This window comes from Pseudomonas sp. NBRC 111124 (assembly GCF_001320245.1).
Classification (GTDB): domain Bacteria; phylum Pseudomonadota; class Gammaproteobacteria; order Pseudomonadales; family Pseudomonadaceae; genus Aquipseudomonas.
Window position 1 is genome coordinate 1 of record NZ_BCBA01000023.1, and the last position, 56,439, is coordinate 56,439.

The window sequence follows — 56,439 nt, forward strand, 5'->3', positions numbered from 1 at the left end:
GCGGCGCTCGATCTCATAGACGCTGAATCTCTTGCGGCAGGCACCTCAAGGATACCGCCCCTCCCGATACTGCTCCGCAAGCTCGCGCAACACCTCACAAACCCACTGCCCGGGCAAGCTCAACGGCAAAGCAGCATTGCGGCAAATCCCCACCGACCCACCCGGCTCACGCACACCAAGGTCGAGTTCGGCCAGCTCGCCCCGGCGCAAATCCAGCAGCACCGCATCCCGCGGCGCCACCCACAATGCATCACTCCCCAGCAGATAACGCCGGCTCAACGCCAACGACAACGTCTCCAGGCGCTGCGCTGGCATCTGGATGCCGCACTGCACGAACAGGCTGTCTGCATGTTGGCGGATGGTGGTGCCCGGCGGTGGCAGCACCAACGGATACTGCCCGACCCGCTGCCGCTCCACGGGTGCGCTCGCCAGCAAGGGATGACCAGGGCGCACCACCAGAGCCATCGACTCGCTGTACAGGTGCTCGAATGACAGCCCCTGGATCTGTGGACTGTCGGTCATGCGCCCGACCACCAGCTCAAGCTCGCCCAGATGCAGTTGCCCGAGCAACTGGGCACTGACCCCGGTCACCACGCTGATCACCAAAGCCTCGTGACGTTGATGCAGGCGGCACAGCACTTCAGGCATCAACAACCCTTCAACCGTCGACAGCACGCCAATGCGCACCTGCGAAGGCGCCCGCGCTTCACCGCGCAGGCTGCTGACACCATCACGCAGCGCCTGCACGCTAGGCCCGGCGTAACGCATGAAGCGCGTGCCCGCCGGGGTCAGCTCGACGCCCTGACGGCTGCGCTCGAACAAGCGCGCCTCGAGCAGGTCTTCAAGCTCCTTGAGGGTTTTGGAAATCGCTGGCTGGCTGATCGCCAGAATATCGGCCGCCCTGGCCAGGCTGCCCTGCCGGGCAATCTCCAGGAAACACAGCAGGTGGCGGTACTTGATGCGGGTGTCGAGGTTCATGCCGGCAAGCTTACCGCATCGCCACCTGCGGCGTATCCGGGTCGCGCTGCTGACGGCGGAACTGCCCCGGCGGCAGGCCGTGAATCTGCCGGAAGCGCCGGGAAAAGTAGGCCTCGTCGGCGAATCCACACAGCCGCGCCACCTCGCCCACCGGGCGGCTGCCATTGAGCAGGTAATTGCGCGCGGTATGCATGCGCCGCTCCAGCACCAGCTCGCTGAAGGTCTTGCCGATCTCCTTGCGCAGCCAGTGGGTCAGGTAGGTCGGCGACAGGTAGGTGGCCGCGGCGACTTTCTGCAGGTTCAAGTCGGGGTCGTCGATATGCCGGCGCAGGTATTCGCTCATGCGGCCCAGCGCAGCGCGGCGGCTGAGCTGGGCGGCATTGCTGTCGGCCAGCTCGCGCAGCGGCTCGGCGTACAGGCCGCAGACCTGTCCGATCAGCTGCAGCAACAGGCCCTTGAGCATTTCGCGGCTACCGAAGCGGCGCTTGGCGTCCAGCCCGCGCATGCGATCAAGGATCTGCCGTACCTCGGCAAACTCGGCCTCGTCGAGGCAGAAGTCGAGATGCTCCTGGAAGCGGAACGGTGACAGCTCCGGCGCCTGCAGGATCGACACTTCCTCCAGGTCCATCGGGTCGCAGGCCAGGTGCGGCAGCAGGAACGTCTGGGAAAAATTGATCACCACGAAGTCGCTGTCGGCCGGGTGCGGGATCACATGCACCCGGTGCGGCAGGATGAAGGCCAGGGTGTTGCGCTTGAAGGGGCGTTGCACACTGCCGATGTGCTGCACCGTATCGCCGCCGAAGTTGACCTGGATCTGAAAGTACTCGTGACGATGCGGCGCGGTCTCGGCGGGGCGGCCGCGCTGGTCGCGGATGTAGAAATCCATCAGCTCGCTGCGCTGCTGCATGACGTAGGTCGGGACCTCGCGCTTGGGGGGCATGGGCAATCTCCGGGTTGCGGGTCGTATAGTTGTACGATGTCCAAACTCTTTAATTTAACCCCGTCTGCAAAAACCTGCGCAACCTCATTTCGACACAGCCCTCTGAAAACGCGATATCCAGCGATAAACCCGAGCAAAACCCGGCTGTGGATTTTCTTGGACAGCACAGCCCTGCCCCGCCCCCTATGAAAAAAACGGTCTAAAACCGTCGTTGCATTCAACTCGTTGTACGACCACCTTAGAAAAGGGACTGCAGCCCAACCTCTACCAACAACAACAAACGAGGTCGACTCATGTCGAGCACGCCTACCCCCCGCGCCGCGTCGTCGTACGCGCTGGACGCGGCCCCTGCCCAGCGCCTGCCCACCCGCCGCCGCTGGTTCATGCTGTCGCTGCTGCTGGTGGCGACCATCATCAACTACGCCGACCGGGTGAACATCTCCATCGCAGCGCCCTTCATGGCCAAGGACCTGGGCCTGGACAAGGTCGAGATGGGCCTGATTTTCTCCGCCTTCGCTTGGACTTACGCCTTGGCGCTGGTGCCCGCTGGTTTCATCGCCGATCGCTTCGGCTCGCGCCTGACCTATGGCGTATCGCTGATCAGCTGGTCGGCAGTCACGGTCGCCCAGGGCCTGGCCAGCGGCTTCGCCTCACTGTTCGGCCTGCGCCTGGCGGTCGGCGCCATGGAAGCCCCGGCCTTCCCGGCCAACAGCCGCGCAGTCACGGTATGGTTCCCCGCCCGCGAACGCGGCATGGCCAGCAGCATCTACGTGTGCGGCCAGTATCTGGGCACCGCGCTGTTCACCGGTGCCCTGCTGTGGCTGGCCACCACCTATGACTGGCGCCATGTGTTCTACAGCACCGGCCTGGTCGGCATCCTGTTCGGCGTCGTGTGGTTGTGGCTGTACCGCGACCCTTTGAACTGCAAGAAAGTCAGCAAGGAAGAACTGGCCTACATCGAAGACGGCGGTGGCCTGGTGAAAAGCAGCCAGCAGCGCACCCGCTTCGACTGGCGCCAAGTGGCTGAGCTGTTCCGCTATCGCCAGGTCTGGGCCATCTGCCTGGGCAAGTTCGCCAGCACCTCGGCGCTGTACTTCTTCCTCACCTGGTTCCCCACCTACCTGATCGAAGAGCGCCAGCTGACCCTGATCAAGGTCGGCATCTTTGCGGTCATGCCGTTCATTGGCGCGACAGTTGGCATCCTGCTCGCGGGGATCGTTTCCGACCTGCTGATCCGCAAGGGCTACTCGCTGTCGTTCGCCCGCAAGCTGCCGCTGGTGGTGGGCTCGATGCTAGGTATGTCGATCGTGCTGGTGAATTTCACCAACTCCAATGTGCTGTGCATCGCCATCCTCACCCTGGCGTTCTTCGCCCAGGGCATCGCCTCGGCGTCGTGGGCAGCGGTGTCGGAAGTGGCGCCCAAGGAACTGATCGGCCTGACCGGCGGCGTCACCAGCTTGGCGGCGAACATCGGCGGCATCGTCACGCCGATCGTGATTGGCGCGATCGTGCATGCCAGCGGCTCGTTCGCCATGGCGTTCTGGTTCATCGGTGGGGTGGCGTTGATGGGCACCCTGTCCTACTCGTTGCTGCTCGGCAAGCTGTATCGCATCGAACTGAAGACCGCAGCATGAGCCCCGAATAGTCCAAGCCGCCCCCGCTTTCGTCCAACTTTGCCGGCCAGCCCCTGACTTACGCTGGCCACTCCAGTACGGAGGATCCACCATGACCTACCTGTTCAACCCGCCGGCCATCGTCAGCCTGCCGATCCGCGGCAGCGCTGCGCGCTTCCCGGTCGGCCGGGTGTTCTGCCTGGGCCGCAACTACCCCTGGCCAGAGTCCTACGGACCGGCGCCACTAGAGCCGGTGTTCTTCATGAAGCCGGCGAGCAATGTGGTCGAGGCGCAAGGCGAGTTGCCCTTCCCGCCGCAGACTGACGAGTTCTGCCACGAGATCGAACTGGTCGCGGCTATCGCCAAAGGCGGCGCCGATATCACGCCGGAGCAGGCTCTGGAGCACGTGTTCGGCTTTGCCGCTGGCCTGGACCTGACCCGCCGCGACCACCAACGCAAGGCCAAGGCCGAGGGCCTGCCCTGGGAAGGCGCCAAGGTGTTCGACGCCTCGGCACCGATGACCGCCATCGTCCCCGCCAGCGAATGCGCCTGGCCGCTGGATGCGTCGCTGTGGCTGCAGGTCAATGGCCAGGAACGCCAGCGTGCCCGCCTGAGCCAGCAGACCTGGGCCCTGGCCGAGGTGATCAGCCGGCTGTCCCGCCAGCTGCCCCTGCGCCCCGGCGACCTCATCATGACCGGCAGCCCCCCTGGCGTAGCGCCGCTGAACCCGGGCGACACGATCCACGCCGGCATCGATGGCATCGGCGAACTGCAACTGCGCGTCGGCCCTCGCCCTGCCGGGCATGCCGCTAACGCCGCCTGAATCTACTGGAGCCCACATGAGCCAACACAAGAAAATCGCCCTGGTCACCGGTGCCGGCAGCGGCATCGGCCGCGCCGTCGCCCTCGCCCTGCTGGAGGACGGCTTCAGCCTGGTCCTCGCCGGGCGCCGCGCAGAACCGCTGCAGGCCGTTGTCGAACAGGCGCAGGCAGCGGGCGGTGAAGCCTTGGCTGTGCCCACCGACGTACGTGACGAACAGAGCGTCGCACAGCTGTTCGCCACCATCGAAGAGGTGCACGGCCGCCTCGATGTGATCTTCAACAATGCTGGCATCAACGCCCCCGCGGTACCGGTCGACGAGCTGCCGCTGGAGAACTGGCGCAACGTCATCGCCACCAACGTCGACGGCGTGTTCCTGTGCGCCCGCGCCGCCTTCGGTCTGATGCGCCGCCAGCAACCACAAGGCGGGCGAATCATCAACAACGGCTCGATCTCGGCGCACACCCCGCGCCCGTTCACCGCCCCCTACACCGCCAGCAAACATGCGGTGCTGGGCCTGTCCAAGGCGCTGGCGCTGGATGGTCGGCCGTACAACATCGTCTGCAGCCAGGTGGACATCGGCAACGCCCTGACCGAGCTGTCCGAGCGCATGACCCGTGGAGTGCGCCAGGCCAATGGCGAGATCGCCGCCGAACCGATGCTCGACGTGCGCCACGTAGCCGATGCGGTGCGCTACATCGCCGCGCTGCCGCTGGACGCCAACGTACTGAACATGACCGTGATGGCCAGCAACATGCCGTTCGTTGGCCGTGGCTGATCCCTGTTCCTGATGGAGTGACCGATGAAACCTGAAGTCCTGCAACTGAGCCCGATCCTTATTCCGCAAATCCGCGAGCGCCTGGAACAGCTGTTCACCGTGCACCGCTACTATGAACAGGCCGACAAGGACGCCTATGTCAGCCAGCATGCCGACAACATCCGCGGCGTGATCACCGGTGGCCACACCGGCATCAGCCAGGCGCTGATGGCGCGCCTGCCCAACCTCGAAGTGGTCGCAGTCAATGGCGTCGGTACCGACGCGGTGGATCTGGCCTATGCCCGCGATCGTGGCATTCAGGTAACCGCGACCATCGGCGCCCTCACCGAGGATGTCGCCGACCTCGCCATCGGCCTGTTGATCGGCTTGTGCCGTGGCATCTGCACCGGTGACCGTTTCGTGCGCGCCGGCCACTGGGCCACCAGCGCCACACCGCTGGCTCCGCTGCCGCTGGCCCGCCAGGTGTCGGGCATGCGCGTGGGCATCGTCGGCATGGGCCGGGTTGGCCGCGCGGTGGCGCAACGGGCGGCGGCGTTCGGCTGCCCGATTCGCTACACCGATTTGCAGGCGCTGGAGGTGCCTTATGGTTTCGAGGCGGATCTGCTGCAACTGGCAAAGGACAGCGATGCGCTGATTCTTGCGGCAGCCGCCGACAAGGGCGAGGCGCTGATCAATCGCGAAGTGCTGCAGGCGTTGGGGGCCGAGGGGTATCTGGTCAACATCGCCCGCGGCAAGCTGGTGGATGAGCCGGCGCTGATCGCGGCGCTGGAGGCTGGCGAGATCGCTGGCGCGGCGCTGGATGTGTTTGCCGATGAACCAAGGGCGCCAGAGGCCTTGTTCGAACGTGAAGATGTGGTGCTGCAGCCGCATCGCGCCAGCGCCACCGTGCAAACCCGCACGCGCATGGGGGAAATGGTGGTGGCCAGCCTGGTGGACGTGTTTGCCGGGCGCAAACCGCAGGGGTTGGTGATCTAAGCAGCCTGTCCCGGCCTGTTCGCGGGCATGCCCGCGAAGAGGCCGATAACAGAACGTCAGACCACCGCCAGCTCTACCGTCCCACCATGCATCCGCACCGGCCACACCCGCAAGCGCTGCCCGGCATCTTCCAGGCACGCCCCGCTCCGCAAGCTGAAATGCTGCTTGTACAAGGGTGCCGCCACCACCAGTTCCCCCTGCAAGCTACCGACCAGACCACGCCCGATGATATTGGCCCCCGACCGCGGATCGCGGTTGTCCACCGCATACAGGCTCTGCTCCCGTTCGGGCAGGTAGAACAGCGCCACTTGCGCGCCATCCAGCCACACCACCACGCCCGAATCGGCCACCAGGTCATCGGCCTGGCACACCGCCTGCCAGTTCGCCTGGGGCTTCACAGCAGCATTGGACAGTTTCATCAGACAGCCTCCTCGACGGTTGGGATCAGGTGCAGCGGTGCAGCCGGCCGGCGTTGTTCGCGTTCGCGCACGAAGTGCACGTCCGGGTCGGCGCGCTGGTCATTGACGAAGGTGCGGAAGCGCTTGAGCTTCTCGGGGTCATTCAGGGCGTTGGCCCATTCGCATTCATACTGGTCGACCACATGCTGCATCTGCGCCTCCAGCTCGGCGGCCAGGCCCAGGCTGTCGTCGAGAATCACCTGCTTGAGGTAGTCCAGACCACCTTCCAGGCCTTCGCGCCAGACCGAGGTGCGCTGCAGCTTGTCGGCGGTACGGATGTAGAACATCAGCACGCGGTCGATCAGGCGTACCAAGGTTTCGTCGTCCAGGTCGGTGGCGAACAGCTCGGCGTGGCGCGGGCGCATGCCGCCATTGCCGCAGACGTACAGGTTCCAGCCCTTGTCGGTGGCGATCACGCCAATGTCCTTGCTCTGCGCCTCGGCGCATTCGCGGGTGCAGCCGGAGACGGCGAACTTGAGCTTGTGCGGGCTGCGCAGGCCCTTGTAGCGGTCTTCCAGGCGCAGGGCCATGGCAACGCTATCCTGTACGCCGTAGCGGCACCAGGTGCTGCCTACGCACGATTTCACCGTGCGCGTCGACTTGCCGTAGGCGTGGCCGGTCTCGAAGCCGGCTTCGATCAGCTCGCCCCAGATCAGCGGCAGCTCGTGCAGCTGGGCGCCGAACAGGTCGATGCGCTGGCCGCCGGTGATCTTGGTGTAGAGGTCGTACTTTTTCGCCACCTGGCCGATCACGATCAGTTTGTCGGGGGTGATCTCGCCGCCTGGGATGCGTGGCACCACCGAGTAGGTGCCGTTCTTCTGCATGTTGGCCATGAAGGTGTCGTTGGTGTCCTGCAGCGGCACCAGCGTCGGGTCCATGATCGGCTGGTTCCAGCACGAGGCGAGGATCGAGCCCACTGCCGGCTTGCAGATGTCACAGCCGACATGGCCCTTGCCGTGGCGTTCGAGCAGTTCGTTGAAGGTGCGGATGCCCTCGACCCGCACCAGGCCGTAGAGCGCCTGGCGGGTGTAGGCGAAGTGCTCGCACAGGCTCTTGTCAACGGTGACGCCACGGGCGGTGAGTTCGTGCTCGAACACCTGCTTGAGCAACGCCGCACAGCCGCCACAGCCGGTAGCGGCCTTGGTGCAACCCTTGACCGCGGCAAGGTCGCCGCAGCCGCTGTCGATGGCGGCGCACACGGCGCCCTTGCTGACGTTGTGGCACGAGCAGATGGTCGCAGTGTCGGGCAGCGCGTCGGCGCCGAGTGCAGGCGTACCGCCGCTCTGCGGCAAGATCAGCGCTGCCGGGTCGGCCGGCAGGGCAATGCCGTTCTGGGCGTATTGCAGCAGGGTGTCGTAGTAGCGGTTGTCGCCCACCAGCACCGCACCGAGCACGTGCTTGCCGCTGGCATCCACCACCAACCGGCGGTAGGCGTTGTTGGCCTCGTCGATGAAGCGGTAGCTGCGCGAACCTGGCGTGGCACCGTGGGCGTCGCCGATGGAGCCGACATCCACACCCAGCAGCTTGAGCTTGGTCGACAGGTCGGCGCCGGTGAATGCGCTGGCGGCTTCACCCATCAGCAGCGCGGCCAGGTTACGCGCCATGCTGTAGCCCGGGGCGACCAGGCCGAACACGCTGCCGTTCCAGGATGCGCACTCGCCGATGGCGAAGATGCGTGGGTCGCTGCTGCGGCAGTGGTTGTCGATCACCACGCCGCCGCGTGCGGCGACTTCCAGGCCGCTGGCACGGCCGAGGGCATCCTGCGGGCGGATACCGGCGGAGAACACGATCAAGTCGGTTTCCAGGTGTTCGCCGCCGTCGAAATTCATGCGGTAGCGGTAGGTTTCACCTGCGCTGATCGACTGGGTGGCGCGCGACAGGTGCACACCGACACCCAAGGCCTCGATCTGCGCCTTGAGCGCGGCGCCGCCCTCGCCGTCCAGCTGCACCGGCATCAGCCGAGGGGCAAACTCCACCACGTGCGCTTCCAGGCCGAGGGACTTCAGCGCGTTGGCGGCTTCAAGGCCCAGCAGGCCGCCACCGACCACCACGCCACGGCGCGCTTGGCCGGCAGCGGCGCGAATGGCATCGAGGTCATCGAGGGTGCGGTAGACCAGGCGGGCATTGCCGCTGGAACCTTCGATCGGTGGCACGAACGGATAGGAGCCGGTAGCGAGGACCAACTGGCCGTAGCCGTAGCGGCCCTCGGCAGTCACCACCTCGCAGCGTTCGCGGTCGATTTCCAGCACCGCTTCGCCCAGGTGCAGGTGCACGCCGCTGTTGCCGTAGTAGTCGTGCCCGCACAGGGCCAAGGTTTCGGCACAGCTGCCGGCGAAGTACTCCGACAGGTGCACGCGGTCGTAGGCACGTTGGCGTTCCTCGCCGAACACATGCAGCTCGAAGCGCGCGAGGGCGCCGCGTTCGACCAGTTTCTCGACGCAATGGTGGCCGACCATGCCGTTGCCGACGATGATCAATCGCTCCCGATGCCCGCTCGCAGTTGCCTTCATAAGCCGATCCTCGATCAAAAAAAAGGCGCCTGGAGCCGAAGCTCCAGGCGCCTTTGCCTGTATTCATCACGGTGGGTGGCCCGGGTTGATCGCCGTTGATCAGTGGGCTTTGTTGTATAAGCGGTAAAGCAGGGACTGTGCCAATCCTGCTTCCTGTGCCGGCCTCCTCGCGGGTAAACCCGCTTCCACAGGCGTCCACTGCCCTCAACCTTTGCACAGCACCTGTGGAAGCGGGTTCACCCGCGAAGAGGCCGGCACAGCAAATGCACATTTCAAGTGCAGCGCTCACCATCCTGGAGCACATCAATACACATCACGCCGATACCGCTTGGCCTTGTTCAACGTCTCGACATAAGCCTCGGCATCCACGCCGCCATGCACCGCAATGATTTCACGCAACGCCGCATCCACATCCTTGGCCATGCGCTGGGCATCGCCACAGACATAGAAATACGCCCCCGCCTCCAGCCACTGCCACAACTGCGCGCCTTGCTCGAGCATCCGCTGCTGCACGTAAATCTTCTCGGCCTGGTCCCGCGAGAACGCCGTGTCCAGACGCAGGTGCCCGCTCGCCTGCCAAGCCTGGAGCTGCTCTTGGTAGTAGAAGTCCGTGGCTGCATACTGCTCGCCGAAGAACAGCCAGTTACCGCCTCTGGCACCGCGCGCTTCGCGCTCTTCAAGGAAGGCACGGAACGGCGCGATACCCGTGCCGGGGCCGACCATGATCACAGGCACGTCATTGTCCTCGGGCAGACGAAAGTGCTTCGACACCTGCGGGAAGATCGCCACCTTCAGTGCTTGGACCCGGTCGGCAAGGAAGGTGGAACACACGCCCTTGCGCTCGCCATAACGCACGGTGGAAACGGTCAGGTGCACCTCGTCCGGATGGGCCAATGGGCTGGAGCTGATCGAATACAGGCGCGGCTGCAGCGGCTTGAGCAGGTCGAGCCAGGTCGCCAACGGCAACTGCTGAGGGAACGCTCGCAGCACATCGACCAGCTGCCGGCCCCACAGCCAGTTCCGCAGTTCGGCCTTGCACTCGGGTTGCAGCAGGCGCTGCAGGTCAGCGCAATGCGCGCTGAACACTTGCAGTTGGTGCGGCGTGACCTTGGCAATTTCCAGATGGGTTTCCAGGGTCTCGGCCAGTGGCATCGCCGGCTGCCCCTTCAATTTCACCGCTGCCTGACCATCGAGTTGCATCTGCGCCAGCAGTTCCTCGACCAACGCCGGGCAGTTGCGTGGCCATACGCCCAAGGCATCACCGGCGGCATAGGTGAAACCGCTGCCAGACAGGTCGAACACCAACTGGCGGGTTTCCTTGCTCGCCCCCGGGCCGTTGAGCAGTTGATTGGCAAGCAGTGGGGCCGACCACGGCCGCTGCTTGCTGTAGCCCGCGGCAGATGCAGCTTTACTGACCGGTGCCGGTGAGCTGGCGCTGCCGAGTTCCGGCAGCAGCGCTTCGAGCCAGGCGGCGAACGCCTCATCGAAATCCGGCTCGCAATCGACCCGCGGCAGCAAGCGGCGCCCACCCAGTTCCGCCAGGCGCTGGTCGAGCTTGCGGCCAAAGCCGCAGAACTGGTCGTAGCTGGAGTCACCCAAGGCCAGCACGGCATAGGGCAGCTGCGCGCAGCAAGCGCCCTGCTCGCCTTGCAGGGCCTGCCAGAATGCCGTGGCGCTGTCGGGCGCGTCGCCGTCACCGAAGGTGCTGGTAATTAGCACCGCACTGGCGGCACCTTGCAGCTGGCTGGGGCTGACCGCTTCCAGGCAACTGAGCTGTACCTCCAGACCCGCACCCCGCAGGCGCTCGGTACAGCGCTCGGCAAGCGCCTCGCTATTGCCCGTCTGTGAAGCCCACAGCACTTGGTGGCGCGGCGCTGCGAGCATTGGCGTGGCGCCTGGCTGCACGCGCTGCGCAACAGGGGGGTTCAGCTCAAGGGCATCGATACGCTCACCCGCGACCCGCTCCAGGGCCACGGCGCAATGCTTGAACGCCGGTTGCAGCGACAGCGGGTCGACCGCATCGCAGGTCACGGCATTGATCGCCAGCTGCTCGCCGATCACGTCGTTCCAATGGAACGGGGCAAAGCAGTTGCCAGGCATGACCCGGTCGCTGATGCGGGCCGGCAGCACGGCCTGGCCGCGACGTGAGCGAATGGCGACCTGATCCTTGTCGGCGACGCCCAGGCGGGCAGCATCCTCCGGGTGGATTTCAACGAAGGGGCCAGGCTCCAGCTTGTTCAGCGCCGGCACTTTGCCGGTCTTGGTCAGGGTGTGCCACTGGTGCTGCACGCGGCCGGTGTTGAGCACCAACGGGTAGTCGGCGTCCGGCAATTCGGGCGCCGGTAGCCAGGGCCGGGCGAAGAAGCGTGCCTTGCCGCTTGCGGTGGGGAACGCCAAGGCAGGCGCATTGCCCTCGGTATCGCGCAGCAGCTGCTGGCTGCGGCCGTCGTTCAGGTAACGCAGCGGGCTGCGGTCGTCTTCGCAACCCGGCGCGCAGGGCCATTGCCGTGGGCTGTCGCGCAACTGCTCATAGCCGATGCCGCGCAAGTCATAGCCGGTGGCCGGATTCCAGAAGCGCCGGATCTCGTCGTACACCGCCTCGGCGTCGGGGTAATCGAAGGCCTCGGCGTAGCCCATGGCACAGGCGACCCGGGCGATGATCTGCCAGTCCGCCAAGCTTTGACCGGGCGCCTGCACCGCCCGTGGCATCAGCGTCAGGTTGCGCTCGCTGTTGATCATCACGCCCTCGCCTTCGGCCCACAACGCGGCGGGCAAAAGGATATCGGCGTAGCGGTTGGTCTCGGTATCGAGGAAGGCGTCCTGGGTGATCACCAGCTCGGCCTGGCGCAGGCCGTCGATCACCTGCTGGCGGTTCGCGACGCTGGCCACCGGGTTGCTGCAGATCACCCAGCAGGCTTTCACTACGCCGGCCTTCATCTGCTCGAACAGCGCGATGGTGCCCTCGCCACCTTCGCTGCGCAGGCTGCCCGGTGGCAGGCGCCATCGCTCCTCGACGAAGGCGCGGTCCGCCGCCACCAGCGCCGAACGTTGGCCCGGCAGGCCCGGGCCCATGTAACCCATTTCGCGGCCGCCCATGGCATTGGGTTGGCCGGTCAGCGAAAACGGCCCGCTGCCGGGGCGGCAAATGGTGCCGGTGGCCAGGTGCAGGTTGCACAGGGCGTTGCTGTGCCAGGTGCCATGGACGCTCTGGTTGAGCCCCATGGTCCAGCAGCTCATCCACTCCCCAGCGGTGCCGATCCATTCGGCGGCCTGGCGGATATCGGCTTCGCTCAGGCCGGTGATGGCGGCCACGCGCTCCGGGGTGTAATCGTCGAGGAAGGTCGGCAGCTCGTCCCAGCCTTCGGTATGGCAGGCGATGAAGTCAGGGTCGCTGTGGCCATTGTGATGCAGCAGGTGCAGCAGGCCGTTGAGCAGGGCCATGTCACTGCCGGGGCGCACCTGCAGGAACAGGTCGGCCTTGTCGGCCGTGGCGGTGCGCCGCGGATCGACGACGATCAGCTTGGCGCCGGCCTTGACCCGGTCGAGCAGGCGCAGGAACAGGATCGGATGGCAGTCGGCCATGTTCGCGCCAATCACCAGGAACACATCGGCGCGCTCGAAATCCTGGTAACTGCCGGGCGGGCCGTCGGCGCCGAGCGACAGTTTGTAGCCACTGCCGGCGCTGGCCATGCACAGCCGCGAGTTGGATTCGATATGGCGGGTGCGGATGAAGCCCTTGGCCAGCTTGTTGGCCAGGTACTGGGCTTCCAGCGACATCTGCCCGGACACATAGAGCGCTACGGCGTCAGGGCCATGCTGGTCAATGATGCCACGCAGGCGCTCGCCGGCCTGGGCAATGGCCTGGTCCATGCTGCTACGCGCAGGCGGCTGGCTGCGTTGCTGGCGCACGTAAGCGTGCTCCATGCGCCCGGTAGCGGTCAGTGGCAGGTGGGCGGTGAGGCCTTTGGTGCACAGGCGGCCGAAATTGCTCGGGTGCTGCTTGTCGCCGCTGATCTTGCTGACCTTGCCATCCTGGATGTTCATGACAATGCCGCAACCGACGCCACAGTAGGGGCAGACGCTGCGTACTTCGCTTGTGGCCATGGGCGGTCTCCCCTGTCAGGAACGCAAAAAGGCGCCGGTTGCCCGGGCTTGCAAAGCAAGCGGGGCAACACGGCGCCTTTGTCGTGAGGTGTTTGGGCTGTCGACGTTGATAGCCCTGGATAGAGGTCATTCAGCAATTAGTGGGCCAGCTGTGCCGGCCTCTTCGCGGGCACGCCCGCTCCCACAGGATCGCCACAGGTTTGAAGACTGCGCAGTACCTGTGGGAGCGGGCGTGCCCGCGAAGAGGCCGGTACAGGCAACGCACCACGCGGTGGCAAGCGAGCTACCCATGGCGCTATGCTGGAGCAATTTCCAGCAAGAGCTACAGCCCGCATTCCATGTCCAAGGTGATCCTCAAGACCCCCGCCCAACTCGAACTGATGCGCAACGCCGGCCAGCTGTTGGCCCAGGTGTTCGCCGAACTCGACAGCTTCGTCCGCCCCGGCGTGACCACGATGCAGATCAACGACCGCGCCGAGGCATTCATCATCGATACCCTCAAGGCCCGCCCGGCCAGCAAGGGCCAGTACGGTTTTCCCTACTCGCTCAACACCTCGGTGGACCATGTGGTCTGCCACGGCATCCCGAAGGTTGATGAAGTGCTGAAGGAAGGCTCGATCATCAACGTCGACATCACCCTTGAACAGGGCGGCTACATTGCCGACTCGTCGAAGATGTACAGCATCGGGCCGATCAGCGATGAGGCCCAGCGGTTGGTCGACACTACGTACGATGCGCTGTGGAAAGGCATCGAACAGGTACGCCCCGGAGCGACGCTGGGGGACATCGGCCATGCCATCCAGGCCCATGCCGAGGCCGCTGGCTACAGCGTGGTACGCGAATACTGCGGCCATGGCATCGGCCAGCAGATGCACGAAGGGCCGGAGGTGTTGCACGTTGGCGCGCGGGGCATGGGCATGAAGCTGCAGCCGGGGATGGTGTTCACCATCGAACCGATGATCAACCAGGGCGGGCGCGGGACGCGGACGCTCAAGGATGGCTGGACGGTGATTACCCGGGACCACTGCCTGTCGGCGCAGTGGGAGCATACGGTGGCGGTGACCGAGGATGGGGTCGAGGTGCTGACGTTGCGGGAAGAGGAGCGTAATCGCTGAGATTGCCGCGGGCGCTTTGCGCCCCTTTCCGACCGGTCTGGCGCCCCGGCAAGGCCACTCCCACACGGAGCGCGCATGCTGCAGAAACAAAAAAAGCGACCCTAAGGTCGCTTTTTTTGTGGCTTCCGGGTGTTCAGTGGGCCCTGGAAGCGGAATATGGCGCAGCGGACGGGACTCGAACCCGCGACCCCCGGCGTGACAGGCCGGTATTCTAACCGACTGAACTACCGCTGCGCTATTCAACGAGTGGTGGGTGATGACGGGATCGAACCGCCGACCCTCTGCTTGTAAGGCAGATGCTCTCCCGGCTGAGCTAATCACCCATTCGTCTCGGTGAGGCGCGCATTCTACGGACGATCCAGCAGCCTGGCAAGCCATTGCTGCAACTTTTTCGCAAAAAATATCAACCGCAAAATTCAGGCACAAAAAAAGCGACCCTAAGGTCGCTTTCTCTGTTACTTCCGGGTGTTCAGTGGGCCCTGGAAGTGGAATATGGCGCAGCGGACGGGACTCGAACCCGCGACCCCCGGCGTGACAGGCCGGTATTCTAACCGACTGAACTACCGCTGCGCTATACATCGAGTGGTGGGTGATGACGGGATCGAACCGCCGACCCTCTGCTTGTAAGGCAGATGCTCTCCCGGCTGAGCTAATCACCCTTCGTCTCGGTGTGGCGCGCATTCTACGGAGGGGCCGCCACCCTGGCAAGCACTTTTTAAACTTTTTCCAAAAAAAATCCCTGACCTTTCAAAGACCTAGCGCAGCCGCTGGTTTTCTTTAGCGATATGACACTGCTGGCCCTCTGACAGGGTTGGCCTTGGAGCACTGCTCGGAGAATAATGCCCGCCTTATGCATTAAGGAGAGATTGCCCCCCATGTGGTTCAAGAACCTGCTGTCCTACCGCCTGACCCAGGAAGTACCGTTCGAGGCTGAAGCGCTGGAAGCCGCACTGGCCACCAAGCCGGCCCGCCCCTGCGCCAGCCAGGAGCTGACCACCTACGGTTTCGTCGCGCCGTTCGGCAAGGGCGAAGACGCTCCCCTGGTGCACGTCAGCGGCGAATTTATGCTGATTGCCGCGCGCAAGGAAGAACGCATCCTGCCGAGCAGCGTGGTCAACGATGCGGTGAAGGAAAAGGTCGAAGAGATCGAGACCGAGCAAATGCGCAAGGTCTATAAAAAGGAACGCGACCAGATCAAGGACGAGATCATCCAAGCCTTCCTGCCGCGCGCGTTCATCCGCCGCTCGATGATCTTTGCCGCCATCGCCCCGCGCCTGGGGATGATTCTGGTCAACTCGGCCAGCGCCAAGCGCGCCGAAGACCTGCTGTCGACCCTGCGTGAAGTGATGGGCTCGCTGCCGGTGCGCCCAGCCACCGTGAAGATCGCACCGACCGCGACCATGACCGACTGGGTCAAGTCGCAACAGGCTGCCGAAGGCTTCTATGTGCTGGACGAGTGCGAGCTGCGTGACACCGCCGAAGATGGCGGCATCGTCCGTTGCAAGCGCCAGGACCTGACCAGCGAGGAAATCCAGCTGCACCTGAGCACCGGCAAGGTGGTCACCCAGCTGGCCCTGGCTTGGCAGGACAAGCTGTCGTTCGTGCTCGACGACAAAATGGTGATCAAGCGCCTGAAATTTGAAGAGCTGCTGCAGGAACAGGCCGAACAGGACGGTGGCGACGAAGCCGCGCAGCAGTTCGATGCCAGCTTCCAGCTGATGATGATGACCTTTGCCGAGTTCCTGCCGGTGCTGTTCGAAGCGCTCGGTGGCGAGGAGATTCCGCAAGGGGTCTGATTCGGGTTGAAATGCCGGTGCTGGCTGAGTTTGTTGTAGCCAGGACCGGCCCTTTCGCGGGGCAAGCCCGCTCCTACAAGGACATCACAGCTCTCGGGCATGTGGTGTTCTTGTAGGAGCGGGCTTGTCCCGCGAAAGGGCCAGTGAAATTCATAAAGCTATAAATAGAAAAGGAATTGCCCCATGCGCGCCCTCGCCGCCCTCAGCCGCTTCGTCGGCAACACCTTCGCCCTGTGGGTGCTGGTGTTCGCCGTACTGGCCTTCCTGATGCCCCAGTGGTTCATCGCTCTGAAGGTCGCCATCGTGCCGCTGCTGGGCCTGGTGATGTTCGGCATGGGCCTGACCCTCAAGCTCGACGACTTCGCCGCCCTCGCCCGCCAGCCATGGCGTGTGGCCCTCGGCGTGGTCGCGCACTTCGTGATCATGCCGGGCATGGCCTGGCTGCTGTGCCAGCTGTTCCACCTGCCGGCAGAGATCGCCGTGGGCGTGATCCTGGTCGGCTGCTGCCCGAGCGGCACGGCGTCGAACGTGATGGTCTGGCTGTCCAAGGGCGACCTGGCACTGGCGGTAGCGATCGCTGCGGTGACCACCCTGCTCGCGCCACTGCTGACGCCGGCATTGATCTGGTTCCTGGCTTCCGCCTGGCTGCCGGTGTCCTTCATGGACATGTTCTGGTCGATCCTGCAGCTGGTGATGCTGCCGATCGTGCTCGGCGTGCTGGCCCAACGCGTGCTGGGGGCACGGGTGCAGACGGCGGTGCAGGTGCTGCCGCTGGTGTCGGTGGTGAGCATCGTGATGATCGTCTGCGCGGTGGTGGCGGCCAGCCAGGCCAAGATCGCCGAGTCGGGGCTGCTGATCATGGCGGTGGTGGTGCTGCACAACACCTTCGGCTATCTGCTGGGCTACCTCACTGGCCGGCTCTGCAACCTGCCGCTGGCCCAGCGCAAGTCGCTGGCGCTGGAGGTGGGCATGCAGAACTCGGGGCTGGGGGCGGCACTGGCGGCGGCGCATTTCTCGCCGCTGGCGGCGGTGCCGAGCGCGCTGTTCAGCGTCTGGCACAACATCTCCGGGGCGCTGCTGTCGACCTGGTTCCGCCGAATGGAAGACCCAACGGCCGCCTTCGAAGAGGTTGAGCCGACCAGGCATTGATGTGTACCCTAAAGGCCACTGTGAGGACGACCTCACGACGCACCGCGTGACCATCCTGGGGACGGCCCCATCATTCGCAACGATGGAGACGCATCATGTCCTGGATCATCCTGTTCTTCGCCGGCCTGTTCGAGGTCGGCTGGGCCGTCGGCCTGAAGTACACCGACGGCTTCAGCAAACCCCTGCCTACCGCACTCACCGTCGCCGCCATGGCCGTCAGCCTTGGCCTGCTGGGCCTGGCCATGAAGGAACTGCCGCTGGGCACCGCCTATGCCATCTGGACCGGCGTCGGCGCCGTCGGCACGGTGATCGCCGGGATCATCCTGTTCGGCGAGTCGATGGCCCTGGTGCGGCTGGTCAGCGTGGCGCTGATCATTACCGGCCTGATCGGCCTGAAAGTCAGCGCCAGCTGATCCCACTCCTTAGCGCAGGGCGCCGCGCAAGCGGCTGACCTGCTCGCGCAAGGCGTCTGGCTGCGCCGCCTCCACCGGGATGGCGGCGCCTGCCACGATGGTCACCCTCGACCACAAGCGCTTGAAGAAGCCCTTGGCCGGGTCGCGGCTGAAGAAGCTCCCCCACAGGCCCTGCAGCGCCAGCGGAATCACCGGCACCGGGGATTCTTCGAGAATGCGGCTGACGCCCCCCTTGAACACATCGATCTCGCCGTCGCCGGTCAGCTTGCCTTCCGGGAAGATGCACACCAGTTCACCGTCAGCCAGGTACTCGGCGATACGCGCGAAGGCACGTTCGTAGGTGGCCTGGTCTTCGTTGCGCCCCGCAATCGGTATGGCGCCTGCCGTGCGGAACACGAAGTTGAGCACCGGCAGGTTGTAGATCTTGTAGTACATGACGAAGCGGATCGGCCGGCGGATCGCCCCGCCCAGCAGCAGCGCGTCGACGAACGAAACGTGATTGCACACCAGCAGTGCCGCGCCCTCATCGGGGATGCGCTCGAGGTCACGGTGCTGCACGCGGTACATCGAGTGGCTGAGCAGCCAGATCAGGAAGCGCATGGTGAACTCGGGCACGATCTTGAAGATGTAGGCATTCACCAGCACGTTGAGCAGCGACACCACCAGGAACAGCTGCGGAATACTCAGTTTGAGCACGCTCAGCAGGACAATGGTGAAAATCGCCGAGACCACCATGAACAAGGCATTGAGAATGTTGTTGGAAGCGATCACCCGAGCCCGCTGGTCTTCAGCGGTGCGCGCCTGGATCAGGGCGTACAGCGGCACGATGTAGAAGCCGCCGAACACACCGAGGCCGACAATCGACACCAGGATCCACCAGGCCTGATGCATGCCCAGCAGCGCCAGCCAGTCGTGCGGCTGCGCACCGGCCGGTACGTCACCGGAGTGCCACCACCAGAGCAGGCCGAACAGGGTCAGGCCGAACGAGCCGAACGGCACCAGGCCGATTTCCACCTTGCGCCCGCTAAGGCGTTCGCACAGCAGCGAACCGAGGGCGATGCCCACCGAGAACAGGGTCAGCACCAAGGTCACTGCGGTCTCGTCGCCGTGCAGCCATTCCTGGGCGTAGGTCGGGATCTGGGTCAGGTAGATGGCGCCGACGAACCAGAACCACGAGTTGCCGACAATCGAGCGCGACACGGCAGGGGTCTGCCCCAGGCCCATGCGCAGGATCACCCACGACTGCTTGAAGATGTTCCAGTCCAGCGCCATCTGCGGCGAGGCGGCTGCGGCCCGGGGGATCCAGCGGCTGGCCAGGTAGCCCAGCACGGCAGTGCCGACCACGCCTGCGGCCACCAGCATGGCATAGCTGTCGGTGGCCATCATCACACCGGCGCCGATGGTGCCGACCAGAATGGCGAGGAAGGTACCCATCTCCACCAGGCCGTTGCCGCCGACCAGCTCTTCTTCGCGCAGGGCCTGGGGCAGGATCGAGTACTTCACCGGGCCGAACAGCGCCGAGTGAGTGCCCATGCCAAACAATGCCACCAACATCAGCGTGAGGTGGTTGGTGATGAAGCCGATGGCGCCAACCGCCATGATGGCGATTTCGGCCAGCTTGATTGCTCGGATCAACGCGTCCTTGGCGAACTTCTCGCCAAACTGCCCGCCCAGTGCCGAGAACAGGAAGAACGGCAGGATGAACAGCAGCGCGCAGAGGTTGACCCAGATGGAACGGTCACCGTCGCCCAAGCTGAGCTTGAACAGGATCGCCAGGATCAGCGACTGCTTGAACAGGTTGTCGTTGAAGGCACCCAGCAGCTGGGTGACGAAGAACGGCAGGAAACGCCGCTTGCCGAGCAAGGTGAATTGCGAGGGGTGACTCATCGTCCTTGTTCCTGAGTGTCTTTTGTCATTGGAGGCACGCAGAGCGTTGCGAGCCACAATCTGCACGGGAAAGCCTGCGCTTGGCAAGGAACACGGGACAACACAGGAACTCGCTCACAATTTGATATCACAGTGACATTAATTTCAGCCAAACCACTGTTCAGAATTTGTTACATATGCCGATAATTCATATAGATGACTATATCTGACAGAAGGTACAGACCTCAGGTCTCCTCCAACGCACAAGAAAAGGAGCTCGGCAGTAATGTTTACCTGGTTTGGCGACCTCAAGATCGCCCACAAACTCTTCCTCGGTTTCGGCCTGGTGCTGTGCCTGACACTCGTGCAGTCGATGATCAGCTGGGACGGACTGGGCAGTCTGGTCCGGCGCAGCGAGGTGGTCAGCGATGTTTCGCGGCTCAACGACGCCCTCGGTGACCTGCGCGAAGCGCGCTTGCGGCATGCCATGGCCAACGGCGCGGCAGCCGAGAGCAAGCAGCTGCAAACTGCACTGGACGCCTTCAAGCCGACACTGGAAAAGCTGCGCGAAGTGATGAACAAGGCGCAGACCCATGCGCTGATCAATGCCGCCGACCAGGCGCTGCAGGGCTACAGCAGCTGTCAGGCTGCCAGTTTCCGTTCCTACGAACAGATGCGCGCCGCGCAGAAGGAAATGGGCGTGCTGGCCACCCAGTCATTCGCCAGCATCGAGCAGATCCGCAATCAGGTGCGGGCCTTGCCTGATGCCGAACAGCGTTTCGTGCGCATCGAGGCGATCAATCAGATTCGCGAAAACCTCATCCTGCTGCGCTACCACGTTCGCGGTTACACCGGTAACACCAACGCCGAGACCGAGAACTTGATGAACAACCAGATCGCCACCACAGTGAACGACTTGCCTGGGCTGGTGGCGCGCTTCAATGGCAACTTCCCGCAGCAGTTCCAGCAATTGCAGCAGCAGGTGCAGGCCTATGCCGCCGCTGTCGAGGCGTTCCGTGGCGAAGTCAGCAACCTGGTCGGTTACCGCGCAGCCATGGCCAAGGACATCGAACGCCTCAACGGCGTCATTGGCCAGCTGCTGGATGACCAGGCCGTGCTGGTTGCCAAGGACAGCCATTTCGCCCGTACCTTGCAGATTGCCACCACCCTGCTCGCCTTGCTGATCGGTGCATTGGCTGCCGTGGTCATTGCCCGGCAGATCAGCCAGCCGTTGCGCCAGGCATTGAGCGCCATGGAGCAGGTGGCCGCCGGCGACCTCAGCGAACAACCGGCCAGCCGCCGCCGCGATGAAGTCGGCCAACTGCAGAACGCCCTGCAGGGCATGACCCGCAACCTGCGCGAGCTGATTGCCCAGGTGCGCGATGGCATTTCGCAGATTGCCAGCGCCACCGAAGAGCTCTCGGCGATCACCGAGCAGACCAGCGCCGGTGCCAACAACCAGAAGGTTGAAACCGACCAGGTGGCCACGGCCATGCAGGAAATGGCCGCCACCGTGCACGAGGTGGCGCGCAATGCCGGCGAAGCCTCCGAGGCTGCCAGCGCCACCGACGAAGAAGCCCGTGAAGGTGACAGCGTGGTCAACCGCGCCGTGGTACAGATCAGCCGCCTGGCCAGCCAGGTGGATGCCACTGGCGAAGCCATGGGCGCGCTGCGCAGCGAAAGCCAGCGTATCGGCAAGGTCATGGATGTGATCAAGGCCGTGGCCGAGCAGACCAACCTGCTCGCGCTAAACGCCGCCATCGAAGCGGCGCGGGCCGGTGAAGCGGGCCGTGGCTTTGCCGTGGTGGCCGATGAAGTGCGCAGCCTGGCACAACGTACCCAGGCGTCGACACTGGAGATCGAGTCGGCGATTGGCAGCCTTGAGGAAGGCACCCGCTCGGTGAGCGAACTGATGGAGCAGAGCCAGAGCCTGACCGAAAGCAGCGTGGCGCTGGTGCGCGAGGCTGGGGTGGCGCTGGAGGGGATTACCCAGCGCGTGTCGGGGATTCAGCTGATGAACCAGCAGATTGCCGCGGCTTCGGAGCAGCAGAGCGCGGTGGCTGAAGAGATCAGCCGCAGTGTGGTGACGGTGCGGGATATTTCCGAACAGACGGCAGAAGCCAGTCAGCAGACTTCGGCCTCCAGCGTGGAGCTGGCGCGACTGGGCGGGCAGCTGCAGCAGATGATCAGCCGATTCCGGTTCTGATTCAGTGGTCTGACAGCTGCACCGACTGTAGGAGCGGCCTTGCGTCGCGAAAGGGCCGCAACGCGGCCCCAGGATTCAAAGTCAACGCTGCAATTGCTGGGGCTGCTACGCAGCCCTTTCGCGACGCAAGGCCGCTCCTACAGCTAACGCAGCGCCAGATTACTCGAACCCGAACAGCGCCTGTGCAGTCTCCACCACCAGCGCCCGGCGCAATTCAGCCGAGCAGCCCAGCGCCTCGAACTGCTCGACCGCCGTGGTAAAGCTCACCGATGACTCATGCTGGGTGTGCGGCCAGTCACTGCCCCACATCAACCGTTCAGCACCGTAGTGGGCCTCAAGCGCGCACAGGGCCTGACGTGCAAACGCCAGGTTCTGCTCCGGCGTGCCCTCAAAACGATAGATCCCGGACACCTTGACCCACACCTTGCCCTTGCCGCCCAGCGTCAACAGCTCGGCAAACCCCGGCTGCCCCAGGCCCAGGCGGGCATCGGGCCGGCCGAAATGGTCGACCACGATGTTCAGGCCGTAAGGTTCCAGTGCCCGTACCAGCGCAGGAATATCCGCGACATGACGGTGCAGCTCCAGGTGCCAGCCCTGTTCGCCGATGCGCTCCAGCATCGGCCGCCATTGGGCATCTGTGAGGTCTGGCAGGCCCTGCCCCATGAGGTTCAGGCGCACGCCCCTGACCCCCAGCCGATCCATCTCCTGCAACGTCTCGCGCTCGACGTCCCGGTCAAGCATCACCACCCCGCGCAGTTGCTCCGGCACGGTCTGCAGGGCACTGAGCAGGTAGCGGTTGTCGGTACCCAGGAAGCTGGGCTGAACCAGTACACCACGGCCGAAGCCGTGGGCTAGCAACTGGCCCAGGTAATCGTCCAGCGGCGCATCGTAGCTGGGCGCGTAACGCCGCTCGCTGGCCAGGTTCAGCCCACGGCTGAACACGTGGGCATGGCTGTCGATGGCGGTCAGGTATGAGGCAGGAACGTCGGGCATGGTTTTCACAGGACAGTCAGGTTACTTGGCGACAGCGCCAGCCATTGCCGGCGCTGGCGTGGCCTCAAGGTTGCGGCCACGGGTTTCCGGCAGGCACAGCGCGGCGAGCATGGCCACGCCGTAGGCGATGCCGGCATCGATACCGATCGCGCTGCCCAGCGACATGGATTCACTCATGTGGCCGACCAGGAACGGGAACACCGCCGACAGCACACGGCCGAAGTTGTAGCAGAAGCCGACCCCGGCACCGCGCACGTCGGCCGGGTACAGCTCGTTGAAGAACGCCCCCAGGCTGGCCGGGATGCCGGCGGCGAAGAAGCCCAGCGGGAAACCGAGGAACAACATCTGGATATTGCTCAGCGGGAAGAACACATAGGCTTGCACGGTCAGCACGCAGCACAGGGCGAACAGCAGAATGTTCTTGCGCCGGCCGATGCGGTCGATCAGCAGGCCACTGACCACGCAACCACACCAGAAGGCGAAGATGATCACCGCCAGGTAGCCACCGGAGTTGAGTACCGACAGGTTGCGTTCGGTCTTGAGGAAGGTCGGCAGCCAGGTCATTACCGCGTGGTAGCCACCATGGGCACCCAGGCCCAGCAGGCCGCCCAGCAGGGTCACGCGCAGCAGCTCCGGGCGGAAGATGCCGGCCATGGATTTGAAGAAGCTGCCAGGAATGGCCTTCTCCTTCTGCAGGCGCTGGAAGCTGTCTGGCTCCGGCACGTTGCGGCGCACCCAGATGATCAGCAGCGATGGCAGCAGGCCGACGAAGAACATCACCCGCCAGGCGTACTCCGCCGGCACCAGCGAATAGATCAAGGTGAACAGCCCCACCGCCAGGCCCCAGCCCACGGCCCAGGCGCTCTGCACCGTGCCCATGACCTTGCCGCGGTATTTCGGGTTGATGGTCTCGGCCATCAGCACTGCGCCGGCCGCCCACTCGCCACCGATGCCGAAGCCCTGCATGGCCTTGACGAACAGCAGCGGGTAGAAGCCGGTGACGAACGCCGAGAGGAAGGTGAAGAAGGAGAACCAGAGGATCATCCACTGCAGGGTGCGCACGCGGCCATAACGGTCCGACAGGGTGCCGCCGAGCCAGCCACCGATGGCCGAGGTGACCAGGGTCAGGCCGCTGATCAGGCCGGCATCACCCTTGGTCAGGGAGAACGCGGCGATCAGCGCGGGGATGGCCAGGCCGAACATCTGCACTTCCAGCGCATCGAGCGACCAGCCACCGAAACAGGCCCAGAACGTCTTGCGTTCCCGTGAAGTGATCTGGCGATACCAGCTGAACATGATTGTTATCCTTCTTAGTCGTGTGTGTTACGGGCAGGCGAAGCCACTGCGCCGTGGCAGAACGGCGCAGACGGGTAAAAGGTGAAGCGGCCGGCTTAACGGCTCAGCGAATGTCGACGCGGTAGCGGAAGTGCTGCGCGTGGCCGCGCGAGCGGCGCCATTCCAGCGGTTTGCCGGCGTAATCGCGGGCCAGGCGCTCGATCACCACCACCGGGCTGTTGGCCGGCAGTTGCAACAGGCGGCCATGGGCTGCGTCGACCGCTTCGGCGGTCAGGGTCTCTTCGGCGTAGGCGACCACCTGGCCGCACAGCTCCTCGTAGATCGGGTAGAGCAGCGGGCCTTTGCTTTGCAGTTCGACATCGAGCAACGGCTGGAAGGTCTGGCGTGGCAACCAGATCTCCTCGGCGAGCACCGGCTGGGCGCCAAGCAGACGAGTACGGACAATGCGAATGACCTCGGCCTCGGCGGCCAGGCCCAAGGCTTGGGCAACGGCCGAAGGTGCCGGTACCGGCTCGATGGTGAGAATGCGGCTTTCCGGTACCACCCGCTCGCCGGTGGCGGTCTCGAAGCGGAAGAAGCGGAACAGCGAAGACTGGAACTGCGGGCGACGGATGAAGGTGCCGCGGCCCTGCTGACGCTCCAGCACGCCCTCGGCGACCAGCACGTCGACAGCCTTGCGTACGGTGCCGACAGACATATCGAATTCGGTGGCCAAGGCAGCTTCGGTCGGAATGGCCTCGCCTGGGCGCCAGCGGTTGTTGGCAATCTGCTCGATCAGGTGATCGCGCAGCTGTTGATAGCGTGGCAGTCGAGCATCACCGGACAATGGGTGCATGGGTCGGCTCTCGTCTTGTTATGCAAACATATATATGAATTTTGCGAGAGTATTCCCGGTGGGTGCAGGGCTGTCAATCCTCCGCTGGTCGCCGCTGTCAGCCTCCCTTATCCTCAGGTATCGGAAAACCCACAAAACAAGGACGTGGCAATGCTCGCCGCCTTGAAAGGCTACCCCGCCAGCGTCCGCCTGCTGCTGGCCACCACCTTCACACTCACCGTGGCCCGGGCCCTCACCCTGCCCTATCTGGTGGTCTACCTGGCCGACAACTTCCAGTTGGCGGTCGGTCAGATCGGCCTGCTGATCGGCGGCGCGCTGATCGTCGCATCACTGCTGAGCCTGTACGGCGGGCACCTGGTCGACACCGTGCGCAACCACACCCTGGTCAGCGCCAGCACACTGGTCTTTGCCCTGGCCTTCGTGGCGGCCATCGCCAGCCGCTCGGCGTTGCTGTTCTTTTTCTGCCTGGTGCTGATCAACCTGGCCCTGGCCGTGGTCGATATCGCTGCCAAGGCCGGCTTCTGCGCGCTGCTGCCCGTCGCGCAGCGGGCTGAGGTGTTCGCCATCAAGTACACCTTGAGCAACGTCGGCTACGCCGTCGGCCCACTGCTCGGCGTGGCCATGCTGGAACTGGACGACCACCTGCCCTTCATTGCCTCGGCACTGACCGGCCTGGGCATGTGCCTGGCCTACTGGCGCCTCGGCGACCGAGGGCTGCAGGCCAGCGCACCGGAGCAGCCGAGCGCCGGGTTCGGCCAGGTGGCCCTGGGGCTGGCGCGTGACCGCCGGCTGGTGTGCTTCACCCTCGGCGGCGTGCTGAGCGCGGTGGTGTTCGGCCAGTTCACCGCCTACCTGTCGCAGTACCTGGTGGAGACCAGCAGCGCCAGCGAGGCAGCGCGGCTGGTCGGCTACCTGGTGACCACCAACGCGGTCACGGTGATCGCCCTGCAGTACCTGATCGGCCGGCGTATCGGCCGCCAGCAGCTGATGCCCTGGTTGCTGGCCGGCATGGCGCTGTTCATTGCCGGGTTGCTCGGCTTTGCCATGGCCGGTTCGGTACTGGCCTGGTGCCTGGCGATGCTGGTGTTCACCCTGGGTGAGATCATCGTCATACCGGCCGAGTACATGTTCATCGACCTGATTGCTCCTGAGCACCTGCGCGGGGTGTATTACGGGGCGCAGAACCTGTCCAACCTCGGGGCGGCCTTGGGCCCGGTGATGGTGGGGTTCGCCTTGGGGCAGTGGTGGCCGGGGATGATCTTCTACCTGCTGGTGATGTCGGTGATACTGGCAGGGGTGTTCTACTGGCTGGGCACCCGCAGCGCTTGATGTGGCCTGCGACGACACGCCGCTGCGACCATCGTCGGCGCTGACGAACCGCTGCCTGCGTGCCAGACTGATTGATCGGGACCGCGTTATCTTTTTTGCTCCGGAGTTTTCATGTCGTTGTCCAGCGGGCTGATCGCCGTGGTCGCCCTGGCCTATATGGCCATCATGTTCGCCATCGCCTTCTACGGCGACCGCCGCAGCACGCCATTGCCGCCGCGCCTGCGTGCGTGGGTGTACAGCCTGTCGCTGGCGGTGTACTGCACCAGCTGGACATTCTTCGGCGCGGTCGGCCAGGCCGCCGAACAGCTCTGGGCGTTCCTGCCCATCTACCTTGGGCCGATCCTGCTGCTGATCTTCGCGCCCTGGGTGCTACAGAAGATGGTGCTGATCAGCAAGCAGCAGAACATCACCTCGATTGCCGACTTCATCGCTGCGCGCTACGGCAAGTCACAGTCCCTGGCGGTGGTGGTGGCGCTGATCTGCCTGGTCGGCGTGCTGCCTTACATCGCCTTGCAGCTCAAGGGCATCGTGCTTGGCGTCAACCTGCTGATCGGCGCCAACGCCGACGCCACCGGCACCCGCGTGCAGGACACCGCGCTGGTGGTGTCGCTGGTGCTGGCGCTGTTCGCCATTGTCTTCGGCACACGTAGCCTGGACGTCACCGAGCACCACCGCGGCATGGTCCTGGCCATCGCCTTCGAGTCGCTGATCAAACTGCTGGCATTCCTTGCCGTGGGCGTATTCGTGGTGTTCAACCTGTACGACGGCTTCGACGACCTGTTCACCCAGGCGCGCCAGTCGGTGCAGCTGGACAGCTACTGGCAGGAAACCATCAACTGGCCGTCGATGGTGGTGCAAACTGCCGTGGCGATGATGGCGATCATCTGCTTGCCACGGCAGTTCCACGTCACCGTGGTGGAGAACATCGAACCGCAGGACATGCGCCTGGCGCGCTGGGTGTTTCCGCTTTACCTGGCCCTGGCTGCGCTGTTCGTGGTGCCGATCGCCCTGGCCGGGCAGATGCTGCTGCCGGGCACGGTGATTTCCGATTCCTTCGTCATCAGCCTGCCACTGGCCGAAGCGCACCCGAGCCTGGCCCTGCTGGCCTTCATCGGCGGTGCTTCGGCCGCCACCGGCATGGTCATCGTCGAGGCCGTGGCGCTGTCGACCATGGTGTCCAACGACATGCTGCTGCCCTGGCTGCTGCGCCGCAACAACGCCGAGCGGCCGTTCGAGGCCTTCCGCCACTGGATGCTGTCGGTGCGCCGGGTGACCATCGTGGTGATCCTGCTGCTGGCCTACGTCAGCTACCGTCTGCTTGGCTCCACCGCGAGCCTGGCGACCATCGGCCAGATTGCCTTTGCCGCCGTGACCCAGCTGACCCCAGCCATGCTCGGCGCGCTGTACTGGAAGCAGGCCAACCGTCGTGGCGTGTTTGCAGGCCTCGCGGCGGGTATCTTCCTGTGGTTCTACACCCTGGTGCTGCCGATCATTGCCCACAGCCTGGGCTTGCCACTCGGGCTGTTCCCGGGCCTGGCCTGGCTGCACGGCAACCCGCTCGACCTGCCGATCAGCCCGTTGACCCAGGGCGTGGTGCTGTCGCTGGCAGGCAACTTCACCCTGTTCGTGTGGGTGTCGATGCTGTCGCGCACCCGCGTGTCGGAACACTGGCAGGCAGGCCGCTTCATCGGCCAGCAAACCAGCGCCCGCCCCAGCAGCAAGCCGCTGCTGGCGGTGCAGATCGACGACCTGCTCACCCTCGCCTCGCGCTTCGTCGGAGAGGAGCGCGCGCGGCAAAGTTTCATCCGCTTCGCCTACCGCCAGGGCAAGGGCTTCAACCCCAACCAGAACGCCGACGGCGACTGGATCGAACACACCGAACGCCTGCTCGCCGGCGTGCTCGGCAGCTCCTCGACCCGCGCCGTGGTCAAGGCCGCCATCGAGGGCCGCGACATGCAGCTCGAGGATGTGGTGCGCATCGCCGACGAAGCCAGCGAAGTGCTGCAGTTCAACCGTGCACTGCTGCAGGGCGCCATCGAGAACATCAACCAGGGCATCAGCGTGGTCGACCAGAACCTGCACCTGGTGGCCTGGAACCGCCGCTACCTGGAGCTGTTCAACTACCCCGACGGGCTGATCAGCGTCGGCCGGCCGATCGCCGACATCATCCGCTACAACGCCGAGCGCGGCCTATGCGGCCCGGGCGAGGCGCAAGTCCATGTGGCGCGGCGCCTGCACTGGATGCGTCAGGGGCGTGCGCACTCCTCCGAACGGCTGTTCCCCAACGGCCGGGTGATCGAACTGATCGGCAACCCGATGCCCGGTGGCGGCTTCGTCATGAGTTTTACCGACATCACCCCATTCCGCGAGGCCGAACAGGCGCTGCGTGACGCCAACGAGCGGCTGGAGCAGCGCGTGGCCGAACGTACCCATGAGTTGTCGCAACTCAATCAGGCACTATCGGAAGCCAAGAGCCAGGCCGAAGCGGTGAGCAAGTCCAAGACCCGCTTCCTCGCTGCGGTCAGCCACGACCTGATGCAGCCGCTGAACGCCGCACGGCTGTTCTCCGCGGCCCTGTCGCAGCAGGCCGAGGGCATGAACGAAGAGGCCCAGCAGCTGGTGCAGCACATGGACAGCTCGCTACGCTCGGCCGAGGAATTGATCAGCGACCTGCTGGATATCTCGCGCCTGGAAAACGGCAAGATCACCCCCGACGCCAAACCCTTCGCCCTCAATGAACTGTTCGACACCCTGGGCGCCGAGTTCAAGGTGCTGGCTGCCGAAAAGGGCCTGGAGTTCCGCCTGCGCGGCAGCCGCCTGCGGGTCGACAGCGACATGAAACTGCTGCGCCGGGTGCTGCAGAACTTCCTCACCAATGCCCTGCGCTACGGCAAGAGCCCGATCCTGCTGGGCGTACGCCGCCAGGGCGAGCACCTGTGGCTGGAGGTGTGGGACCGTGGCCCGGGTATTGCCGACGACAAGTTGCAGGTGATTTTCCAGGAGTTCAAGCGCCTGGACAGCCACCAGACCCGTGCCGAAAAAGGCCTGGGCCTGGGCTTGGCGATCGCCGACGGCCTGTGCCGGGTGCTTGGCCACAAGCTGGAAGTGCGCTCCTGGCCCGGCAGGGGCACGGTGTTTCGGGTCAATGTACCGATTGCACACCAGGCTGCGGTGGCGCCGAGCGCCCCGGTGGAAACCGCGAGCCAGCCGCTGGCCGGCTTGCAGGTGCTGTGCGTGGACAACGAAGACAGCATCCTGATCGGCATGAACAGCCTGCTCAGCCGCTGGGGCTGCCAAGTGTGGACCGCACGCAATCGTGCCGAATGCGAAGCGTTGCTGGCAAAGGGCATGCGCCCGCACCTGGCACTGGTGGACTTCCACCTGGACGACGGCGAAACCGGTACCGGGCTGATGGGCTGGTTACGTGCGCGCCTCGGCGAGCCGGTGCCCGGTGTGGTGATCAGTGCCGACGGCAGCAAGGAAACCTTGGCCACCGTGCATGCCGCGGGCTTGGACTATCTGGCCAAACCCGTCAAGCCGGCAGCCTTGCGTGCCCTGCTCAATCGCCATCTGAGCCTGGTTCAGTAACCGGCTCGTCGGCCAGCGCTTCGTCCGAGAGCGCCCGCTCCAGCAGTTCGGCCGGCAGGCTCTTGCTGGCGCGGGCACCGAGCAGCTTGAGCTGTTCACTGCGGCTGACCAGGTTGCCGCGCCCTTCGCACAGTTTGTTGCGTGCTGCGGCGTAGGCCTTGTCGACCTGTTGCAGGCGATTGCCCAGTTCGTCCAGGTCCTGGATGAACAGCACGAACTTGTCGTACAGCCAACCGGCGCGCTCGGCGATCTCGCGGGCATTCTGGCCCTGGCGCTCTTGCTTCCACAGGCTGTCGATGACCCGCAGGGTGGCCAGCAAGGTGGTCGGGCTGACGATCACGATCTGCCGGTCGAACGCTTCCTGGAACAGGTTCGGCTCGGCCTGCAGCGCTGCCGAGAAGGCTGCCTCGATCGGTACGAACAGGAGCACGAAGTCCAGACTGTGCAGGCCTTCGAGGCGGTTATAGTCCTTGCTCGACAGGCCCCTGACGTGGTTGCGCAGCGATTGCACGTGCTGCTTGAGTGCCGCTTCGTCATTGCTGCCGACAAATTGCTGGTAGGCGGTGAGGCTGACCTTGGCATCGACCACCACCTGTTTGTCACCGGGCAGCATGATCAGCACGTCAGGCTGGAAGCGCTCGCCATCGGCGCTTTTCAGGCTGACCTGGGTCTGGTATTCGCGGCCTTTCTCCAGGCCGGCATGTTCCAGCACCCGCTCCAGAATCAGCTCGCCCCAGTTACCCTGGGTTTTCTGGCCCTTGAGTGCCTGGGTAAGGTTGGTGGCTTCGTCAGACAGGCGCAGGTTCAGCTGCTGCAGGCGCTCCAGTTCCTTGCCCAGCGAGAAGCGCTCGCGGGCTTCCTGCTGGTAGCTTTCTTCGACACGTTTTTCGAAAGCCTGGATGCGCTCCTTGAGCGGGTCGAGCAATTGACCCAGGTGCTGCTGGCTCGTCTGGGCGAAACGCTGCTCGCGTTCGTCAAAGATTTTCGTGGCCAGGTCAGCGAATTGCGCGCGCAGGGTGTCGCGGGCCTCCTGCAGATCCTCCAGGCGCTGCTGGTGACTGTCCTGCTGTTCCCGCAGCTCGGCCTCCAGGCGTGCGGTCTGGGCCTCGAGGCGACGCAGTTCGCCTTCGCGCGTGGCGCGTTCGAGGTGCCAGGCGTGGGCCGCATCACGGGCGTTGTCGCGGTCGATCTGCAGCAGCTCCAGTTCACGGCCCTGGGCGGCCAGTTGGGTCTGCTTGACGGTGTTGGCTTCGCTGAGGTCGCTGACCTCATCACGGCTGGCGTCCAGTTGCGCCTGCAGGCCGGCCTGAGCCAGCTGCGCACTGCCCAAGCGCTCCTCGAGCAGGGCCAGCTCGCTCTGACGCGCGCCCTGGCGGCGCTGCACCTGCATGACCCAACCCAGGCAAGGTAATGCCCCTGCCACCAAGCCCAGCAAAATGCTGGTCAGATCCACTGCCATGCTTACCCCGATCACACTGTTGCGAATTGAGTGCAGCTTATCAGTCCGCTGGGGCAGGCGCCTGTTCCGGCGTATCGGCCTGGAACAGCCGCGCATACTCCAGCTGTGCAGGCCGGTCCCCGGCCCGCGCCGCCTGGCGTAGCAGTTCATGGCCGATGCGTCGGTCCCGGGCATTGCCGCATTCACGGCAGAGCATCTGCCCCAGGCGGCTCTGCGCCACCACCACGCCTTCGCGCGCGGGCTGTTTGAGCAGGCGCCCAGCGATGTGCTTGACCTGCTGCTTGTCTCCCAGGCGCGGGCTGTCGAGCAGCCAAAGGGCCACCTTCAGGGAAAAGCGCTTGGGTGAAGGGGCTGATGGGGCAACAGCGGGGCTGACGAGGGGTTTACTGCGAAACTTCATGACCGACAGGCGTGACAGCTTGAAAGGCGCGCCACTTTACTCCTTTTTTTTGTGCATGACCTGTCGATTTCTGGAGCATTGCAATTTTTTTCGATGATTTTTTCTTGACGTTTCCGGGTGGATGACCGGCTGGTCGACTGATGCCTGTCGATTGTCAGACAGTTCTGTAATTTGCTGGCACGCCCGTCCTAGAGCAAGCGCTCGGGACAATCCACAGTTCCTGTGGATAACTCGGTGGACAACCCCTTCAACGAGCCCGCAAACCCCCGTGAAATGGGGCCTACAGTCAAACTGACGATTTTTTCACCAGCAAAAATTAGTGTTTTTTTTCATTGACTTAAGGTGCCAGTCAAGTCATTGGCGAGCTTGAATGGTGCTGTTGCCGGGGCGCTACAAGTCACGCCTCGAATGTGCACAACTGCACCGAAAGCCTGCGTTTGGATGCACGAAATTGGCCCGTGGGGCCGGTTGAGGGCTAGCTGCTCCCTCTTCCCAGCAGGCGAAATACGCGCCATACTGCGCGGCTCACCTGAAGAAACGTGAAAAGCTTGCAAAGGCTAAACATTTTCGGTAAGGTGCGCCCCGTTAGTACCCAAGCTGAAAGTCAATTCTGGCCAGAAGCGTCCTTGCAGCCCATCGCTCTCCCGAACGATCGCTGCTGAAACCAGGACCGGCCCACTCGATGATTCACTCGCCAGCCCAGCGCTGTCCAAGCACGAATCAACCGGAAGATTGATCAGGATTCCACCCCGACGGCCTAGAACCTTGGCCCCGATGTGCTGCCTGCCTTCTGAAGTACCTACCAGTCAGCCCAAGCGCCCACACTTTGATTGCGCTCTCTCTGGCTGCTTTGTTCCAGTCAGGTTCGTTCGCCCCTTAATAAAGGCGTCACTGGAACGTTTCTATCATGCACGGATCATATCTCCCGTGTTTAAAGCAGGAACCTCCTAACAACATGCAAACTCATCATCAAATTCAGGCTGCCATTGGCACCCTCTCCCAGGCCTTCTCGCCGTTGAAGTGCCTTATCGTTGCCCCACGCAAGGGCAGTTTCAGCTTCACTCTGGTGGACGAGCACGGCATCGCCTGCCACACCGAACGCCTGTACCCCGAACAGTACAGCCGCTCGGAACCGCTGCAGGCAGTGATCGACCGCACCCGTCAATCGCTCACCGCGTGAGTGGCGAATATCGGGGTATTCAAGGGCTGAATGGCATACACCGCGAGCTGCCTGATCGTTCTGCGTGTAATTGCCGTAAGGCATATAGCATCGGTCGACAGGCAGCAATCGATTTAAAAACAGCCCTTTACACCACGATTATCACACTACACTTCAACTCGAGCGGTCCTAACCGCTTCCGGCGGGCCTGACCAATTTCCAGCTGCCAAGCTCCAGCGCCCGTCGGCCCTTTACTGCTCGAGGGCATCATGGGTATCGCGGCGAATGAATTGTGTCAGTATGTGATCCGACCAACCCTGGTCTATCTGAATCGTCACTGCGCCAGCGCCGAGGCCCTCCTGCTCGGTATCGCGGCCAGCCAATCGGCTCTTGGTTCAGCTTTGCACGACCGACGTGGCCACGGCCTCTACCGCATAGGCGAAAGCCGTCACCAGGCGGTCTGGGACCACTTTCTTGCCCGTGACCCGGACCTGGCCAGCCTGGTACGCGGCCTGGCCAGCCAACACGCCTTCCTCGGCGGGCCTCACCTGGAACTCACGGTGAACCTGCGCTACTCCACCGCCATCGCCTGGATGCTTATCGAAGAGCAGTCCACGCCTCTGCCTGCAGCGGACGACCTGCTCGGCCTGGCCCGTATCTGGCGTCAGATTTTCCATCCCCAAGGTCGCTTGCGCGATTTCACCTTGGCTTGGCATTCGTGCGTTGAACAGAAATTTCCACAAGTATCTTAAGAAGCGTCCTACATCGTTACCGGAAAAAAAGGAATTTTGGTCGGATTGTCCTACAAAACCGCTCTATCTCCTGTGATTGAGGCTATAGCGCGGCGCGTCATTTGTTGGTAGCTTTTCGCCCCGGAGATCACAAGGAGTTTCTAATAATGAAAAAAGCAATGCTCAAAACCTCCCTCGGCGTAGCCGTGGCCCTGGCATCCAGCCAACTGTTCGCTGCCGGCTTCGCACTTAACGAACAGAGCATCAGCGGCATGGGTACCGGGTTTGCTGGTCGTTCCTCTTCTGCCGATGATGCCAGCACCGTGTATGGCAACCCGGCCGGCATGTCCCGCCTGAAACGCCAGGAAGTGGTCGTGGGGGGAGCAGCTGTTATCGCCAAGACCGATATCTCGGGCCGGGGCAGCAGCCCACTGCCAGGCGAAACCGACGGCGACATGGTGCCTACCGTTGGCGTACCCATGGGCTACTACGTGAAACCGATCGATGAGCACTGGAGCGTGGGCTTTGGTGTTTACGTCCCGTACGGCCTGGTGACCGATTACGGCAGCGGCGACGCTGCACGCTACTGGGGCAAGAAGAGCCACGTCGAGGTCATCACCTTCCAGCCTACCGTCAGCTACGCCTTCAACGACAAGGTATCGATCGGTTTCGGCCCGACCATCAACCGCATCAAGGGCGAGCTGGGTTCGAATACCATCAACCCGCGCTCTCCAGGCTTCAACGATGGCGAGGTGAAGATCAAGGGTGACGACACCGCCGTGGGTTACAACATCGGCATTCTGGTACAGGCCACCGACCGCACTCGCGTCGGCCTGACCTACCACTCGATGGTCGACTACAAGCTCGAAGGCGACACCAAGATCAATAACGCCCTGATCGGGCCTTTCAGCGGCAGCAAGTTCGACGCCACCCTGAAGATCAAGACGCCTGAGTCGGTGGACTTCTCGGTCACCCACGAGCTGGACGACCAGTGGACCCTGTATGCGGGCAGCACCTGGACCCGCTGGAGCCGCCTGAAGGACATCACTGTCAACAACGAAGTCCCAGCACCGCTGGCAGCCCAGTTCGGCACCATTACCGAAGAGCAGAACTGGCACGACACCTGGGCTCACGCCATTGGCGCCTCCTACAAGGTGAACAAGGAGTGGGTGCTGCGCACGGGCTTCTCCGTCGACCAGTCGCCAACCAACAACACCGACCGCTCGCCGCGCATTCCTACGGGTGATCGCAAGGCCATCAGTATTGGTGCTGGCTGGAGCCCGAACGACGATATGACCATCGACGTTGCCTACTCCTACCTGTGGGAAGAGGACACCAAGGTCAACCTGGCAAGCCCTACCAAAGGCCGCTACCAAGCCAAGTACGAGAACAGCGCGCACGGCCTGGGCGCCTCGCTCACCTACCGCTTCTGACTCGTACCGCAGCATGGAAAACCGCCCTCGTGGCGGTTTTTTTATTGCTGGACTTGCCAGCTATCGCCCAGCGCAGCGCGCAGGTAATCCATGAATGCGCGCACTTTCGCAGTCATGGCGAAACGGTCTGCCACACACAGGTAGATATCCATCGGCTCGGTCTGGGCATAGGCTTGGCCGCTCTGGCTGTATTCGAACAGCGGCACCAGCGCCCCCGAGGCCAGATGCGGCCGGACGATGAACTCGGCCAACCGGGTGATGCCGCCATTGTGGAGGGCCATCTGGGTCAGGGCATCGATATCGTCACTGATCAACACATTGCCAAAATCCGCTTCGAAGCGCATGCCGTCGCGCACGAACCCCCAACGCAGGAAACGGCCGTCTACCGGATAACGAAATACCAGACAGCGATGATCACGCAACACCTCGGGTGTGGTCGGCAGACCGGCGCTGGCGAGGTAACCCGGTGATGCGCAGCAGATGAACGGGATACGGGCGATATGCCGCGCCAGCAGCTGGTCTTCCAATTGCGGGGAGATGCGCAGGCTGACATCGACATCTTCGCGAGCGTGGTTGACCTTGCGATCAGTCGTTACCAACTCTATCGAAAGCAGTGGGTAGCGGGCGCTGAAGGCCGGAATCAACGGCGCCAGCACGTGACGCCCGAATGCGGAAGTCGAGGCGATACACAGCCGCCCCTGGGGTTCGCTGTCGGGAGTAGTGACCGCTAGTTCGGCCAGGGTCAGGTCGCGTTCGATGTGCCTGACACGTTCGTAATATTGGCTCCCTACAGGCGTTAACGCCATGCTGCGGGTGGTTCGGCTGAGCAGACGCACCTGCAGGTGCCCTTCCAGGCGCGCCAGATTCTGGCTGACCGCCGCCGGGCTGAGGCCGAGGTTGCGGGCGCCGGCGGCGATGCTGCCGGCTTCGACCACCTTGATGAAGCTACGGATGGCATTGAGCAAATCCATGGCGAACTCTTCGATTCGTAAGAATTTCTTTATAAAGAACTCAATCGCGCTGGTCTACAGCCGCTGACGGCGGCATTGCTAACCTGCGCCCTCAGCCAACCTTCAGGAGATCGCATGAACAATCTGTCCCACACCCGCAGTCGGCGCAAACTGCGCCCGAGCGCTACGCCGTACGTTTTCGCGTTCTACATGTCTTCGATCATGGCGCTGCTGATGTGCTTCGTGATCACAGCGGCGAATGCCGGGGTAAACCCGGCGTATCTGGGCAATGTGCTGAGGGCTTACCAATTGGCGATGCCGGTGGCATTTGTGTGCGTGCTGATGGTGAGGCCGGTGGTGTTGAAATTGGTGGCGATTACAGTACACGCGCACTGACAAGCATTGGCCGTAACGCAATAGCGTGAGAGCTGACAGGTGTGCGCTGAAAAATTACCGGCGAACACCTGCAAGCCTCTCCGCGCCCCCCTACGGATGCGAGGCTATCGCCTTCTCGATCGCAGCCCTGAAGGCAGGATCATCAGGCTTGGTCAGGCTGGAGAAATTGCCGATCACCTTGCCCTGACGATCGACCACGTACTTGTAGAAATTCCACTTCGGCGCGCTGCTCTGGTGCGCCAGCTCGGCAAACAGCGGTATCGCATCCTGGCCACGAACCGCTTGGGTCTTGGTCATGGTGAAGGTCACACCGTAGTTGGCGTAACAGACCTTGGCCGTCTTCTCGCTATCGGCATCTTCCTGCTTGAAGTCGTTCGACGGCACACCCAACATTTCCAGCCCCTGCTCGTGGTACTCCTTGTAAGTCGCCTCCAGCCCCTCGAACTGCGGCGCGAAACCGCAATAGCTGGCCGTGTTGACCACCACCAGCGGCTTGCCGCCGAAGCGCTGGCAGAGGTCGACCTGCTCCTTGCCGCGCAATTCAGGCAAGCTGCCCTGCAACAGCGCCGGGCAATCGGCAGCCCAGCTGGAACTGGCGGCCAGCAGCGCCAGCAACGGCATCGTCAACCAATGGGCACGCATCATTCATTCCTCCTGCAAGACAATCCTTGAACTTGCAGGGTAGCGCTTAACAAACGCTCGTGCCCAACTGCATCAACGCCAACCCGCCCCGCTGCCAACCCCACCACACCAGCGCCAGCAGCAACGCCGCAGCCGCCAGCAGTAGCCCACGGGCCAGATAGCGGTTCATGCCGCTTGCGCCTGCAAACGGGCGACCGGCCATTCACGCACCGGCCAGTTGAGCGCAGCAGCCAACAGGCTGAGCAGAATCGAAATCTGCCAGACCAGGTCATAGTTGCCGGTCTGGTCATACACCACACCACCCAACCAGCCACCCAGAAAGGCGCCCAGCTGGTGGAACAGGAAAACGATGCCACCGAGCATCGAAAGGTTGCGCACGCCGAATACAGTCGCCACGGTGCCGTTGGTCAAAGGCACGGTGGAAAGCCACAGCAGGCCCATGGCAATACCGAACAGGTAGGCACTGACTTGCGTCACCGGCGCCCAAAGGAACAGCGCGATCACCACGGCACGCAGCAAATACAGCGCCGTCAGCAAGCGTGGCTTGGACATGCGCCCACCCAACCAGCCAGCAGTATAGGTACCGACGATGTTGAACAACCCGACCAGCGCCAGCACCGTGGTGCCGGTGGTCGCTGGCAGGTGCTGGTCGACCAGGTAAGCCGGCAGGTGCACGCCAATGAATACCACCTGGAAACCACAGACAAAGAACCCCAAGGCAAGCAGCCAGAAGCCGGTGTGCGAGCACGCCTCACGCAGGGCCTCAGCCAGCGTCTGCTCTGCACCCTGGCTGGGCAGCGGGCGGTCTCGCAGCAGGCCGACAAAAGGCACGATCAGCGCCACCAGCAAGCCAAGCACCAGCAGTGCCGAGGACCAACCCAGCCATTCGATCAGACCGAGGGTACCGGGGAGCATGGCGAACTGGCCAAAGGAACCGGCAGCGCTGGCGATGCCCATGGCCATGCTGCGTTTTTCCGCCGGGACGGCGCGGCCAACCACACCGAGGATGACCGAAAACGAAGTGCCTGACAGGCCGATACCAATCAACAGACCGGCGCTCAGCGACAGTGACCAGGCCGAATCGGCGGTACTCATCAACAGCAAGCCAGCGGTATAGAGAATGCCGCCGATGATCACTACCCGCGCCGCACCGAGGCGGTCGGCCAGCGCACCGGCAAACGGCTGCGCCAGGCCCCAGATCAGGTTCTGCAGGGCGATGGCAAAGGCGAACACTTCACGCCCCCAGCCAAAATCGGCGCTCATCGGCGCCAAAAACAGACCGAAGCCGTGCCGCACACCCAAGGAGAGCGCCAGGATCAATGCCGCCCCCACAAGTACCCACCCGCTGGATCGCCACACCGAAGTCATTGTCGTTATCTCCAGCACATCGCAAGGTTGTGCGGGTATATACCCGCTTCTAGTTGTAATGATTCAGGCAAGCCGCTCCAGCAAGTGCACAAGCGCGTCACGCTGCCCTTCGCCCAACCGCTCGACCAGCGTCAACTGCGCTTGCTCCCAGGCTGGGTGGGCCGCTTGCAAACGTGCCGTGCCCGCCTCGGTCAGCAATACCACACGATTTCGCTGGTCATCGCCGTCAGCCAGGGCCACCAGGCCTTCTGCCTCCAGGACTTTCAGGTTACGGCCCAAGGTACTGCGCTCAAGGCCCATGGCTTCGGCAAGCGTGGTGATACTGGGTCGATCGAGTCGCTGCAGGTGGCGTAACAGGGAAAATTGCGCGACGTTGATGCCGAAGCCGGCCAGGGCCTCGTCGTAATGCCGGCTCACCCCTCGGGCGGCGCGACGCAGGTGGGTGCAGATGCATTCACTGGTCAACATGGATACGTGTATATACCCGCACCAAGGCTGTTGCAAGAAGTTTCAATCTGCCAAGCGTCGTCGAATCGGCTCGAATTCCGCTGTAGCCCTGCGCTCCATGGGGTCGGGAGTCCCTTGCTCGATCGCTTGCCAGTAACGCCATGGCACCTTTGCCGAACCCAGTTCGTAGTCCATGCCATCCCAATTGTCTTCACGAAAGCTGTAAAACGCCCAGTGCAGACGATGACGATCCATGACCGAGAGAACATCCTCCAGGTATTCGGTGCAACCGGGCAGTCGTCGCATACAACCGAACTCCCCTACGACCAGACGGGAATGCGGCAGCCTCATTCGCGCCATCCAGGCCAATGGCAGGTCCAAATACTGACTAACCCGCTCGGCATTCCATTGTTGGCTTTTACCGCCAAACGGCGCCGGACCGGGATAGCTGATCGGGTCCTTGCGCAGCAGGTTAGGCGCACTGGTGGCCGCATAAGGTTCGTACATGTGCACGCTGTAAAGCACGCGGTCATCCTGCAACGGCGCTTGCCAGTAACCGAAGGCATCGGCACTGGCGAACCAGCCCGCATCGACCATGACCGGGGTATTGGGGTCCACCTCGCGAATCGCCGCTATCAATTGCGTGTAGAGCGCTGGCAGGTCACGCGCCCCACCCCGCTCCCGCGCGTACCACTGCTGCATGCGTTCAGCCGAAGCATGCTCCGCCAGGCCGCCATATTTCTCGGGTGCAGGCTCGTTGACCAGGTTGTAGGCAGCGATGGCAGGGTGGTCTCTCAGTTCCCGGGCCAAGTCCCGCCAAAAGCGGGCGGCTTGTTGGGCGTAATCGGCGTCTTGCCACAGACGGTCATCGAACTGCCCATGGTTGTTTTGCGACCAGCGCATGCCAGGGAGTGATAACGGAGCGATGACTACCTTGAGGCCTGCCGTATGGGCGCGGTCCAGGGTATCGCGCAGTTGCTTCAGATCTGAGGTGGGCAGCGCCTCATATCGGTCCGCGTTGCCCAACAGGAAGTCACGCTGCGCCGGTTTCCACTTATCGTAGGAAAGGCGTACCCAGCTCGCGCCATACCCACTCAAGGCGTGGAAGTACGCCTGGTCCGGCGGCAAGCGGTTGAAGCTGTTACCGCCATGTTGCGGGCTGTCCCAGAAGTCGATCAGATCAGCTGCCGTCGCGCAGACGCTGGCAGTGGCCAACAGAAAAGCCAGCAGGAATCGTCGCATTTTTGTACGCCCCTCGCTTACGAAAAGACGCGAGCATAGAAAGATGCAAGTAGATCGTCATTTACTGAATTTTTTCAGGAATTTTCCGCACTTTAGCAGCACGATTTAGCCTGAAAGAGGATTCACCAAATGCTGTAGGAGTATTCCTAAATTGCCCACCCCAGCAGCACGGTAAGCTCAAGAATCTCCAGCATCGCACCTGCCGTATCACCGGTGGTTCCACCCAGACGCTTACACATCAACCGGCGTAACCAGATGAACGCAGCGAATGCGCCCAGCATGGGCACGATCGCGCTCTCACCGCCCAACAGTAGACACAGCAACAGGCTCGCCAGCAAAACCCACCCGGCCGCCCGCCGCGGCAGGTGGTCAGCAAGCGCCTGCCCAAGGCCCCCTCGGCGCACGTAGGGGGTGCAGAGAAACAAACCAAGCATCGCCGCCCGCCCCACAACCGGTGCCAACAGCAATGCCATGCCCGTGCCCTGTTCGACCAGCACCCATAAGGCACAGAACTTCAGCAGCAATACCAGCACCAAGGTCACCACGGCTATCGGCCCGCTACGCGGATCTTTCATGATTTGCAGCGTGCGTTCGCGGTCACCGAAGCCTCCCAGCCACGCATCGGCAGTGTCGGCCAGGCCATCCAGATGCAGCGCACCACTGAGCAGCACCCACAGCGTCAGTAGCAAGGCCGCGTGCAAAGGCGCTGCGACACCTTGCAGCAGATGGCTGGCCAGCCACAGCAGCAGGCCAAACAACACGCCCACCAGCGGATAGCACAACAGCGAACGGCCCATCTCGCGAGGCGCAGGCATCCCCGGCAAACGCACTGGCAGGCTGCTGAGAAACTGCAAGGCAATCCAGAACGGCAGCACGTTAAAGCACCTCGGTCATTGCGCCATGTTCATCCACTGCCAGGCGCATCAGGGCGCCATGGCCGACTTCGACCTGCAGCAGCTGCTCCCTCGGCAGACCACGGGCGCGCGCCAGCAGCAGGCGCATGACCCCACCATGGGTAACCAGCAACACACGCTCGCCGGCGTACTGTTGGTGCAAGCGCCCGACGGCAGACAGGACACGCTCGGCAAAGGTCGCGACAGGCTCCCCTGCGGGCGGTGTGTAACTGTAGGGGTCGGCCCAGAAACGCCCAAGCTCCTCGGCTTGCGTTTCCATGATCTGCAGAGCACTGCGGCCTTCCCACTCGCCGAAATGCAACTCTTGCAGATCGGCCTCGAACTGCACCGGCATGCCCAGTTGCTCGGCGAAACGCGCACATCGCTGCAACGGCGAACTGACCAGTGCATCCCAGGGGCCAGCAGCCGCCAGCGCGTCACGCATCTGGCGCCAGCCCTGGTCGGTCAGGGCATCGTCCAGACTGCCACGCAGGCCGCCGCCCAGCTCGGTTTCACCGTGGCGCAGCACGTCGAGGATCATACCGGGCGGTCCGCCACTGCAGCCTCGGCGAAGGTCGCCATCTGCCCGTGCAGGGCGCACGCCAGGCGCATCAGCGGCACGGCCAAAGCGGCGCCACTGCCCTCACCCAGGCGCAACCCCAAGGCCAGTAGCGGCTCGGCCTGCAGCGCAGCGAGCAGGGTTTTGTGCCCAGGCTCGGCGCCCTGATGAGCGAACACTAGCCAATCACGGCTCTGCGGATTAAGGCGCACCGCCAGCAATGCCGCAACGCTGCAGATGAAGCCATCCACCAGCACGGCGATACCTTGCTGGGCGCAGGCCAGGTAGGCACCGGTCAGCGCGGCGATCTCGAAGCCGCCGACACAGGCCAGCGCCTGCAGCGGCTCATCGGCACGCAGGCCATGCAGCACAAGGGCGCGCTCGATCACTTCGGCCTTGTGGCGAACACCTGCGCTGTCCAGGCCGGTACCTGGCCCGCTCAACTCACGTGCCGGACAGGCCAGCAAAGTGCTGGCCAGCGCGGCCGCGGCAGAGGTGTTGCCGATGCCCATCTCGCCGCCAATGAACAGTTGCGCCCCCTTGGCCGCTGCACGCAAGGCGCTGTCACGACCCGCCTGCAAGGCAGCCTGCAGTTGGGCATCAGTCATGGCCGGCTGGCGGGCGAAGTTGGCGGTGCCGGCGCCCAGGCGCAGATGCAGCACCCCAGGCAGTTCCAGCTCAGGGTCGATGGTGCCCAGATCGACCACTTCGAGGCTGGCCTGCAGTTGACGCGCCAGCACGCTGATCGCCGCGCCGCCGCCGACAAAGTTGCGCAGCATCTGCCCGGTCACGGCCTGCGGATAGGCCGAGATGCCCTCTTCGACCACACCATGGTCGCCGGCAAAAATAGTGATGGCAACCTTGTCCAGGGTTGGCCGCTCACGCCCCTGCAAACCGGCCAATTGCACGGCCAGGCCTTCCAGTTGGCCGAGCGAGCCGGCAGGTTTGGTCAGCTGTTGCTGACGGGCGCGGGCCTGGTCCATGGCGGCGTTGTCGAGGGGTTGGCAGGCATCACGCCACCAGGCTGGGTTCATAGAGCGGGTCCTTTGAGCATGAGAGGTAGGCCGGCTACGGTCAGCACCACACGCTGGCAGCGTTCGGCAACAGCCTGGTGCAGCCAGCCGGCCAGGTCGACGTAACGGCGGGTCAGCTCGCCCATGGGCACCACGCCCAAGCCGGTTTCGTTGCTGACCAGAATGATTGTGCCGGGCAGTCGCTCCAGGCAGTCGAGCAGTGCATCGCGCTCTGCGGCCAGCCGCTGCGGATCTTCGAGCATCAGCAGGTTGGTCAGCCACAAGGTCAGGCAGTCCACCAGCAGGCAGCGGCCTTCAGCGGCCTCTGCACGCAATACAGCAGCCAACGCCAACGGCTCTTCGATCAGCCCCCAGTCGGCTGGCCGACGTTGACGGTGCAGCCGCACGCGCTCGTTCATCTCACCGTCAAGCGGCTCGCTGGTGGCGATGTAGGTGACCGGCAGACCGCTGTCGCTGGCCAGTTGTTCGGCCAGGCGGCTCTTGCCCGAACGAGCGCCGCCGAGGATCAGGTTGCGCATGTCAGGCAACTCCACAAAGCGTGCGCAGGTGCGCGGTATCGAGGTGCGCTTCCACCAGGTCGGCCAGGCGCTCGATGTCACGCTCGCGCAGGGCCTCGTAGTCGATGGCCTGCACATGCTCCAGCCCCGCCCAGCGCAGCAGCGCGGCACAGGACTGGCTGCCCTCGAACAGGCCGTGAAGGTAGGTGGCGAGGATCTGGCCATCGGCACTGACAGCGCCGTCGCAGCGGCCATCGGCGAGCTGCACGGCGGGCTGTTCCAACGCAGGGCCTGTGGTAACGCCGGCATGAATTTCATAACCGGCGACCGGCGCGGCTTCCAGGTTCAGGGTCCCGGCAACGTTGCGCAGTTGCTTGTCGGCTTCGAGCACCGTCTGGTAATCGAACAGGCCAAGCCCTGGGCTGGAACCGGCAGCGCCCTCCAGGCCAAGCGGGTCATGCACTTCACGGCCGAGCATCTGCAGGCCACCGCAGATGCCGATCAACTTGCCGCCATAGCGCAGATGCCGCTCGATGGCCTTGTCCCAGCCACGCTCGCGCAGTTGCGCCAGGTCGCCGCGCACGCTCTTCGAGCCGGGCAGGATGATCAGGTCGGCGGCTGGAATGGGCTGGCCCGGGCCGATGAACTGCAGGTCGACCTGCGGGTGCAGGCGCAGCGGGTCGAAATCGGTGTGGTTGCTGATGCGCGGCAACACCGGGACGATCACCTTGAGCACGCGCTCCTGCTTGGCGCCCTGGCGGATGTCGATGCCATCCTCGGCTTCCAGGTGCAGGTCGGTGACGTAGGGCAGCACGCCCAGCACGGGTTTGCCGGTGCGCTGCTCCAGCCAGTCCAGGCCCGGCTGCAGCAGCGCGATGTCACCGCGGAAGCGATTGATGACGAAGCCCTTGACCCGCGCCTGCTCGCTCGGCGAGAGCAGCTCCAGGGTGCCGACCAGATGGGCAAACACCCCACCGCGGTTAATGTCGGCCACCAGGATCACCGGGCAGTCGACCGCCTCGGCGAAGCCCATGTTGGCGATGTCGCCGGCGCGCAGGTTGATCTCGGCCGGCGAGCCGGCGCCTTCGACCATCACCACCGGGTAGGCCGCACTGAGGCGCTGGTGCGAGGCCAGTACCGCCTGCATGGCGACAGCCTTGTAGTCGTGATAGGCCACCGCGTTCATGCTGGTGACTGCGCGACCGTGGATGATCACCTGGGCGCCCGTGTCGCTGTTGGGCTTGAGCAGCACCGGGTTCATGTCGGTGTGCGGCGCCAGTCGGCAGGCCTGGGCCTGTACCGCCTGGGCGCGACCGATTTCGCCACCGTCGGCGGTGACGGCGCTGTTGAGCGCCATGTTCTGTGGTTTGAACGGCACTACGCCAACACCCTGGCGCAACAGCCAGCGGCACAAGGCGGTGACCAGCGTGCTCTTGCCGGCATCGGAGGTGGTGCCTTGCACCATGAGGGTAGTCATGCCGTTTCCTTCTGGTAATCAGTCAGGGCCTGGGCCAGGCGCTGCTCGTGCGCGGCATTTGCCGGCAGGCCCAGGCGCACAGCGGCTGGCTGCTCGAACAGGCGTACGAGGATGCCGCGGTGGGCGAGAAAGTCATGCAGCTGGGCAGCACGCTCGCTGCGCACATACTGGAACAGGTCGCAGCCGCCAGTGGGCGCCATACCGCAACCCTGCAGCAGCGCCGCCAGGCGTTGACTGGCCTGGGCGCAGCGTTCTATTTGGGCGTGATGTGCAGCGTGGTCGGCAAAGCAGGCTTGCGCCAGCACCCGCGTCGGGCCACTGACGGTCCAGGGCCCGAGCAGCTCGGCAAGGCGCTGCAACAACGGTGGTTCAGCCACTACGCAGCCTAAGCGCACGCCGGCCAGGCCAAAGAACTTGCCAAACGAGCGCAGCACGATCAGGCCCGGCCGCTCGGCGCAATGCGCCACGCTGTGTTCGGGCGTGTTGTCCATGAAGGCCTCATCGACCAGTAGCCAGCCGCCGCGCTCGGCGAGACGCGCATGCCAGGCCAGTAGCCGCTCAGGCGACACACGCCGCCCGGTCGGGTTGTTCGGATTGACCAGCACCAACACGTCGAGCTGATCAAGCTCCGCTTCAACCTGGTTTTCATCCAGCTCGATCAGCGGGTGCCCTGCCCGCTGCCAGGCATGCGTGTGCTCGGCGTAACACGGCGTCAGCACGCCAACGCGCCCAACGGGGCGCAGCAGGGGCAAGGCCTGGATTGCCGCCTGCGAGCCTGCCACCGGCAGCAGGTGCTGCACACCGTAATAGCGCCGCGCAGCGTCTTCGAGACCGTCGTCGGTTTCTGGCAGGCGCGCCCAGGCATCCAGCGGGATGGGAGGAATCGGGTAGGGCCAAGGGGCAATGCCGCTGGACAGGTCCAGCCAGTCTTCGCGGGCGATACCGTATTGCCGCACCGCTCGCAGCAGGCGGCCACCGTGTTCAAGCATTCAGATAGGCTCCCACGCAGATCAACAGCACCCACAACCAGACGCCACGCTGCACCAGGCTCCAGCCGCGCTCGATGGCATCGGCATCGGCCACCGGCCCTTCACCCAGGCGCGGGCGCTCGTGCAATTCGCCGTGGTACACCGCCGGGCCGCCAAGCTCAACGCCCAGCGCACCGGCACCGGAAGCCATCACCGGCCCGGCGTTGGGGCTGTCCCACAGCGGCGCCTGCCTGCGCCAGCAGGCCAGAGCCAGGCGCGTCTTGCCAAGCAGCGCGTAGGTCAACGCCACCAGCCTGGCGGGAATATAGTTCAGCACATCGTCGATGCGCGCCGCGCACCAGCCGAAGCGCTCGAAGCGTTCGTTACGGTAGCCCCACATGGCGTCCAGGGTATTGCTCAGGCGGTACAGCACCACACCCGGCGCACCGGCCACGACGAACCAGAACAGCGCAGCGAACACCGCATCGCTGCCGTTCTCCAGCACCGATTCGGTGGCTGCGCGAGCCACCGCAGGCTCGTCCAGCTCGCGGGTTTCGCGGCTGACCAGGTAGCCAACACGGCGCCGCGCTTCTTCCAGATCGCCCTGGCGCAAGGCGTTGGCCACCGGCAGCACATGCTCGCCGAGGCTGCGCAAGCCGAGGGCGCAATACAGCGCCAGCACATCCACCAGCCAGCCGACAAAGGGCAGCCAGGACAGGATCAGCGCCACCAGGGTCAGCGGTACCACGGCCAGGAACCAAGCGCTCACGCCATGGCTGCGCCAGCCGCGTCCGCCGGCATTCAAGCGCCGCTCCAGGCTCGATGCCAGGTTGCCGAAGCCCACCAGCGGGTGCCGACGTTGCGGCTCACCCAGCAGCGCATCCAGGGCCACACCGGCCACGGTCAGCAAGGCGACACTCATGGGCGCTCTCCCCATTGGTTCTCGAACAACATGTCACTCAAAGGGCGTTCCTCGGCCCAGTTTTCCTGGACCAGCATGGGCTGCGCGTAGAACTCGGTGACCGGTCCCAGGCACAGCACCGCCACCGGTTTGGCCCCGGCGGGCATGCCCAGCAGCGCACCCAGGGCCTGCGGGTCGAACAGCGAGACCCAGCCCAGCCCCAGGCCTTCGGCACGGGCCGCCAGCCACATGTTCTGGATCGCGCAGGCCAATGAAGCCAGGTCCATCTCCGGCAAGGTGCGGCGGCCGAAGATGTGCGGCTCGCGGTTGTCCATCAACGCCGCGACCAGCACTTCGGCGCAGTCGCTGATGCCCTCGACCTTGAGCTTCATGAACTCATCGGCACGTTCGCCCAGCGCTTCGGCAGTGCGCACCCGCTCCTCTTCGACCAGGGCCTGAATACGCCCGCGCAGCTCGCGCCGAGTGATGCGGATGAAGCGCCAGGGTTGCATCAGACCGACACTGGGCGCCTGGTGCGCAGCAGCCAGCAGGCGGCCGAGCAGCTCCGGCGCGACCGTACCCCCGGCAAAGTGGCGCATGTCGCGGCGCTCACCGATCGCGCGGTAGATCGCAGTGCGCTCGGCAGCGCTGTAGGCGTGATCGCTCATGGTCGCAACAGCGCCGCCGCCGCATCAGGGTTGGACGGGAAATAGAAATGCACGTAGGAGGCGGTCAGCCGGCCCAGTCGATACACCGCCTCGTTGCCACGCCCGCCGTTGGGGCTCAGGCCCCGGGCGATCGGCTCCAGCTCGGTGCTGGTCAGCGAGTGGTGGTAGGTGTGCCCGCGCAAGGTGCCTTCCGGCAGTTCCACGGCCTGCAATGCCAGGGCGGCCAAGCGCTTCTGCATGGTCGCCTCGCCCGGCAGCAGGCCGAGCAGTTCGGCACGCTCGCCAGCGACATCGGTCAGTGCATCGAGCAGGTACAGCATGCCGCCGCACTCGGCCAGCACCGGTTTGCCCTGGGTGTGATGGGCACGAATCGCTTCGCACATCGGCGTATTGGCAGCCAGTGCGTGGTGATGCAGTTCCGGGTAACCGCCTGGCAGATACAGGCTGTCCACTGCCGGCAGCTCGCGATCGTGCAGCGGCGAGAAGAACACTAGCTGCGCACCTTGGTCGCGCAGCAGGTCGATGTTGGCGCCATAGGTGAAGGCGAACGCCTCGTCAAGGGCCACACCAATGCGCACTCCGCTCAGCGATGCTGCACACGGCTGTGGTTCAGGTGCGGCAAAGGCCACCGGTGGTGGCAAGGCGGCGTCGCAGCTGGCGCCGAGGGCTTCGGCGGCAGCATCCAGACGTGCGTCCAGGTCGTTCAGTTCACTGGCCTGGACCAGCCCCAAGTGGCGACTGGGCAACTCGATGCCGCGCTCGCGCGACAGGCCGCCGTACCAGCGCAGGCCCTCGGTCAGGCTGCCTTCGAGCAGTTGCGCGTGGCGCAGGCTGCCAACCCGGTTGGCCAGTACCCCGGCGAACGGCAGGTCGGGCTGATAACGCGCCAGGCCCAGGGCCAGAGCGCCGAAGGTCTGGGCCATGGCCGTGCCGTCGATCACCGCCAGCACCGGCACGCCGAAGTGACGGGCCAGATCGGCGCTCGACGGGGTGCCGTCGAACAGGCCCATCACCCCTTCGATCAGAATCAGGTCAGCCTCTTCGGCGGCTTGCCACAACAGCCGACGGCTTTCTTCGGCACCGATCATCCACAGATCGAGCTGGTACACCGGCGCGCCACTGGCCCGCTCCAGGATCATCGGGTCGAGGAAATCGGGACCGCACTTGAACACCCGGACCTTACGCCCAAGGTTGCGGTGCAGGCGGGCCAAGGCTGCCGTCACGGTGGTCTTGCCTTGGCCCGAAGCTGGTGCTGCGATCAGCACCGCCGGGCAGCTGCGCGTTGCACTCACAGCTCAACGCCCTTCTGCGCGCGGATACCGGCCTGGAAGGCGTGCTTGAGCATGCCCATCTCGGTGACGGTATCGGCCAGCTCGATCATTTCAGGCTTGGCTGCGCGACCGGTGACGATCACATGCTGCATCGGTGGTCGGCCCTGAATGTCACTCAGTACCTGATCGAGGTCGAGGTAGCCGTGCTTGAGGGCGATATTCAACTCGTCGAGCACCACGAACTGCACGCTCGGGTCTTGCAGCAACTGGCGCGAGACCGCCCAGGCCGCTTCGGCTGCAGCGATATCGCGCTGGCGGTCCTGGGTCTCCCAGGTGAAGCCCTCGCCCATCACGTGGTAGCGCACCTGCTCGGGGAAACGGCGAAAGAACAGCTCCTCGCCGGTGCTGTTGCGGCCCTTGATGAACTGCACCACACCGCACTGCATGCCGTGGCCCAGGGCCCGGGCAAGCATGCCAAAGGCCGAGCTGCTCTTGCCCTTGCCGTTACCGGTGAGCACCAGCAGCAGGCCGCATTCATTGGGGGAGTTGGCAATGCGCTCGTCGATGACCGCCTTCTTGCGCTGCATGCGCGCCAAGTGGCGTTCGTCGCGGTCGGTGGGTTCGCTCATGAAGGTTCTCCGCAGGCTGACGCCACGTGAACAGGGGCGACAGGTAATAGGCGGGCAGACGGAGAACGCGCAGGAGCCATGGCCGCAGCCACGGTGCACCGCGCATCACCCTCCGTGATGCCGTTGGCAGTATCAGGCCGGTCTCCGGGCTCGTGAGCGGGCAATCGGCCCTGGCCTGCGCGCCTTCCCGGGTAACTGTACCCAGTGGCCCTGCGCGGCCGCTACTCACCTACCGTTGCGGGGGCAGCGCCGGAATCGCGCCATGCTGGCGACCACCGGCTTCCCAGTTTCACCCTGCCCAGTGGGGGCTGGCAGGGCACCTGAAACACGCCGCGAAGGTTAGAGGGTTGCACCGGGAGCGTCAATCGAACGGGGCCTTTTACTTCGGCAGAACTGGCCTGGGACAATGGCCGATCCGTCAGGTTGTGCCACACTGACATCAGTGATATCACATAGCCATCACTTTGCACTGAACGCGATCACAACGATAACAGGAGTGCGCAGTATGCAAGGCCAGATCATCAACAACCCGAACCTGGAATTTCTGCAGCCAGTACTGGAGCGCTGGGTCGATTGCATCGACCGCTTCAACCAGTTCAATGGCGATGCCGAGGCCCCGTACTGGCATGGCAGCGCCGCCAACATCGGCATGCTCGCCGCAGCCGCCTGGCAGGCCGAGCTGACGGCACTGCCTCAGTTTGCCAGCAAGAAGCAGCGTGACGAGGGCGACCAGGAGGGGCGCTGCGATCTGTCGATCTGCAGCGCCGATGAGGCACTCTACCTGAGCGTGAGCCAGCGCTGGCCAACAATCGCCCGGCTGGACATGGCAACGGCCCTGCAGGAAACCGCCACCCTCGCCCGCCAGGTGGCCTACCCCAGCCAGCTGAAAGCCGGGGCGCTGTTCGTCACCCCCTGGAAGGCGGGCCAGCATGCCAGCCCGGAAGAACTGCAGGACCTGGTCGATGACCTGCAAAAGCATACGGCCTGCGCCATCGCCTGGTACTTTCCCTACGCTTATCGCAAGTTGCACAACGAGCTGGGCCAGTATTTCCCGGGGGTGGCGCTGCTATTGAAGCAGGCCTGAGCTCAGCGACGAATCAGCGCCAGTACCGCATCGGTGACTTCGCGAGTAGTCGCTTTGCCACCCAAGTCTGGCGTGTGCAGGCCACTTTCTGTCACCGCTTCGATGGCTGCCATCAGCTCGCGCGCGGCGGCGGCTTCACCCAAGTGTTCAAGCATCATCACCGCAGTCCAGAAGGTCGCGATCGGGTTGGCCACGCCCTTGCCGGTGATATCGAAGGCCGATCCGTGGATCGGTTCGAACATCGACGGGAATTCGCGGCTCGGGTTGAGGTTGGCGGTGGGTGCAATGCCCAGGCTGCCGGACAGCGCGGCGGCCAGGTCCGAGAGAATGTCGGCATGCAGGTTGGTTGCCACCACCACATCCAGCTGCTCGGGCTTGAGCACCATGGTGGTGGTCACGGCATCCACCAGTTCACGGGTGGTGCGCACATCCGGATAATCCTTGGCCACTTCGGCGAACACCTCGTCCCACAGCACCATGCCGTGGCGCTGGGCATTGGACTTGGTCACCAGCGTCAGGTGCTTGGCCGGACGCGTGCGGGCCAGTTCGAAGGCGAAGCGGTGGATGCGCTCCACGCCCACGCGGGTGAAGGTCGAGACCTCGGTTGCCACCTCGATGGGCAGGCCCTGATGCACCCGGCCACCGCTGCCGGCGTACTCGCCTTCCGAGTTTTCGCGCACGATCACCCAGTCGATTGCCTTGCCCTTGGCCAGCGGGCTGGTAACGCCAGGCAGCACGCGTGCCGGGCGCACGTTGGCGTACTGGTCGAAGCCTTGGCAGATCGGCAGGCGCAGGCCCCACAAAGACACATGATCGGGCACCTCCTGGCTGCCCACCGCGCCGAAGAAGATGGCATCAAACGCCTTGAGCGATGCCAGGCCACCCTCGGGAATGTACTGGCCCTCACGCAGGTAACGTTCTGAACCCCAGTCGAAGTGAGCGAACTCGAGACCGAAGGTGCCGCACTTGGCAGCCAGCGCCTGCAGCACTTCCACGCCTGCAGCAATCACTTCGACGCCGATGCCGTCACCCGGGATGGCGGCGATCTTGTAGTTGTTCATGTCTCGACTCCCATGCTTGTGGTGGCCCGCCGGGCTTGTATCGGCGGGGATGGGGCGAGTATATGTAGTGAACACAGGGCAGCAGTTAACCCTGGATCATGTCTTAAGTAACCATGGGTTAATGATGAATCCGACACAGGACTTGGGCTTCTTTCACCTGCTGGCCAAGCAAGGCAGCCTGGCCGCCACCGCACGCGAGCTGGGCGTGACCCCGCCTGCGGTGAGCAAGCGCCTGGCCGCACTGGAGGCACGCCTGGGTATACGCCTGGTCAACCGCACCACCCGCTCCATGAGCCTGACCGCCGAGGGCGAGCTGTATTTCGCCCATGCCGCGCGGATCCTCGCTCAGGTCGACGAAGTGGAGCAGTTGATCGGCCAGCACCGTGCCGAGCCCAAGGGGCTGATCCGGGTCAACGCTTCGCTGGGCTTCGGCCGCCGCTACATCGGCCCGGCACTGGCCGACTTCTATGCCCGTCACCCCGACATCGAAGTCCAGCTGGAAATCAGCGACCATCCGCTGGACCTGGCCAGCCACGGCTTCGACTTGGGCATTCGTTTCGGCAGCCTGCCGGATGCATCCTTCCACGCGCGCAAGATCGCCTCCAACCGCCGCCTGCTGTGTGCCTCGCCGCTGTATCTGGAGAAGCACGGCACACCCCAGAGGCTGGCGGACCTGTCCCAGCACAACTGCATTTTCCTGCGGCAGAACGAATCGCCCTGTGGCGTGTGGACCTTCACCAATGGCGGTCGCACCCAGAACATCAAGGTGCGCGGCGCACTGAGCTGCAATGACGGTGAGGTGGCGTTGAATTGGGCATTGCAGGGCCACGGCATCCTGCTTCGGGCTGAATGGGACATTGCCCGCTACGTGCGCAGCGGGCGCCTGCGCCTGCTGCTGGAAGACCAGACGCCAACCCGTGCCGATGTCTACGCGGTGTATCCGCAACAGCTGCACCTGTCGGCACGGGTACGGCGCCTGATCGACTTTCTCATCGAGCGTTTCGAGCGTATCGACCATCTGGACCTGGAGGACATCTACTGAACGGCATCCGCGAACTCCCGCCGGGAAAAAGCACCGGCGACAGCGCCGGCCGGCTCAGTTCACGGGTATTGCGCGAGGTTGCCCTGCGGGATGACCCGCTTGGCCTGCAGATAGGCTTTGGACCAATAGCTGTTGGACAGATAATCCAGGCGTACCGTACCGCCTGTGCGGGGCGCGTGCACGAAGCGCCCCTCGCCGACGTAGATACCGGCATGGCTGACCTGCGAGCCACCCCCGGTGGCAAAGAACACCAGGTCACCCGACTGCAGAGAATTGATGTCCACGGTAGGTGCGCGCATGACGATCATCTCGCGCGTCGAACGCGGCAAGCTGATGCCCGCCGCATCGCGGTACACGTAACCGATCAAGCCGCTGCAATCGAACCCGGAATCCGGTGTGTTACCGCCCCAGCGATACGGCGTACCGACCAGGCCGATGGCGCGCATCAGCACGTCGTCAGCGAGTGGCGAGCCTTCAGGCTGGCTGTAGGTAATCCGTGGTTGCACCACCGGGGCCGGTGCCGGAGCACGGCTGGAGCAGGCGGCAAGCAATGCCACCAGAGAAAGGAGTGCGAAGCGCGCCATCATCGCCATGGCCAGAACTTCCTGTCTGAGACCGACCGGCCGCAGCCGAAAAGAGTTGAGAAATTAGATTAGACGCTTTCTGTAAATGCGCACGGCGGCGAGCTTTTTTTCAAGCTACGCCGCCGTGGCAGGATATATCATTTTGATATCAGTTGCGCGCGATATTGGTGGTCGGCGCCATGGCCAAGGCACGCTTGGCTTCAATGAAGGTCTTGCTCCAGTAGCGATCACCGAGGCTGTCGATGCGCACACCACCGCTGCGGCGGCTGCTGGAGTGGATGAACTGGTTGTCACCCAGGTAGATGCCCGCATGGCTGACACGGCCACGGCCATTGGTGCTGAAGAACAGCAGGTCGCCTGGCTTGAGCTTGTTGCGCGCTACCTTGGGTGCATCGACGTTGATCATTTCGCGGGTCGAGCGCGGCAGGGTCATGCCGGCTTCTTCGCGGAACAGGTAGCCGATGAAACCGCTGCAGTCGAAACCCGAGGCTTCCGAGGTACCGCCGAAGCGGTAGCGGGTGCCAATCAGCGACATGCCGCGCTCGAGGATGCTGTCTGCCAGCACCGGGAGCTGATAAGGCTTGCTGCTGGAGAAGGCCTCCAGGTCATCTTCAGTGGCCTGTTCTTCTTCGCCGAAAACGGACGAAGGCGAAGCTTTGGCCTTGTTGACCGATTGCGAGGCAACCGGGGTGTGATCCTGAGGCTGGGAAATCGGGCCTTGGGCCGCGCAGCCAAAAAGCAGGGTCACGAGTGCGAGTGGCACGAGGGGTGCGAAGCGCTTCAGCATGGGCACGACCGTGTCTGTAATCCTTTGGAAGGGGGAAACTATGCCCTCTATCATGGCCATTTGCAAATTTTATCGAAAAAGATGTGACTTTTTCGTTTTGCACCTCAAAGCCCAGTGTTTACAGGGCTACCAGCCGAGGGTCTCCTTCAGGAAAGGGATGGTCAGCTTGCGCTGGGCCTGCAGGGAGGCTTGGTCCAGGCGCTCGAGCAGGTCGAACAGCGCGCTCATGCTGCGCGTGCCACGGGTCAGGATGAAATGACCGACTTCGTCAGTCAGATGCAGGCCGCGACGCGAAGCACGCAGCTGCAGGGCACGCAGCTTGTCCTCATCGGACAGGCCGCGCATCTGGAACACCAGCGCCAGGGTCAGGCGTGACTTGAGGTCGGGCAGCTTGATCGGCAGTTCACGGGGCGAAGCGGAGGCCGCCAGCAGCAGGCGGCGGCCGCTGTCTCGCAGGCGGTTGAACAGGTGGAACATCGCCTCTTCCCAGTCCGCCTTGCCGGCAATCACGTGCAGGTCGTCGATGCACACCAGTTCGTACTGAGCCAGATAGTCGAGCAGCTCCACACCGCGATCGAGCAACTGCGCCAGGGGCAGGTACACAGCGGCTTCGCCGCGCTGCTGGAAGCGATGGGTAGCCGCCTGTAGCAGGTGGCTGCGCCCGACGCCCTGCTTGCCCCACAGGTAGATGAGGCTCTCGGTCCAGCCGGCGTCGGCTTCGCACAGCCGCTCGACATAGCCCAACGCCGCAGCATTGGCGCCCGGATAGTAGTTGATGAAGGTGGCGTCATCGCGCAGGCGCACACCCAGGGGCAACTGGATCGGTGGTTTCATGCTCGCGGGCGGTCTACAGGACCGCAGGGGGCCTTTGGTGAACAATGTGCAAAGTCTATACCCGCATTGCCAGGCGCACAATCATGCAGGCGGATAGCGCAAGCAAAATCAACGAGTTGCGCTGTTACGGGGCTGCATGGCAGCCCCTTTGCTCACAGATCCGGGTCGACATCCCCGGCATACATGTCCGATTCCTTGTACAGGTCATGCACATGCCGCAGCAGTACCATGATCACCGCCGCCACCGGCAACGCCAGCAACACGCCGGTGAAACCAAACAACTCACCGCCAGCGAGAATGGCGAAGATCACCGCTACCGGATGCAAACCGATGCGGTCGCCGACTAGCAGCGGCGTAAGTACCATGCCCTCCAGCGCCTGCCCGACCATGAATACGGCGACGATGCCGAGCATCGGATACAGGTCACCGCCAAACTGGAAGAGCCCGGCCACCAACGCTGCCCCGATGCCAATGATAAAGCCCATGTATGGCACGATGGCCGCCAATCCTGCGAGCATGCCGATCAGCAACCCCAGTTCGAGCCCGACCAGCATCAGGCCGGCGGAATAGATGACGCCAAGCGCGAGCATCACCATCAACTGCCCGCGCACGAACGCCCCCAGTACCTCATGGCATTCGCCAGCCAGGCTCACCACCTGCGGCTCGCGTTGGCGCGGCAGCAGACCGCGCAGCTTGGCCATCATCAGGTCCCAATCGCGCAGCAGGTAGAAGCCCACCACCGGGATCAGCACCATGTTGGCCAGCCAGGCAATCAGTGCCAGGCTCGAGGCGGTGGCATGGGACAACAGCATGCCGACGATGTCGGTGGTCTGGCCCATGTGCTCGCCGATGGCAGCCTTGATCTTGTCGAACTTCCAGAAGCCATCGGCCAGGCCCAGGCGGCCCTGCACCCAGGGCAGCGCCACATGCTCGAGCCAGTCGAGCATCTGCGGCGCCAGTTCGTACAGACGCAGCAGCTGCTTGGCCAGCAACGGCACCAGTACCAACAGCAGGGCCATCAGCACCAGGGTGAAGAGGCCGAACACCACCACCACGCCCCAGGTACGCGACAGGCCCAGGCGTTCAAGGCGGTCGACCAGCGGGTCGGCCAGGTAGGCCAGCAGGATGCCGACCAGGAACGGCGTAAGAATGTTGTGCAGGCTATAGAGAAGCACGGCGATCAGCAGTGCAGCGCCCCAGCCGATCCAGCGACGCATGTCAGTCATCGATAGCGCCCCTTACCAACGGAATCGCAGGCCGTCGAACGGCTTGGCAGTGGCAGGTGCAGGCGCGGCTGGCTGGCTTGGTGCAGCACTTGGGTTGGGCGCAGGGGTGACCGGGGCAGACGGCACCTGCTCGACCGGCACCTCCTGCAGCTTGGCCAGGCCCAGCTGGGCACGCAGTTGCTCGCGATTGCCGGTGACCGCATAGGTCAAGGTACCGCCTTCGGCCATCTGCAGGCGTGGGCCATAGGGTTCCAGCACTCGGCTCAGCTCGGCGTAGCGCTGCAGGTTCATGCCTTGCACCTGCAACTGCAACTGGCTGCTGGCACCGGCCTTGACCACGTAGCGTGGCGCCAGGCGGCTACTGACCGCTAGCATGACTGCGTCCGCCAGGGCAGCTTGGTCAGCGCCCTCGGCGTTGCCCTGTTCACGCTGGTCGCCCAGCCACAGCTGCCATTTACCTTGCCATTTGCCATCGGCTTCATGGGCGTGCACGGCCAGCAAGGCATCGGCACCATAGCGCTCGGCAGCCTGACGCAATGGCGCAGGGTCGTTGCTTTCGAGCTGCTTGGCGTTGGCGACCAGTTGCTCCTGCAGATCGGCCAGCGGCAGGCGCAACGGCAAGCCTCGGTGCTGGGCAGCGCGGCGCAGCGGCTGGGCGCTTGACTGACCATCACCGACCAGGTTGCTGCCTTCGACACTGTCGTTGAGCCACCAGCCGAGGATGGATGGCCGGTTACTGCCCCACAGCGCCAGGCCGGCTTTGCGCAAGACACTGTCGGTGCTACCGGGATCGAATTCGACCTGCACCGACTCTGGCGGCCCGGCCTCGGTGCCGACCTGATTGATGATCTTTTGCGGGTCTTTGCGCAATTCGGCCAACGCCGGGCTCTGCGCCGCCTTGGGGTCGCCGGTCAGGCGCAGCACCAAGGTTTCGA

Annotated in this window: 50 protein-coding genes, 4 tRNA genes, 1 pseudogene and 1 riboswitch (1 of these 56 only partly in view); of the genes and pseudogenes, 18 read left to right on the forward strand and 37 right to left on the reverse strand. The window is 64.1% G+C overall.

All coding sequences use genetic code 11. The features are described 5' to 3' along the window. Positions 1-45 precede the first annotated feature (45 nt). Both pcaQ and APH28_RS10410 read right to left on the reverse strand, forming a co-directional pair. Positions 46-978 (reverse strand): pca operon transcription factor PcaQ, encoded by a 933-nt coding sequence (gene pcaQ / locus APH28_RS10405; RefSeq protein ID WP_060509074.1) that lies wholly within the window; start codon positions 976-978, stop codon positions 46-48. 10 nt (positions 979-988) lie between these two features. Continuing rightward, positions 989-1,918 (reverse strand): AraC family transcriptional regulator, encoded by a 930-nt coding sequence (locus APH28_RS10410; protein WP_060509076.1) that lies wholly within the window; start codon positions 1,916-1,918, stop codon positions 989-991. Between the two features lie 293 nt (positions 1,919-2,211). Here APH28_RS10410 and APH28_RS10415 point away from each other — a divergent pair, with 293 nt between their 5' ends. The 4 genes from APH28_RS10415 to APH28_RS10430 all read left to right on the forward strand — a co-directional run bounded on the left by APH28_RS10415 (position 2,212) and on the right by APH28_RS10430 (position 6,104). Beyond that, complete coding sequence (locus APH28_RS10415) at positions 2,212-3,552, forward strand: MFS transporter (RefSeq protein WP_060509078.1); 1,341 nt, start codon at positions 2,212-2,214, stop codon at positions 3,550-3,552. 91 nt (positions 3,553-3,643) lie between these two features. Beyond that, positions 3,644-4,354, forward strand: coding sequence for a fumarylacetoacetate hydrolase family protein (locus APH28_RS10420; protein WP_060509080.1), 711 nt, complete (start codon positions 3,644-3,646; stop codon positions 4,352-4,354). Positions 4,355-4,370: 16 nt separating this feature from the next. Further along, the gene (locus APH28_RS10425) at positions 4,371-5,129 is read left to right on the forward strand and encodes an SDR family oxidoreductase (RefSeq protein ID WP_060509082.1); all 759 of its coding nucleotides are present in this window, start codon (positions 4,371-4,373) and stop codon (positions 5,127-5,129) included. A 24-nt stretch (positions 5,130-5,153) separates the two neighbouring features. Next, the gene (locus tag APH28_RS10430; RefSeq protein ID WP_060509084.1) at positions 5,154-6,104 is read left to right on the forward strand and encodes a 2-hydroxyacid dehydrogenase; all 951 of its coding nucleotides are present in this window, start codon (positions 5,154-5,156) and stop codon (positions 6,102-6,104) included. 56 nt (positions 6,105-6,160) lie between these two features. Here the strand turns inward: APH28_RS10430 and nirD are convergent, their stop codons facing one another. From nirD to APH28_RS10445, 3 genes are all read right to left on the reverse strand, one after another. After that, the gene (gene nirD / locus APH28_RS10435; RefSeq protein ID WP_060509086.1) at positions 6,161-6,523 is read right to left on the reverse strand and encodes a nitrite reductase small subunit NirD; all 363 of its coding nucleotides are present in this window, start codon (positions 6,521-6,523) and stop codon (positions 6,161-6,163) included. After that, on the reverse strand, positions 6,523-9,072 hold the full coding sequence (gene nirB, locus APH28_RS10440) for a nitrite reductase large subunit NirB (RefSeq protein ID WP_060509088.1): 2,550 nt from the start codon (positions 9,070-9,072) through the stop codon (positions 6,523-6,525). The genes nirD and nirB overlap by 1 nt, the downstream gene beginning before the upstream one ends. A gap of 303 nt (positions 9,073-9,375) precedes the next feature. Next, entirely contained in the window at positions 9,376-13,176 is a 3,801-nt protein-coding gene (locus APH28_RS10445; RefSeq protein ID WP_060509090.1) for a bifunctional nitrate reductase/sulfite reductase flavoprotein subunit alpha, read from the reverse strand. Positions 13,177-13,514: 338 nt separating this feature from the next. On the opposite strand from APH28_RS10445, the gene map reads away from it, so the two are divergent. Then, entirely contained in the window at positions 13,515-14,291 is a 777-nt protein-coding gene (gene map, locus APH28_RS10450) for a type I methionyl aminopeptidase (RefSeq protein WP_060509092.1), read from the forward strand. A gap of 157 nt (positions 14,292-14,448) precedes the next feature. On the opposite strand, the gene APH28_RS10455 is transcribed toward map, so the two are convergent. The 4 genes from APH28_RS10455 to APH28_RS10470 all read right to left on the reverse strand — a co-directional run bounded on the left by APH28_RS10455 (position 14,449) and on the right by APH28_RS10470 (position 14,950). After that, positions 14,449-14,525: transfer RNA gene (locus tag APH28_RS10455), tRNA-Asp, on the reverse strand. A gap of 13 nt (positions 14,526-14,538) precedes the next feature. Further along, positions 14,539-14,614: transfer RNA gene (locus tag APH28_RS10460), tRNA-Val, on the reverse strand. 170 nt (positions 14,615-14,784) lie between these two features. Next, positions 14,785-14,861: transfer RNA gene (locus APH28_RS10465), tRNA-Asp, on the reverse strand. A 13-nt stretch (positions 14,862-14,874) separates the two neighbouring features. Beyond that, a tRNA-Val gene (locus APH28_RS10470) sits at positions 14,875-14,950 on the reverse strand. A 216-nt stretch (positions 14,951-15,166) separates the two neighbouring features. On the opposite strand from APH28_RS10470, the gene rdgC reads away from it, so the two are divergent. The 3 genes from rdgC to sugE all read left to right on the forward strand — a co-directional run bounded on the left by rdgC (position 15,167) and on the right by sugE (position 17,649). Further along, complete coding sequence (gene rdgC, locus APH28_RS10475) at positions 15,167-16,087, forward strand: recombination-associated protein RdgC (protein WP_060509094.1); 921 nt, start codon at positions 15,167-15,169, stop codon at positions 16,085-16,087. Positions 16,088-16,270: 183 nt separating this feature from the next. Next, entirely contained in the window at positions 16,271-17,236 is a 966-nt protein-coding gene (locus APH28_RS10480; RefSeq protein WP_060509096.1) for a bile acid:sodium symporter family protein, read from the forward strand. A 95-nt stretch (positions 17,237-17,331) separates the two neighbouring features. Beyond that, on the forward strand, positions 17,332-17,649 hold the full coding sequence (gene sugE, locus APH28_RS10485) for a quaternary ammonium compound efflux SMR transporter SugE (RefSeq protein WP_060509099.1): 318 nt from the start codon (positions 17,332-17,334) through the stop codon (positions 17,647-17,649). Positions 17,650-17,658: 9 nt separating this feature from the next. On the opposite strand, the gene APH28_RS10490 is transcribed toward sugE, so the two are convergent. Further along, complete coding sequence (locus APH28_RS10490) at positions 17,659-19,536, reverse strand: MFS transporter (protein ID WP_060509101.1); 1,878 nt, start codon at positions 19,534-19,536, stop codon at positions 17,659-17,661. 352 nt (positions 19,537-19,888) lie between these two features. Here APH28_RS10490 and APH28_RS29465 point away from each other — a divergent pair. Together APH28_RS29465 and APH28_RS29470 are read left to right on the forward strand one after the other, a co-directional pair. Then, positions 19,889-20,866 (forward strand): annotated as a pseudogene (locus APH28_RS29465) (methyl-accepting chemotaxis protein); the annotation flags it as partial. After that, the gene (locus APH28_RS29470; protein WP_371263078.1) at positions 20,858-21,721 is read left to right on the forward strand and encodes a methyl-accepting chemotaxis protein; all 864 of its coding nucleotides are present in this window, start codon (positions 20,858-20,860) and stop codon (positions 21,719-21,721) included. The pseudogene APH28_RS29465 and the gene APH28_RS29470, both read left to right, overlap by 9 nt. A 159-nt stretch (positions 21,722-21,880) precedes the next feature. Here the strand turns inward: APH28_RS29470 and APH28_RS10500 are convergent, their stop codons facing one another. The 3 genes from APH28_RS10500 to APH28_RS10510 form a co-directional block, all read right to left on the reverse strand. Then, positions 21,881-22,714 carry an amidohydrolase gene (locus tag APH28_RS10500; protein ID WP_060509104.1) on the reverse strand — a complete coding sequence of 278 codons (834 nt, stop codon included), beginning with the start codon at positions 22,712-22,714 and terminating at the stop codon, positions 21,881-21,883. Positions 22,715-22,735: 21 nt separating this feature from the next. Beyond that, complete coding sequence (locus tag APH28_RS10505) at positions 22,736-24,010, reverse strand: MFS transporter (RefSeq protein ID WP_060509107.1); 1,275 nt, start codon at positions 24,008-24,010, stop codon at positions 22,736-22,738. Positions 24,011-24,113: 103 nt separating this feature from the next. Then, on the reverse strand, positions 24,114-24,845 hold the full coding sequence (locus APH28_RS10510) for a GntR family transcriptional regulator (protein ID WP_060509109.1): 732 nt from the start codon (positions 24,843-24,845) through the stop codon (positions 24,114-24,116). A 150-nt stretch (positions 24,846-24,995) separates the two neighbouring features. On the opposite strand from APH28_RS10510, the gene APH28_RS10515 reads away from it, so the two are divergent. Then, positions 24,996-26,174, forward strand: coding sequence for an MFS transporter (locus tag APH28_RS10515; RefSeq protein ID WP_060509111.1), 1,179 nt, complete (start codon positions 24,996-24,998; stop codon positions 26,172-26,174). Between the two features lie 111 nt (positions 26,175-26,285). Continuing rightward, positions 26,286-29,762, forward strand: coding sequence for a hybrid sensor histidine kinase/response regulator (locus tag APH28_RS10520; protein ID WP_060509113.1), 3,477 nt, complete (start codon positions 26,286-26,288; stop codon positions 29,760-29,762). Here the strand turns inward: APH28_RS10520 and rmuC are convergent. Beyond that, positions 29,734-31,107: a DNA recombination protein RmuC gene (rmuC, locus tag APH28_RS10525; RefSeq protein WP_177334256.1), complete on the reverse strand. Its 1,374-nt coding sequence runs from the start codon at positions 31,105-31,107 to the stop codon at positions 29,734-29,736. The genes APH28_RS10520 and rmuC overlap by 29 nt on opposite strands. 154 nt (positions 31,108-31,261) lie before the next feature. Further along, positions 31,262-31,621, reverse strand: coding sequence for a sel1 repeat family protein (locus APH28_RS10530; RefSeq protein ID WP_060509117.1), 360 nt, complete (start codon positions 31,619-31,621; stop codon positions 31,262-31,264). 955 nt (positions 31,622-32,576) lie between these two features. Here APH28_RS10530 and APH28_RS10535 point away from each other — a divergent pair. From APH28_RS10535 to APH28_RS10545, 3 genes are all read left to right on the forward strand, one after another. Further along, complete coding sequence (locus APH28_RS10535; RefSeq protein ID WP_060509119.1) at positions 32,577-32,801, forward strand: hypothetical protein; 225 nt, start codon at positions 32,577-32,579, stop codon at positions 32,799-32,801. 248 nt (positions 32,802-33,049) lie between these two features. Beyond that, positions 33,050-33,532 carry a hypothetical protein gene (locus APH28_RS10540; RefSeq protein ID WP_060509121.1) on the forward strand — a complete coding sequence of 161 codons (483 nt, stop codon included), beginning with the start codon at positions 33,050-33,052 and terminating at the stop codon, positions 33,530-33,532. A 146-nt stretch (positions 33,533-33,678) separates the two neighbouring features. Next, a complete protein-coding gene (locus tag APH28_RS10545; protein ID WP_060509123.1) occupies positions 33,679-34,944 on the forward strand; it encodes an OmpP1/FadL family transporter in 1,266 nt (421 codons plus the stop codon). A 41-nt stretch (positions 34,945-34,985) separates the two neighbouring features. Here the strand turns inward: APH28_RS10545 and APH28_RS10550 are convergent, their stop codons facing one another. Continuing rightward, the gene (locus APH28_RS10550) at positions 34,986-35,915 is read right to left on the reverse strand and encodes a LysR family transcriptional regulator (protein ID WP_060509125.1); all 930 of its coding nucleotides are present in this window, start codon (positions 35,913-35,915) and stop codon (positions 34,986-34,988) included. A 114-nt stretch (positions 35,916-36,029) separates the two neighbouring features. Here APH28_RS10550 and APH28_RS10555 point away from each other — a divergent pair, with 114 nt between their 5' ends. Beyond that, positions 36,030-36,290, forward strand: coding sequence for a DUF2798 domain-containing protein (locus APH28_RS10555; protein WP_060509127.1), 261 nt, complete (start codon positions 36,030-36,032; stop codon positions 36,288-36,290). Positions 36,291-36,380: 90 nt separating this feature from the next. On the opposite strand, the gene APH28_RS10560 is transcribed toward APH28_RS10555, so the two are convergent. The 15 genes from APH28_RS10560 to cobO all read right to left on the reverse strand — a co-directional run bounded on the left by APH28_RS10560 (position 36,381) and on the right by cobO (position 48,886). After that, positions 36,381-36,932: a glutathione peroxidase gene (locus APH28_RS10560; protein WP_060509233.1), complete on the reverse strand. Its 552-nt coding sequence runs from the start codon at positions 36,930-36,932 to the stop codon at positions 36,381-36,383. Between the two features lie 46 nt (positions 36,933-36,978). Further along, on the reverse strand, positions 36,979-37,101 hold the full coding sequence (locus APH28_RS29140; RefSeq protein WP_256249074.1) for a hypothetical protein: 123 nt from the start codon (positions 37,099-37,101) through the stop codon (positions 36,979-36,981). After that, positions 37,098-38,300, reverse strand: a complete 1,203-nt coding sequence (locus APH28_RS10565) for an MFS transporter (protein ID WP_060509129.1) — start codon at positions 38,298-38,300, stop codon at positions 37,098-37,100. Before APH28_RS10565 ends, APH28_RS29140 begins: the two co-directional genes overlap by 4 nt. A gap of 63 nt (positions 38,301-38,363) precedes the next feature. Beyond that, positions 38,364-38,768 (reverse strand): MarR family winged helix-turn-helix transcriptional regulator, encoded by a 405-nt coding sequence (locus tag APH28_RS10570; RefSeq protein WP_060509132.1) that lies wholly within the window; start codon positions 38,766-38,768, stop codon positions 38,364-38,366. Between the two features lie 42 nt (positions 38,769-38,810). Further along, entirely contained in the window at positions 38,811-39,923 is a 1,113-nt protein-coding gene (locus APH28_RS10575) for a glycoside hydrolase family 5 protein (protein WP_256249097.1), read from the reverse strand. Positions 39,924-40,135: 212 nt separating this feature from the next. Further along, positions 40,136-40,864, reverse strand: coding sequence for an adenosylcobinamide-GDP ribazoletransferase (locus APH28_RS10580; RefSeq protein ID WP_060509135.1), 729 nt, complete (start codon positions 40,862-40,864; stop codon positions 40,136-40,138). Position 40,865: 1 nt separating this feature from the next. Then, on the reverse strand, positions 40,866-41,423 hold the full coding sequence (gene cobC, locus APH28_RS10585; RefSeq protein ID WP_060509137.1) for an alpha-ribazole phosphatase family protein: 558 nt from the start codon (positions 41,421-41,423) through the stop codon (positions 40,866-40,868). Further along, positions 41,420-42,475, reverse strand: a complete 1,056-nt coding sequence (gene cobT, locus APH28_RS10590; protein ID WP_060509139.1) for a nicotinate-nucleotide--dimethylbenzimidazole phosphoribosyltransferase — start codon at positions 42,473-42,475, stop codon at positions 41,420-41,422. Before cobT ends, cobC begins: the two co-directional genes overlap by 4 nt. Beyond that, entirely contained in the window at positions 42,472-42,993 is a 522-nt protein-coding gene (cobU, locus tag APH28_RS10595; protein ID WP_060509142.1) for a bifunctional adenosylcobinamide kinase/adenosylcobinamide-phosphate guanylyltransferase, read from the reverse strand. The genes cobT and cobU overlap by 4 nt, the downstream gene beginning before the upstream one ends. A 1-nt stretch (position 42,994) precedes the next feature. Continuing rightward, positions 42,995-44,449, reverse strand: a complete 1,455-nt coding sequence (locus APH28_RS10600; protein ID WP_060509144.1) for a cobyric acid synthase — start codon at positions 44,447-44,449, stop codon at positions 42,995-42,997. Further along, positions 44,446-45,438: a threonine-phosphate decarboxylase CobD gene (gene cobD / locus APH28_RS10605; protein ID WP_060509145.1), complete on the reverse strand. Its 993-nt coding sequence runs from the start codon at positions 45,436-45,438 to the stop codon at positions 44,446-44,448. Before cobD ends, APH28_RS10600 begins: the two co-directional genes overlap by 4 nt. Further along, on the reverse strand, positions 45,431-46,339 hold the full coding sequence (gene cbiB, locus APH28_RS10610) for an adenosylcobinamide-phosphate synthase CbiB (RefSeq protein WP_060509147.1): 909 nt from the start codon (positions 46,337-46,339) through the stop codon (positions 45,431-45,433). The genes cobD and cbiB overlap by 8 nt, the downstream gene beginning before the upstream one ends. Further along, positions 46,336-46,986 (reverse strand): 5,6-dimethylbenzimidazole synthase, encoded by a 651-nt coding sequence (gene bluB / locus APH28_RS10615; RefSeq protein WP_060509149.1) that lies wholly within the window; start codon positions 46,984-46,986, stop codon positions 46,336-46,338. The genes cbiB and bluB overlap by 4 nt, the downstream gene beginning before the upstream one ends. Then, a complete protein-coding gene (locus tag APH28_RS10620; protein WP_060509152.1) occupies positions 46,983-48,278 on the reverse strand; it encodes a cobyrinate a,c-diamide synthase in 1,296 nt (431 codons plus the stop codon). Before APH28_RS10620 ends, bluB begins: the two co-directional genes overlap by 4 nt. Further along, the gene (cobO, locus tag APH28_RS10625; protein WP_060509154.1) at positions 48,275-48,886 is read right to left on the reverse strand and encodes a cob(I)yrinic acid a,c-diamide adenosyltransferase; all 612 of its coding nucleotides are present in this window, start codon (positions 48,884-48,886) and stop codon (positions 48,275-48,277) included. Before cobO ends, APH28_RS10620 begins: the two co-directional genes overlap by 4 nt. A 117-nt stretch (positions 48,887-49,003) precedes the next feature. Continuing rightward, a riboswitch (cobalamin riboswitch) is annotated at positions 49,004-49,225 on the reverse strand. 166 nt (positions 49,226-49,391) lie between these two features. Between cobO and APH28_RS10630 the strand changes: the two genes are divergently transcribed. Continuing rightward, positions 49,392-49,970, forward strand: a complete 579-nt coding sequence (locus APH28_RS10630; RefSeq protein WP_060509156.1) for a hypothetical protein — start codon at positions 49,392-49,394, stop codon at positions 49,968-49,970. A gap of 2 nt (positions 49,971-49,972) precedes the next feature. On the opposite strand, the gene APH28_RS10635 is transcribed toward APH28_RS10630, so the two are convergent. Then, positions 49,973-51,031, reverse strand: a complete 1,059-nt coding sequence (locus APH28_RS10635; RefSeq protein ID WP_060509158.1) for a tartrate dehydrogenase — start codon at positions 51,029-51,031, stop codon at positions 49,973-49,975. A 124-nt stretch (positions 51,032-51,155) separates the two neighbouring features. Here APH28_RS10635 and APH28_RS10640 point away from each other — a divergent pair, with 124 nt between their 5' ends. Beyond that, entirely contained in the window at positions 51,156-52,073 is a 918-nt protein-coding gene (locus APH28_RS10640; RefSeq protein WP_060509234.1) for a LysR family transcriptional regulator, read from the forward strand. A 59-nt stretch (positions 52,074-52,132) separates the two neighbouring features. Here APH28_RS10640 and APH28_RS10645 read toward each other — a convergent pair whose 3' ends face one another. From APH28_RS10645 to APH28_RS10665, 5 genes are all read right to left on the reverse strand, one after another. Further along, positions 52,133-52,666 (reverse strand): C40 family peptidase, encoded by a 534-nt coding sequence (locus APH28_RS10645; RefSeq protein ID WP_060509160.1) that lies wholly within the window; start codon positions 52,664-52,666, stop codon positions 52,133-52,135. A 139-nt stretch (positions 52,667-52,805) separates the two neighbouring features. Then, positions 52,806-53,444, reverse strand: coding sequence for a C40 family peptidase (locus tag APH28_RS10650; RefSeq protein WP_060509163.1), 639 nt, complete (start codon positions 53,442-53,444; stop codon positions 52,806-52,808). 126 nt (positions 53,445-53,570) lie between these two features. Then, positions 53,571-54,278 (reverse strand): DnaA regulatory inactivator Hda, encoded by a 708-nt coding sequence (hda, locus tag APH28_RS10655; RefSeq protein WP_060509165.1) that lies wholly within the window; start codon positions 54,276-54,278, stop codon positions 53,571-53,573. 152 nt (positions 54,279-54,430) lie between these two features. After that, positions 54,431-55,504, reverse strand: a complete 1,074-nt coding sequence (locus APH28_RS10660; protein WP_060509167.1) for an AI-2E family transporter — start codon at positions 55,502-55,504, stop codon at positions 54,431-54,433. A gap of 12 nt (positions 55,505-55,516) precedes the next feature. Further along, positions 55,517-56,439, reverse strand: partial view of a DUF2066 domain-containing protein gene (locus APH28_RS10665; protein ID WP_060509169.1) — the 3' portion only. Its footprint extends 148 nt past the window's final position; only the last 923 of its 1,071 coding nucleotides appear in the window; its start codon lies off the right edge, out of view — the gene reads right to left on this strand; its stop codon occupies positions 55,517-55,519.

Coding starts and splice junctions, on each gene's coding strand:
- pcaQ (WP_060509074.1), bottom strand. CDS start 978: ATGAACCTCGACACCCGCATCAAGTACCGCCACCTGCTGTGTTTCCTG.
- APH28_RS10410 (WP_060509076.1), bottom strand. CDS start 1,918: ATGCCCCCCAAGCGCGAGGTCCCGACCTACGTCATGCAGCAGCGCAGC.
- APH28_RS10415 (WP_060509078.1), top strand. CDS start 2,212: ATGTCGAGCACGCCTACCCCCCGCGCCGCGTCGTCGTACGCGCTGGAC.
- APH28_RS10420 (WP_060509080.1), top strand. CDS start 3,644: ATGACCTACCTGTTCAACCCGCCGGCCATCGTCAGCCTGCCGATCCGC.
- APH28_RS10425 (WP_060509082.1), top strand. CDS start 4,371: ATGAGCCAACACAAGAAAATCGCCCTGGTCACCGGTGCCGGCAGCGGC.
- APH28_RS10430 (WP_060509084.1), top strand. CDS start 5,154: ATGAAACCTGAAGTCCTGCAACTGAGCCCGATCCTTATTCCGCAAATC.
- nirD (WP_060509086.1), bottom strand. CDS start 6,523: ATGAAACTGTCCAATGCTGCTGTGAAGCCCCAGGCGAACTGGCAGGCG.
- nirB (WP_060509088.1), bottom strand. CDS start 9,072: ATGAAGGCAACTGCGAGCGGGCATCGGGAGCGATTGATCATCGTCGGC.
- APH28_RS10445 (WP_060509090.1), bottom strand. CDS start 13,176: ATGGCCACAAGCGAAGTACGCAGCGTCTGCCCCTACTGTGGCGTCGGT.
- map (WP_060509092.1), top strand. CDS start 13,515: ATGTCCAAGGTGATCCTCAAGACCCCCGCCCAACTCGAACTGATGCGC.
- rdgC (WP_060509094.1), top strand. CDS start 15,167: ATGTGGTTCAAGAACCTGCTGTCCTACCGCCTGACCCAGGAAGTACCG.
- APH28_RS10480 (WP_060509096.1), top strand. CDS start 16,271: ATGCGCGCCCTCGCCGCCCTCAGCCGCTTCGTCGGCAACACCTTCGCC.
- sugE (WP_060509099.1), top strand. CDS start 17,332: ATGTCCTGGATCATCCTGTTCTTCGCCGGCCTGTTCGAGGTCGGCTGG.
- APH28_RS10490 (WP_060509101.1), bottom strand. CDS start 19,536: ATGAGTCACCCCTCGCAATTCACCTTGCTCGGCAAGCGGCGTTTCCTG.
- APH28_RS29470 (WP_371263078.1), top strand. CDS start 20,858: ATGACCCGCAACCTGCGCGAGCTGATTGCCCAGGTGCGCGATGGCATT.
- APH28_RS10500 (WP_060509104.1), bottom strand. CDS start 22,714: ATGCCCGACGTTCCTGCCTCATACCTGACCGCCATCGACAGCCATGCC.
- APH28_RS10505 (WP_060509107.1), bottom strand. CDS start 24,010: ATGTTCAGCTGGTATCGCCAGATCACTTCACGGGAACGCAAGACGTTC.
- APH28_RS10510 (WP_060509109.1), bottom strand. CDS start 24,845: ATGCACCCATTGTCCGGTGATGCTCGACTGCCACGCTATCAACAGCTG.
- APH28_RS10515 (WP_060509111.1), top strand. CDS start 24,996: ATGCTCGCCGCCTTGAAAGGCTACCCCGCCAGCGTCCGCCTGCTGCTG.
- APH28_RS10520 (WP_060509113.1), top strand. CDS start 26,286: ATGTCGTTGTCCAGCGGGCTGATCGCCGTGGTCGCCCTGGCCTATATG.
- APH28_RS10530 (WP_060509117.1), bottom strand. CDS start 31,621: ATGAAGTTTCGCAGTAAACCCCTCGTCAGCCCCGCTGTTGCCCCATCA.
- APH28_RS10535 (WP_060509119.1), top strand. CDS start 32,577: ATGCAAACTCATCATCAAATTCAGGCTGCCATTGGCACCCTCTCCCAG.
- APH28_RS10540 (WP_060509121.1), top strand. CDS start 33,050: ATGGGTATCGCGGCGAATGAATTGTGTCAGTATGTGATCCGACCAACC.
- APH28_RS10545 (WP_060509123.1), top strand. CDS start 33,679: ATGAAAAAAGCAATGCTCAAAACCTCCCTCGGCGTAGCCGTGGCCCTG.
- APH28_RS10550 (WP_060509125.1), bottom strand. CDS start 35,915: ATGGATTTGCTCAATGCCATCCGTAGCTTCATCAAGGTGGTCGAAGCC.
- APH28_RS10555 (WP_060509127.1), top strand. CDS start 36,030: ATGAACAATCTGTCCCACACCCGCAGTCGGCGCAAACTGCGCCCGAGC.
- APH28_RS10560 (WP_060509233.1), bottom strand. CDS start 36,932: ATGCGTGCCCATTGGTTGACGATGCCGTTGCTGGCGCTGCTGGCCGCC.
- APH28_RS29140 (WP_256249074.1), bottom strand. CDS start 37,101: ATGAACCGCTATCTGGCCCGTGGGCTACTGCTGGCGGCTGCGGCGTTG.
- APH28_RS10565 (WP_060509129.1), bottom strand. CDS start 38,300: ATGACTTCGGTGTGGCGATCCAGCGGGTGGGTACTTGTGGGGGCGGCA.
- APH28_RS10570 (WP_060509132.1), bottom strand. CDS start 38,768: ATGTTGACCAGTGAATGCATCTGCACCCACCTGCGTCGCGCCGCCCGA.
- cobC (WP_060509137.1), bottom strand. CDS start 41,423: ATGATCCTCGACGTGCTGCGCCACGGTGAAACCGAGCTGGGCGGCGGC.
- cobT (WP_060509139.1), bottom strand. CDS start 42,475: ATGAACCCAGCCTGGTGGCGTGATGCCTGCCAACCCCTCGACAACGCC.
- cobU (WP_060509142.1), bottom strand. CDS start 42,993: ATGCGCAACCTGATCCTCGGCGGCGCTCGTTCGGGCAAGAGCCGCCTG.
- APH28_RS10600 (WP_060509144.1), bottom strand. CDS start 44,449: ATGACTACCCTCATGGTGCAAGGCACCACCTCCGATGCCGGCAAGAGC.
- cobD (WP_060509145.1), bottom strand. CDS start 45,438: ATGCTTGAACACGGTGGCCGCCTGCTGCGAGCGGTGCGGCAATACGGT.
- cbiB (WP_060509147.1), bottom strand. CDS start 46,339: ATGAGTGTCGCCTTGCTGACCGTGGCCGGTGTGGCCCTGGATGCGCTG.
- bluB (WP_060509149.1), bottom strand. CDS start 46,986: ATGAGCGATCACGCCTACAGCGCTGCCGAGCGCACTGCGATCTACCGC.
- cobO (WP_060509154.1), bottom strand. CDS start 48,886: ATGAGCGAACCCACCGACCGCGACGAACGCCACTTGGCGCGCATGCAG.
- APH28_RS10630 (WP_060509156.1), top strand. CDS start 49,392: ATGCAAGGCCAGATCATCAACAACCCGAACCTGGAATTTCTGCAGCCA.
- APH28_RS10635 (WP_060509158.1), bottom strand. CDS start 51,031: ATGAACAACTACAAGATCGCCGCCATCCCGGGTGACGGCATCGGCGTC.
- APH28_RS10640 (WP_060509234.1), top strand. CDS start 51,156: ATGAATCCGACACAGGACTTGGGCTTCTTTCACCTGCTGGCCAAGCAA.
- APH28_RS10645 (WP_060509160.1), bottom strand. CDS start 52,666: ATGGCGATGATGGCGCGCTTCGCACTCCTTTCTCTGGTGGCATTGCTT.
- APH28_RS10650 (WP_060509163.1), bottom strand. CDS start 53,444: ATGCTGAAGCGCTTCGCACCCCTCGTGCCACTCGCACTCGTGACCCTG.
- hda (WP_060509165.1), bottom strand. CDS start 54,278: ATGAAACCACCGATCCAGTTGCCCCTGGGTGTGCGCCTGCGCGATGAC.
- APH28_RS10660 (WP_060509167.1), bottom strand. CDS start 55,504: ATGACTGACATGCGTCGCTGGATCGGCTGGGGCGCTGCACTGCTGATC.